The 57671-nt window shown below is 35.7% G+C and carries 41 protein-coding genes and 3 pseudogenes (2 of these 44 cut by a window edge); 31 read left to right on the top strand and 13 right to left on the bottom strand.

The window, feature by feature from the left end; all coding sequences use genetic code 11:
- The 6 genes and pseudogenes from EHS13_RS25295 to EHS13_RS25270 form a co-directional block, all read left to right on the top strand.
- A protein-coding gene (locus tag EHS13_RS25295) for a discoidin domain-containing protein (RefSeq protein ID WP_155703046.1) crosses the window boundary here: on the top strand, positions 1 to 3917 show its 3' portion. The gene continues 94 nt to the left of window position 1, outside the view; 3917 of the gene's 4011 nt are visible here — the last part of the coding sequence; its start codon lies beyond the left edge, outside the window; its stop codon occupies positions 3915 to 3917.
- Between the two features lie 39 nt (positions 3918 to 3956).
- Positions 3957 to 4295 (top strand): hypothetical protein, encoded by a 339-nt coding sequence (locus tag EHS13_RS25290; RefSeq protein WP_162463249.1) that lies wholly within the window; start codon positions 3957 to 3959, stop codon positions 4293 to 4295.
- Between the two features lie 180 nt (positions 4296 to 4475).
- A complete protein-coding gene (locus tag EHS13_RS25285) occupies positions 4476 to 4907 on the top strand; it encodes a hypothetical protein (RefSeq protein ID WP_155703044.1) in 432 nt (143 codons plus the stop codon).
- Between the two features lie 244 nt (positions 4908 to 5151).
- The gene (locus EHS13_RS25280; RefSeq protein ID WP_155703043.1) at positions 5152 to 10584 is read left to right on the top strand and encodes a tandem-95 repeat protein; all 5433 of its coding nucleotides are present in this window, start codon (positions 5152 to 5154) and stop codon (positions 10582 to 10584) included.
- A 182-nt stretch (positions 10585 to 10766) separates the two neighbouring features.
- Positions 10767 to 15611: an immunoglobulin-like domain-containing protein gene (locus EHS13_RS25275; protein WP_162463248.1), complete on the top strand. Its 4845-nt coding sequence runs from the start codon at positions 10767 to 10769 to the stop codon at positions 15609 to 15611.
- 190 nt (positions 15612 to 15801) lie between these two features.
- A pseudogene (locus EHS13_RS25270) lies at positions 15802 to 15954 on the top strand (LuxR C-terminal-related transcriptional regulator); the annotation flags it as partial.
- Positions 15955 to 16146: 192 nt separating this feature from the next.
- Here the strand turns inward: EHS13_RS25270 and EHS13_RS25265 are convergent.
- The gene (locus tag EHS13_RS25265) at positions 16147 to 17538 is read right to left on the bottom strand and encodes an S-layer homology domain-containing protein (protein WP_155703040.1); all 1392 of its coding nucleotides are present in this window, start codon (positions 17536 to 17538) and stop codon (positions 16147 to 16149) included.
- Positions 17539 to 17903: 365 nt separating this feature from the next.
- On the opposite strand from EHS13_RS25265, the gene EHS13_RS25260 reads away from it, so the two are divergent.
- Positions 17904 to 18620, top strand: a complete 717-nt coding sequence (locus EHS13_RS25260) for a metallophosphoesterase (RefSeq protein WP_155703039.1) — start codon at positions 17904 to 17906, stop codon at positions 18618 to 18620.
- A gap of 429 nt (positions 18621 to 19049) precedes the next feature.
- Here the strand turns inward: EHS13_RS25260 and EHS13_RS25255 are convergent, their stop codons facing one another.
- Positions 19050 to 19616 carry a hypothetical protein gene (locus EHS13_RS25255; protein WP_155703038.1) on the bottom strand — a complete coding sequence of 189 codons (567 nt, stop codon included), beginning with the start codon at positions 19614 to 19616 and terminating at the stop codon, positions 19050 to 19052.
- A gap of 201 nt (positions 19617 to 19817) precedes the next feature.
- On the opposite strand from EHS13_RS25255, the gene EHS13_RS25250 reads away from it, so the two are divergent.
- The 10 genes from EHS13_RS25250 (at position 19818) to EHS13_RS25205 (ending at position 29251) form a co-directional block, all read left to right on the top strand.
- Positions 19818 to 20048 carry a helix-turn-helix domain-containing protein gene (locus EHS13_RS25250; RefSeq protein WP_155703037.1) on the top strand — a complete coding sequence of 77 codons (231 nt, stop codon included), beginning with the start codon at positions 19818 to 19820 and terminating at the stop codon, positions 20046 to 20048.
- Positions 20045 to 20209 carry a hypothetical protein gene (locus tag EHS13_RS25245; protein ID WP_155703036.1) on the top strand — a complete coding sequence of 55 codons (165 nt, stop codon included), beginning with the start codon at positions 20045 to 20047 and terminating at the stop codon, positions 20207 to 20209. Before EHS13_RS25250 ends, EHS13_RS25245 begins: the two co-directional genes overlap by 4 nt.
- A 32-nt stretch (positions 20210 to 20241) precedes the next feature.
- Complete coding sequence (locus EHS13_RS25240; RefSeq protein ID WP_155703035.1) at positions 20242 to 21102, top strand: phage replisome organizer N-terminal domain-containing protein; 861 nt, start codon at positions 20242 to 20244, stop codon at positions 21100 to 21102.
- A gap of 28 nt (positions 21103 to 21130) precedes the next feature.
- Complete coding sequence (locus EHS13_RS25235; RefSeq protein WP_155703034.1) at positions 21131 to 23353, top strand: FtsK/SpoIIIE domain-containing protein; 2223 nt, start codon at positions 21131 to 21133, stop codon at positions 23351 to 23353.
- A 15-nt stretch (positions 23354 to 23368) separates the two neighbouring features.
- Entirely contained in the window at positions 23369 to 24109 is a 741-nt protein-coding gene (locus EHS13_RS25230) for a hypothetical protein (RefSeq protein WP_155703033.1), read from the top strand.
- A gap of 255 nt (positions 24110 to 24364) precedes the next feature.
- On the top strand, positions 24365 to 24505 hold the full coding sequence (locus EHS13_RS25225) for a hypothetical protein (RefSeq protein ID WP_155703032.1): 141 nt from the start codon (positions 24365 to 24367) through the stop codon (positions 24503 to 24505).
- Between the two features lie 140 nt (positions 24506 to 24645).
- Positions 24646 to 25203 carry a hypothetical protein gene (locus tag EHS13_RS25220; protein ID WP_155703031.1) on the top strand — a complete coding sequence of 186 codons (558 nt, stop codon included), beginning with the start codon at positions 24646 to 24648 and terminating at the stop codon, positions 25201 to 25203.
- 28 nt (positions 25204 to 25231) lie between these two features.
- Positions 25232 to 25459, top strand: a complete 228-nt coding sequence (locus EHS13_RS25215; protein WP_155703030.1) for a hypothetical protein — start codon at positions 25232 to 25234, stop codon at positions 25457 to 25459.
- Between the two features lie 289 nt (positions 25460 to 25748).
- Positions 25749 to 27353, top strand: coding sequence for a recombinase family protein (locus EHS13_RS25210; protein ID WP_155703029.1), 1605 nt, complete (start codon positions 25749 to 25751; stop codon positions 27351 to 27353).
- A gap of 203 nt (positions 27354 to 27556) precedes the next feature.
- The gene (locus EHS13_RS25205; protein WP_155703028.1) at positions 27557 to 29251 is read left to right on the top strand and encodes a hypothetical protein; all 1695 of its coding nucleotides are present in this window, start codon (positions 27557 to 27559) and stop codon (positions 29249 to 29251) included.
- A gap of 780 nt (positions 29252 to 30031) precedes the next feature.
- Here EHS13_RS25205 and tnpC (EHS13_RS25200) read toward each other — a convergent pair.
- The 3 genes from tnpC (EHS13_RS25200) to tnpA (EHS13_RS25190) all read right to left on the bottom strand — a co-directional run bounded on the left by tnpC (EHS13_RS25200) (position 30032) and on the right by tnpA (EHS13_RS25190) (position 32366).
- Positions 30032 to 31615 carry an IS66 family transposase gene (gene tnpC / locus EHS13_RS25200; protein WP_155698874.1) on the bottom strand — a complete coding sequence of 528 codons (1584 nt, stop codon included), beginning with the start codon at positions 31613 to 31615 and terminating at the stop codon, positions 30032 to 30034.
- Positions 31616 to 31692: 77 nt separating this feature from the next.
- A complete protein-coding gene (tnpB, locus tag EHS13_RS25195; RefSeq protein ID WP_155698875.1) occupies positions 31693 to 32046 on the bottom strand; it encodes an IS66 family insertion sequence element accessory protein TnpB in 354 nt (117 codons plus the stop codon).
- Positions 32040 to 32366: an IS66 family insertion sequence element accessory protein TnpA gene (gene tnpA / locus EHS13_RS25190; protein ID WP_155698876.1), complete on the bottom strand. Its 327-nt coding sequence runs from the start codon at positions 32364 to 32366 to the stop codon at positions 32040 to 32042. The genes tnpB (EHS13_RS25195) and tnpA (EHS13_RS25190) overlap by 7 nt, the downstream gene beginning before the upstream one ends.
- 305 nt (positions 32367 to 32671) lie before the next feature.
- Here tnpA (EHS13_RS25190) and EHS13_RS25185 point away from each other — a divergent pair.
- From EHS13_RS25185 to EHS13_RS25165, 5 genes and pseudogenes are all read left to right on the top strand, one after another.
- Positions 32672 to 33004, top strand: a pseudogene (locus EHS13_RS25185) (recombinase family protein); the annotation flags it as partial.
- Positions 33005 to 33092: 88 nt separating this feature from the next.
- Positions 33093 to 33419 carry an IS66 family insertion sequence element accessory protein TnpA gene (tnpA, locus tag EHS13_RS25180; protein WP_155698876.1) on the top strand — a complete coding sequence of 109 codons (327 nt, stop codon included), beginning with the start codon at positions 33093 to 33095 and terminating at the stop codon, positions 33417 to 33419.
- A complete protein-coding gene (gene tnpB / locus EHS13_RS25175; RefSeq protein WP_155698875.1) occupies positions 33413 to 33766 on the top strand; it encodes an IS66 family insertion sequence element accessory protein TnpB in 354 nt (117 codons plus the stop codon). Before tnpA (EHS13_RS25180) ends, tnpB (EHS13_RS25175) begins: the two co-directional genes overlap by 7 nt.
- Positions 33767 to 33843: 77 nt before the next feature.
- Entirely contained in the window at positions 33844 to 35427 is a 1584-nt protein-coding gene (tnpC, locus tag EHS13_RS25170; protein ID WP_155703026.1) for an IS66 family transposase, read from the top strand.
- A gap of 92 nt (positions 35428 to 35519) precedes the next feature.
- Positions 35520 to 35738: a DNA recombinase gene (locus tag EHS13_RS25165; protein ID WP_227013518.1), complete on the top strand. Its 219-nt coding sequence runs from the start codon at positions 35520 to 35522 to the stop codon at positions 35736 to 35738.
- A 172-nt stretch (positions 35739 to 35910) separates the two neighbouring features.
- Here the strand turns inward: EHS13_RS25165 and EHS13_RS37620 are convergent, their stop codons facing one another.
- Both EHS13_RS37620 and EHS13_RS25155 read right to left on the bottom strand, forming a co-directional pair.
- Complete coding sequence (locus tag EHS13_RS37620; protein WP_155705504.1) at positions 35911 to 36012, bottom strand: DUF2262 domain-containing protein; 102 nt, start codon at positions 36010 to 36012, stop codon at positions 35911 to 35913.
- A gap of 6 nt (positions 36013 to 36018) precedes the next feature.
- Positions 36019 to 36168, bottom strand: a complete 150-nt coding sequence (locus EHS13_RS25155; protein WP_155703024.1) for a hypothetical protein — start codon at positions 36166 to 36168, stop codon at positions 36019 to 36021.
- A gap of 761 nt (positions 36169 to 36929) precedes the next feature.
- On the opposite strand from EHS13_RS25155, the gene EHS13_RS25150 reads away from it, so the two are divergent.
- The gene (locus EHS13_RS25150) at positions 36930 to 38096 is read left to right on the top strand and encodes a C39 family peptidase (RefSeq protein WP_155703023.1); all 1167 of its coding nucleotides are present in this window, start codon (positions 36930 to 36932) and stop codon (positions 38094 to 38096) included.
- A gap of 9 nt (positions 38097 to 38105) precedes the next feature.
- Here the strand turns inward: EHS13_RS25150 and EHS13_RS25145 are convergent, their stop codons facing one another.
- Positions 38106 to 38549 carry a hypothetical protein gene (locus EHS13_RS25145; protein ID WP_155703022.1) on the bottom strand — a complete coding sequence of 148 codons (444 nt, stop codon included), beginning with the start codon at positions 38547 to 38549 and terminating at the stop codon, positions 38106 to 38108.
- A gap of 821 nt (positions 38550 to 39370) precedes the next feature.
- Here EHS13_RS25145 and EHS13_RS25140 point away from each other — a divergent pair.
- The 8 genes and pseudogenes from EHS13_RS25140 to EHS13_RS25105 all read left to right on the top strand — a co-directional run.
- Entirely contained in the window at positions 39371 to 39943 is a 573-nt protein-coding gene (locus EHS13_RS25140; RefSeq protein ID WP_155703021.1) for a hypothetical protein, read from the top strand.
- Positions 39944 to 40034: 91 nt separating this feature from the next.
- Positions 40035 to 41504, top strand: a complete 1470-nt coding sequence (locus EHS13_RS25135; RefSeq protein ID WP_155703020.1) for an HNH endonuclease — start codon at positions 40035 to 40037, stop codon at positions 41502 to 41504.
- Positions 41505 to 41695: 191 nt separating this feature from the next.
- Positions 41696 to 45421, top strand: coding sequence for an nSTAND3 domain-containing NTPase (locus EHS13_RS25130; RefSeq protein ID WP_155703019.1), 3726 nt, complete (start codon positions 41696 to 41698; stop codon positions 45419 to 45421).
- 172 nt (positions 45422 to 45593) lie between these two features.
- On the top strand, positions 45594 to 46424 hold the full coding sequence (locus EHS13_RS25125; RefSeq protein WP_155703018.1) for a hypothetical protein: 831 nt from the start codon (positions 45594 to 45596) through the stop codon (positions 46422 to 46424).
- Between the two features lie 556 nt (positions 46425 to 46980).
- The gene (locus EHS13_RS25120) at positions 46981 to 48219 is read left to right on the top strand and encodes a hypothetical protein (protein WP_155703017.1); all 1239 of its coding nucleotides are present in this window, start codon (positions 46981 to 46983) and stop codon (positions 48217 to 48219) included.
- A gap of 11 nt (positions 48220 to 48230) precedes the next feature.
- Positions 48231 to 49532 carry a DUF262 domain-containing protein gene (locus EHS13_RS25115; protein WP_155703016.1) on the top strand — a complete coding sequence of 434 codons (1302 nt, stop codon included), beginning with the start codon at positions 48231 to 48233 and terminating at the stop codon, positions 49530 to 49532.
- 2 nt (positions 49533 to 49534) lie between these two features.
- Positions 49535 to 51928, top strand: a complete 2394-nt coding sequence (locus tag EHS13_RS25110; RefSeq protein ID WP_155703015.1) for a DUF262 domain-containing protein — start codon at positions 49535 to 49537, stop codon at positions 51926 to 51928.
- A 91-nt stretch (positions 51929 to 52019) separates the two neighbouring features.
- Positions 52020 to 52112: pseudogene (locus EHS13_RS25105) on the top strand (LuxR C-terminal-related transcriptional regulator); the annotation flags it as partial.
- Positions 52113 to 52270: 158 nt separating this feature from the next.
- Here EHS13_RS25105 and tnpC (EHS13_RS25100) read toward each other — a convergent pair.
- The 5 genes from tnpC (EHS13_RS25100) to EHS13_RS25080 all read right to left on the bottom strand — a co-directional run.
- Positions 52271 to 53854, bottom strand: a complete 1584-nt coding sequence (gene tnpC, locus EHS13_RS25100; protein WP_155703014.1) for an IS66 family transposase — start codon at positions 53852 to 53854, stop codon at positions 52271 to 52273.
- A 77-nt stretch (positions 53855 to 53931) separates the two neighbouring features.
- Positions 53932 to 54285: an IS66 family insertion sequence element accessory protein TnpB gene (tnpB, locus tag EHS13_RS25095; RefSeq protein ID WP_155698875.1), complete on the bottom strand. Its 354-nt coding sequence runs from the start codon at positions 54283 to 54285 to the stop codon at positions 53932 to 53934.
- A complete protein-coding gene (gene tnpA, locus EHS13_RS25090; RefSeq protein ID WP_155698876.1) occupies positions 54279 to 54605 on the bottom strand; it encodes an IS66 family insertion sequence element accessory protein TnpA in 327 nt (108 codons plus the stop codon). The genes tnpB (EHS13_RS25095) and tnpA (EHS13_RS25090) overlap by 7 nt, the downstream gene beginning before the upstream one ends.
- Positions 54606 to 54714: 109 nt before the next feature.
- Entirely contained in the window at positions 54715 to 56403 is a 1689-nt protein-coding gene (locus EHS13_RS25085) for a methyl-accepting chemotaxis protein (protein ID WP_155703013.1), read from the bottom strand.
- A gap of 245 nt (positions 56404 to 56648) precedes the next feature.
- On the bottom strand, positions 56649 to 57671 hold the 3' portion of the coding sequence (locus EHS13_RS25080; RefSeq protein WP_155703012.1) for a discoidin domain-containing protein. 1320 nt of this gene lie beyond the right edge of the window; the window shows 1023 of its 2343 coding nt (coding positions 1321-2343); its start codon lies beyond the right edge, outside the window — the gene reads right to left on this strand; the stop codon is at positions 56649 to 56651.

The raw sequence follows: 57671 nt of genomic DNA, 5'->3' as shown, positions 1-57671 counted from the left end.
GTTTACCTAGGTTGGTTAATGCTAATTTGGATCCATTGGTTCGGTCAGAATGGTCAGCTTCATCTTCGAGTACGGATGACGAAGAAATACTTGCGTTGCCATTTGATAATGATATAAATACCCGTTGGGACAATGGTCATGCACAAAGCGGTAATGATGAATGGTTTAGTGTAAATCTGGGTTCGGCGACGACATTTAACTCCATATTACTAGACGCCGGTTCTGCCACGGACGATTACCCTAGAAGATACGATGTGTATGTATCCAATGATGGAACAAATTGGGGCGATATTATTGCATCAGGAACACCTTCAACCGCTCAAGTATCGATCACATTTGCTCCGCAAACAGTGCAATATATTAAGATTAGACAAACTGGTATTAGTCTGTCAGGCAGTTTTTGGTCGATTTATGAATTTAACATATTTTTGGATACTAGTGTTGTTACAACAGAACCAGACACAAACCCAACCACAAACGTTGCATTAGCTTCGAATGGGGGAACTGCGAGTGCATCATCGACACACTCAATCGGTTTTAGCGCATCTGGCATAATTAATGGAGACAGGACAGGAGCAGCTTGGGAAAATGGAGGCGGTTGGAATGATCAAAATGGAGATGCTTACCCGGATTGGGTTCAAGTCGGTTTTAATGGAAGTAAAACTATTAATGAAATAGATGTATTTACAATTCAAGATGGTGATTTTGCTGAGAATCCACCTAGCGAACCAACAACTGAAATGCCCTTTAGCGAAGGCGGTATCACTGACTTCATCGTTCAATATTGGAAGGGTAACAATTGGGTAACTGTGACGAATGGCAGTGTTCATGCTAATAATAAAGTATGGAATAAATTCACTTTTTCACCTGTTGTAACAGATAAAATTAGAGTCACTATTAATAATGCATTAAACACTTACAGTCGGGTAATTGAAGTAGAAGCTTGGACAAATGGAAGTTCAACCAATACACCAGCACCAGCAGCTACACCGCTCATTGAAGCAGGCATTACATTTAGCCAATCTGCTGAGGGGTTTCTAACGAATGTTTCAAGAAGCTTATTACCTGAATCAGCAAGGGGATTCTCCAAAATCAGAGTGTATAACAGTTCTACCGCACTTATTCCAGATCAAGTTACTTTAGATAGTTATTCTAATTATAGTGAAAGTTATAATGATTCTACAGGTTATAACTCAGTTGTTTCCAATCGAGGGTTATGGCATTCTTTAGTAATATTATTTGAGAACATAAATAACATCGATACTCCCGTTGCTTATCAAGTTTATGATATCAACATTGCAACTCTAAACACCTACGAAGCAGAGTTTGCTACAATAACTGGTGCAGTTGTAGTACCAAGCAGCTTCACATCCAATGGGAATTATGTTGCAAATATTAATGATTTGAATAGTTCTGTATTGTTTAATGTATTTGTACCAGTAGCAGGAAAATATCCAATGAAAGTAAGTTATGCGAATTATAGTGATGAAGAGACATCAACCCATAGTTTGTCGATAAATCAGGGTGCTGCTGAAACAGTTTCTTATCCTTACACAGGTAATTGGTTTATCAATAGTGTAGGCTCATCAATAACCGTAGACGTCAACTTGAACGCAGGGAATAATACAATCAAATTTGGTAAAGCGTATAAATTTGCGGAACTGGATTATATACAATTGGGTCCGGTACAGTTCCCTGTTCCGGCTGCAACTATCATTGAAGCAGTTATTCTACCCAACGAGCCGTCGCAAATTAAAATAGTTACCAATACAGATTTGTTTGCGAATGGATTTCAGTATAATGATGTTTCTTCACCATCACCTGAATTTGTGGTAACAGGCAATTCAACTGCTATATCAGTTACCAACGTGTCTATATTGGGTAACTCTATTATCTTGACATTGAATCATCCAATTGATTATAGCAATAGTAATATAGCGGTCGCTTTTAACAAGGTTCATGATTCAATCACTAATGAGAATGTTGAATTGGCAGCCTTCCAAATTGCGGTTGCAAACATCACAGCTGGACCTAAGAAAGCACCGACTAATGCGATTACTTTTAGCCAGAATACGAATTCAAATGATAATCTGCTAATAGCGGGTGATTCAGTCATTCTTGCTTTTAATATGGGAATAAGCAATGATCTTAATCAAGCAATTAATAGTATTAGCAATGCTTTGGTTGGGACTAACTTTGCTAATAAAGTAACGGTTACTTCCGTGGGTACTAATGGAGCATCCTATAAACTTACTGTCAAAGCTAATGAAACGGTAAACTTATTAGGCGGTCAAGATATAACAATCTTAAATGGGGATTTGACTGATATAACGAAATCCTACTCTAATTCAGGCAATATTACATTTAGATTGTATGATGATTCGATTAATCCCACTCTGATTTCAACTGCAACCAATTCTAGTGGAAGTGAAATTAATCTTGTGTATAGTGAAGCTATAGATCCGAATCGAATAGACTTAGGCAGGGTTGAAATATTCATTAATGGAGTAAAATTTGATAACGATTTGAATAATCTAACTGCTCAATTAAATCCAAACGATTCCACAAACAGAACCATAACATTGAACATAAAAAATGGATTTAAGTCGGGACAAGTAATCACGCTAAGACTGGATAATATTTCTTTTTATGATCTGAATATGAATGGGTTTGTGGTTCGTTCTGGAATAACCGTTATTAATAATAGTCCATCTAGCATCCCTGTAGAAACGCCAGGTGCACTTTCAATAGTAGATACGGATTATTCCATTGGGAAACTAGGAGGCAGCATTCAACTATATAGAGCTAGTAATGAAGCTGATATCGTAAAATATTCGATTTATTATGCTAATGTCAGTGGGGAGATAATAGATAATAATCCAATAGCAGTAATAAGAGCTAATGGAAACAATTTGTCTTTCCCAATAAGTAATAGTTCTATTAACGGTGCGGTGAAAATTGTAGCCTATGCTCAGAATGCAAATGGCATTGGCTTGAATAAATCCAGCTTTTCGTTTTCTGATTTAGGTGGGTCTAACTTTAACTTGACGGCAAGCTTTATCGATGCATCGATTGATATGGCAGCAGGCAATAAAACGATCAACTTGTCGAATAATACTTGGGTAATCAATGGAATAAACGGAACGGTAAAAGAAGGCTTGAATGCGGATGACCTGATAGTAACTGGGTTACCAAATGGTTTGACTTTAACAGCAGCAAGAGGAGAAGATAATAAGATTATTATTACTCTGGATGGAACAGCATTAGCAGCTGTGACGGAAACAACCAATGTAAATATAGTTGTCAAGGGCAGTGCAGTAACAGAAAACGGAGCAACGGACTCTACAGGCTTGAGCTTGCAATTGAACATTTCAAATGCAGATGTTTCGACCAACTACACGACTATCAAAGCAACAGCGATTGCGTTGGATTTAAACAATCTGATTGCTACAGCTACCGTCTCGAGAAATGTAGAACATCAGGGAAAAGAATATGTTGTTTTCGAGCTCGTAGATAATACAGCGCAACAAACTGTTGGGAGACTGTCTCAAGAGTTACTTGATATCAGTGGAACAGGTGTGAATCAGGTAACTGTCCATTTTAATGAAACTTTACTTAATAACAGTCACAGCTATTCTATAAAAGTGTATGTTGCAGACAGCTTTAATTCGAACTCCCATTCGATTGGTATAAACCTTGCAATAATCAGAACAATAGCTGTTACGACGTTCAGTCAGCTTAATGTTAGCGGGTATGATACGGTTATCGGTATCGATGATATTATTAAAATCCTATCGGGTACAACATCTCAATTTACGGAGCTGCAGAATTTAAACCACGATGACTTAAGTAAACAAACCGATGATATTAAGATTTTATTAGATCAAATAACAGCAAAAACATCAATGCTGAACTAATTAATTAGTAAGCTAGCATTCTATATAAGGGAGTATATTTTGGAGGAAGTAAATACTTGGTGGGACCAGAGCTGCGATTGTTTTCTCGAGCTAATTGAAAAACAGGATGAAAAAGGTGTAGAGCTGTGGATCAAACAATGGAAACGTAAAATTTTAGTGCTCATGGATCAAGCCTGGCAAAAACATCTGGATCATTTGGAACATATTAAAATGGGGATTCATTATCAAGTATGGGGCCAACGCGACCCGATTCTGGCATATGAGCAGGAAACCTGGAAACGATTCACAAAGATGAGTGTTCAAATTCAAGAGCAAATTGGAAGAATGCTGATTAAAGAAGTTACCGATAGGTTATATCTTGAGTCAGAAATTACATGATTAGAGCCTGCTGACGATAATTAATCGTTTTGCAGGTTTTTTGTTAATTTAATTGTCTACTATTAATAGAATTGTAATTTAGACCACAGAAATGAAAAGGATGTTGCGGTAATATAATACATAAAGCATACCTAAATCTTCATTAATCAAAGAGTTACTTCCAAAGGAGAATGATTACAAATGAATATATTCGCAAAAATCAATCAACAGCTCAAAAAGCATGTTGGTAATGGAACAGATTCACTCGATGTTTTCTTTCAAGAAGAAAGAATGCTATTGCCAGTGCCTGAAAAGCAACAGGTTGATGAAATTACACATAACATCGCTAGGCTTAAATTAACAGAACGGTTGCAAATTATTCAAGTAGTTAAAAACTATATGGATGAATTTACAATACCACATATAAGGCTAGAGCCATCATGGACAAGCGGTCATGCGATGGTTAACGAACTGTTCGTTGCTCGAGGGGATCAAAGCTTGATGCGTTGCAATGTTGAGGCTTTCTTTCAAAATCGCTTTACTGGTCTGCGAGAGTTAGTGTATCTAGTAAGTTTAGTAAAATTTGAAGGCGATCGTTGGAGTGTTTTTCAAGTGAAGGAAGTTAATAAATAACTAAATATCAGGCTTGTTTAACAGCTGATTATTCCGGATGGAATATATCAGTTTTTTGCTACTTTAGGACTAGTATATAAGGCTTTTTACTCATTTTTTAAGCAATTCATGACAAAATAATATTAAATTCTACATTTATCGGCTACACTGATATTATGTAGCTTTATGTATAAATTACCCATTATATTAGTTGGTTATAGTGAGTTTATATTATTATATTAATGAAAGAGGGTTAATCATTTCTATGAAGAAATATGCAGGGCTTTTTCTGTTATTCGCATCGCTGGCATTGATTTTACTGAATATTGGAACTAAAACAAGCTTCGCTGCCAATACAGTACTTTCGGATGATTTCTCTACAAGCACGGGTAGTAAATGGACGCGGATTGGGATTAATAACACGCCTACTTATGCAACAGACGGAACTATGCGACTTACTTCCTCTGGGCAAGGACAAGTTGGAACAATTTGGCTAGATCAGAATCAACTGTCAGCGCCTATTCTGCCACCTTATACAGTAACCTTTCGTTTTCTTATTAACGAAGCGGACTCCACTAATGTAGGGGCAGATGGAATTGTCTTCATGTTTAATAAACAGCAAAATTCTACTCCGGTAAGCGGAGGAGGAATGGGTTTTCAAACAGGCAATGGGTATGGTATTGAATTTGATACGTACAGCAACGCTTTTGATCCAAGCTATAATCATATCTCTTTATTTAAGAGCAATCCTGACCATTCAGCAATTGGAACACCTTATCTGGCTCAAGTACAAGATAATACTTTTGAGAATGCACAATGGCATAATGTGAAAATTAATGTAGGTACAGGTAATGTAAAGGTTTATTTAGACAATAATTTAAAATTGAACTGGAGCGGGACCCTTGATTCTACATACAATGGAATCGGACTAACAGCTAGTACGGGTTATTACTACAATAAACAGTCAATTGATGATGTTGTGATTACTAAACCAGCTACAGTAACAGGCGTCAGCTCAACATTGGCAAATGGAGCTTATCCAGCCGGCACGGTAATTCCCATTCAAATGACCTTCAATGATACGATATCGGTATCAGGCGCACCTTATCTTTCATTAAACACTGGACGTAATGCAACTTATATAAGCGGTTCTGGTACTAATACGCTTACTTTTAATTACGCCGTTCAAGCAGGTAATACGACTTCTGATTTGAACTATTTATCCACAGCAGCACTAAGCTTAAATGGCGGAACATTAACAGACAGCTTAGGGAATATAGCTAATGCTGCATTGCCTGCAATCAATGCGGCTGCTAGTTTAGGCGGAAATAAGAATATTATCATTGATTCTACTATTCCAACCGGATCCGTCAATGTGATTAGCGGCAACCCAAACGCAAATACTGTTTCATTAAACCTAACAGCTGCTGATAGTGGCTCAGGGCTTTCCCAAATGAGATTCTCAAATGATAACGCTACTTGGACTGCATGGGAAGCCTACAATACTAATAAAATTTATACGATTCCTGCAGTAACGATTCAGAAGAAAATTTATGTGCAATGGAAGGATTTAGCTGGCAATATTAATTCTACCTATATAGTGACGATTAATTCTCCAGCTGTAGGAAGCAGTTCAGGAGTGAAATCTACGGATGAAGATAGCATATTGTCTAATCAATATCTGACACTTACAAATTTGGATGGCAGAACAATCACGCCTATAATGAGCAGCAATCCAAGTAAAGGGAAAGTTGTAATAAGTATAGTATCTGTCGGTGGTGTTCCTACAATAGCGTATTCCTATACCCCTAATAGCAATGTAAATGGAACTGATTCGTTCAGCTTTAAGGTTAGTGATGGGATTTCGTATTCGAATACCGTGACTGTCTCATTGCTAATCAATGCAGTGAATGATCCGCCAGTGGTGACTGCTAGTAATTTGACCCTCTTAGAAGATGCTGTTATTTCAGGCAGATTAACTGCTGTGGATGTAGACAGTACATTATTGACTTACAGTATCGTGGCAAGTGCGTTACATGGGACTGTTAATTTATCAGCAACGGGCGCTTTCACTTATACCCCCAACTTTAACTATAGTGGGACTGATACTTTTAAATTTAAAGTTGTAGATGAAGGAGCTCTAAGTTCCAATACAGCAACTGTATCTATTGCTATTCAAGCCGTGAATGATGCTCCAGTTGCAGAAGTTAAAACTTATACGATTTTAGAAGATTCAGGTTTATTGAACGGCACTGTGACAGGCACGGATGCGGACCCGAATTCAACATTGTCCTATATCCAAGCCACTAATGGCAATAAAGGTACAGTCCAGTTAGATTCAGGAGGAACTTTTACATATACGCCAAGATTGAATGAGAACGGTGTCGATACCTTCACCTTCCGTGCCAGTGATGGTATTCTTCAATCAGTTCCAGCTACTGTTACTGTGAATATTACAGCTGTAAATAATGCGCCTACGTTCATGAAAGGCTTAAATCAGAAAGTTACCTCAGGCTCTGGAGTACAATTGATTCCAGGCTGGGCAAGTGACATTTCGGCCGGACCATACAATGAAGCCAACCAAACTGTGCAGTTTACTGTTACAAACAATACTTATGATGCGCTTTTCCAGACGCTTCCTGCTATAAATTCTGCAGGTGATCTTACTTTTACTCCAAAAGCTGATGTTGCTGGTACTGCTATTATAACTATCAAACTAATGGACAGTGGAGGCACATCTAATGGAGGTCACAACCAATCACAAGTGCAAAGCTTTGAAATAAAGGTTGAAGATGTATCTTTGAACATTGCGAGTATTGTTGTCAGTCCAGCCAATTGGACACAAGGTGAGGTTACGGTCACAGCAAATGTGTACACTAATTTCCCTATTATTGAGAAGAGCTGGGCTGTTGGTGTTAAACCAATGGATTATTTTATAAATATATCCAATGGCACAAGTACAAACAATGGAAACCAAATGACGGACTTAAGCTTCGAAGTTACTGTGAATGGGACTTATACCATATTCATCAATAATGGTCAGGATCAAGCCATACAACAAGTAATAATTAATCACATAGATAACGATAAGCCGATTATTCTGCTGCGGGGAGATAATGAACTCTTTATTGAAGCGGGTTCTATCTATACTGATCCCGGCGCTGATGTAACAGATAATTCATTACCTGTAGCCATTACCGTGACTGCCTCTACTTATACGAATACAAATGTTTTAGACGATTATCCCATGCAATATAATTTTACGGATATGGCGGGCAATCATGCTGTTACTGTAACTCGGACGGTTCATGTGATTGATACAACAGCTCCAATTATTACGTTGCTGGGCTCTAATCCATTAACTGTTAATGAGCATACCAACTTTAATACTTTGCAATTAGCAGCTTCGGTGGCTGACAATTCAGGAGAAACTATATTAGCTAATCGTACAGGTGATATGCCAGTTTCGGCTAACCCTGGAACCTACACCCTAACCTATACAGCGACAGATAGTAGTAATAGATCAGCTACAGTTACAAGAGTGATTTATGTTCTGGACAACACTGCACCTACAATTACCATAAGTCCCTATTCTAATGCTTGGACTAAGGATGCAGTCACCCTATCGGTAACAATCACCGATGCAGGTTCGACTATTGCAGGTAAATGGGCGGCTGGAGAGCAAACACAAGCCTTTTTCACAGCTGAAAATTCTAATGATTGGCACCTAATTGAAAATGGCAGCTTTACTGTAGCTGAACCCAATTATTACACTCTATTCGCGAAGGATAGCAGTGGTAATCCGACTCTCCTGGTACTAGATATTAATTATATCGATAACGAAAGTCCTATTGGGAGTATAGCAATTAACAATGGTAAGTCGGTGACCGAATTACAGCAGGTGACCCTCCAGCTCGTAGCCAGTGATGTAGGTTCAGGTGTGGAAAAGGTGATGATATCCAATAATCTAAACTTTTTAAATGCTAATTGGCAAAATTTTAGTAATAATTCGGAGCTGACTTGGAATTTAGAGTCTGGTGATGGGACGAAAAAAGTGTACTATAAGTTCAAGGATAGAGTGGGTAATGAGAGTGTACCCAGTATGGCAACTATATTATTAGATACTTTAGGACGTTCTAATCTTAGTGCATTGATTTCGAGCTATATTTTAAATCCTCTTTTCAATCCATTGGTTACGAATTATACAATAAATGTCGGTTATACTGTTGTTTCTGTCGATATGCAGCCCACTCTTGTTGATAATCAAAGCACAATTTCCGTAACAGGAGCCACGTATGAAGCGGGAATGGTTAATATTACCAATCTAGTAAATGGATCAAATCGAGTTACTATTCGAGTAACAAGTGAAGAAGCGGCAATATATAAGGAGTATGTCATAAATATATATAAACAATCTAACATGAATGAGATTACAGGCTTTACTGTAAATGGACAAATTACTCCAACTGTAATAGATGCGGTTAACCATACGGTTACAACTAATGTATATACTCAAACGAATTTGAATGGGTTGATTCCACAGATCACTATATCACCTGGTGCAACGATCAGCTTGAGTCTTAACAATACCAATGATTTTAGAAATGCTGTTCATTATGATGTTACTGCTGAAGATAATACGCTTGTACAATGGACTGTTCATATCCATACTATTCATAATACTTCTACCGATTTGAGCAATCTGTCTATCAATGGCTTTCCGTTCGTTTTTGATCCACAAAATAATAGTTATTCCGTTGATGTAGGTCCTTTAGTAGCTTATATTCCAGTGACGGCGGTTCCGGCAGATTTAACGGCATCTATATCTATGGATAATGGTACAACCTATGAACAAAAAACCGTTACTCAAATGGTTTATTTAGCTAAAGGATCTAATTCCATTCCTATTATGGTCAAGGATACTAATGATTTGACCCAAACCTACCAGCTTAATGTAAATAGATTATCAACATATATCTCTAGTTTATCCATTACAGGCGGTGTTCTATCGCCTAGCTTTAACAGCAGTCAAATTAACTATATTATCCATTCTAGTAAAACGACTTCATTTGTTGATATGGCTATTCCTAACCTCAGTTCCAATGTGAAAATAAGCATTGTTGGAGCGGACTTTACGAATAACGGTTCAGTGTATCATATTGATATAACGAACAAAGCTGACTTTACCATACAGGTAACGAACTTAGAGGGTACCGTGATTCAAGAGCAATATCATTTCAGCATTAACCCGTGGTTAGGGTTTGCAGTCAGCCATGCACAAGGCACAGAAGTGATTCTAAGCTTTAAGGAAGCATTGGATCTTACTACGTTAGCCTCCAATCATTTTACTTTAGCTAATGAACATAATAGTGAAGTGACAATTGCTGCTATTACTTATGAAGCTTTGGATACGGATCATCCGATTATTCATTTGAAGCTAAATGGGGTGCTTACGAATCAAGGAACTTGGCTGCTTATTGTGAATGGGGTAAAAAATTCAGCAGGTGCCTCTATAAATGTAATCTCTTTACCAGTGACTTCTCCAGTTCAAATACTCGAAATACAACAGCGTTTGGATACAGCAAACGACGGAGTTCACATAGATGACATAATTAAACATATGAATACTTTGGAGGATATAACAGGAGATAATGTATTTGATTCCTACGATATTCAATTCATACTGCAGCAGATCTAGGATTATAGATTGTCATATTAAGACTTAGCTGATTTTCTGGCTAGGTCTTTTTAATTATTTTGTTAAAAAAAGTCTAAAAATGTTAACTTTATTACAGAACTTTGTCGATATATAGAGTATCATGGACTATAATTAGAAAAATTTGTAATTGAGATGAGCAGCTTGAAGGGAGATTTATGAGAATGAGGTCATTTAAAAAAAGTATAATCGGAGCTATTGTTATAAGTAGTTTATCTTTAGTATTTAATGGAATTATCGGTGTAGATCATAAAGCATATGCGGACGTTCCAGCTTATTATTCAACTGAGCTTGCAGGAGGGGAAGGTTATTCTCTCTCACTAGCATCCAACGGTACGGTATGGGGCTGGGGCAACAATAGTGGCGGATCATTAGGAGATGGGACGAACACAGATCGGCTTGAACCGGTTAAAGTTGATGGTTTATTGGCGGGGAAAGCAGTAAGTGAAATTTCAGCACGTTATATGCATTCTCTTGCGATTGCAGATGGGTTGGTCTATGGTTGGGGAATCAACAACTCAGGACAATTGGGAGATGCGACGATTAAGGATCGTAATGTCCCTGTTAAAGTAAATTTACCAAGCGGTAAAATATTTTCGCAAATTGCTACCGGTATGACGCATTCGCTCGCATTGACTAGTACAGGAATTTTATATGCTTGGGGAAATAACGATGATGGGCAATTGGGAGATGGGACAACAAACACTCGTGCAACTCCGGTATTGGTCAATGGTCTACCTGGAAAGACGATTATCGCTATTGCAGCTGGTAATCTTCACTCTGTAGCGGTAGCTCAAGATGGCACAGTATGGGCTTGGGGGAATAATTCATCAGGTCAGCTGGGTGATGGCACGAATACTAACCGGAAATTGCCTGTGAAAGTGATTGGGCTTTCAGGTAAAACAGCGATTAAGGTTGCTGCAGGTAATAATCATACCTTGGCATTGGTAGCGGGTGGAACAGTGTGGGGTTCAGGCAATAATTCATCAGGTCAGCTTGGTGATGGAACCACAATCAATCGAACCACATCTGTAAAAGTAAATGGATTATTAAACGGCAAAACAATAATCGATATAACAGCTGAGAATGATCATTCATTGGCACTTCTTAATGACCGAACCATGATGAGCTGGGGAGAAAATGACCAAGGTCAATTAGGTGATGGATCAACATCCTCCAGTAATCTCCCTGTTACTGTGAGTGCATTAGATGGCAAGCTGATTTATAAAATTTCCTCTGGTGCACATCATTCCTTGGCGACAGATGACAAAGGTGTGGTTTGGACATGGGGCGGCAATAACTCAGGAGAGCTTGGTGATGGTAGTACAGTTTCTACATTGACTGCTATTCGATCATTGGCTGATACTACTGTAGCTATTGCAGCAGATAAAACAGCGTTAACGCTTGGTTTTCGTGGAAGTGACAACGCAACAAAAGTAACGCAGGATATAGACCTAACAACAGAAGGTGCCAACGGTTCAACGGTGACTTGGGCTAGTTACAATCCATTAACTGTTGCAATTAGTACATATAGTGCTACCGTAACTCGTCCAACGGATGCTGATGTGACTTTCAATCTAACTGCGACCTTGAAAAAAGGTGACGCAACCACTACTCAGGTGTTTCCTATTAAAGTTTTACAAACGGATGAAGGAGCTGTTGAGACAGCAAGATTAGCGTTAGTTTCTACTTTTTCTGCAATAACAGATGTTACTCAGAATCTGGATTTACCTATAACTGGACTTAATGGCACAACGATAAATTGGTCTTCAGATAATGCGGCAATTGCTGTAGTTGGAACGAAGGGAGTTGTATCCCGGGCGGTTACAGCTGAAGGTGGCATAGATGGTGCATTGGATGTGAATGTGACGCTTGAAGCAACAATCTCTAAAATTGGAACTCCTGACAAAACTCAGGATTTTGTCGTTAAAGTTCTTGATCAAAAGAATAGTGAGGCATTAGCTGAAGCTAGTTCTGCCCTGCTTATAGGTTACACTGGTTCTGAGAGTGCAGCCAGTGTATCACGCAATGTTACACTACCTATTGCTGGATTGAATGGCACTACAGTATCATGGAGCGCCAATCCAACGGGGATAATTGCCGATTCTACAGACCCAACCCACTTAGGGATAGTGACAATGCCAGCAGCAATTACGGTCGTAAAACTCACTGCAACCATCTCGAAGAATGGGACAACAGCAACTAAGGTATTTGATCTAAGCATGTCACAGACTGATGCAGGTGCTGTGGCTCAAACTAAAGATTCCGTTACGCTAATCACTTATAGTGTTGGCTCTTCTGATACGAGAGCAAGCGTTACACAAAGGGTATATTTAAAAACTAGCGATACGAATGGAACTACAATTACTTGGGTTTCTAGTAATCCAGCCGTCATCAGCACTACGGGTTTGGTTACTCGACCTGCAAGCGCTAATGCGGTTGTAACCTTAACGGCAACCATTAAGAAAAATAGTGCTACAGCCACAATTGCTATTCCGCTTACGGTTATAATGACTGATGTTGGAACAATACCAGCAGCCAAAGCAGCGCTTGCTATTACCTATGCTACAGGAGACAGCTTAGCAAAAGTAACTCGAAATTTAAGCCTGCCAGACATCGGTTTGAATGGAACAGTCGTTACATGGGCTTCTAATAAACCGTTAGTAGTGAGTGCGAGCGGTGAAGTTTTCAGACCAACAGACGCTGATGCGACAGTCATTCTAACAGCCAACCTAACTAAAAACTTAGAACACACGACAAAAGATTTTACTTTAAAAATCTTCCAAACAGACCAATCTGCCGTAGCAGCAGCGAAAGCTGCATTAGCTATTAGTTATGGTGTCGGAGATAATGTCGGTGTTTTATTGGGGAAAGCAATTAAGAATATGAAACTAGCTACAGTAGGGACGAATGGGACAACCATCCAGTGGATATCATCTTCCCCTACAGTTATCAGTGCTACAGGTATTGTCACTCGTAATGCGTTTGAAGATGTAACTGTTACTTTAACAGCTAAGATTTCGAAAACTTCTATACCTAATTCTCCTGAAATTGTAGAGAAAAAATTCGATATTATCGTTCCTCAATCAGAGCTTGGTGCTATTATTGAAGATAAAGCAGAAATTGTAATTGGTTTCGGTAGTGGAGATTCAGCAGCAAAGGTTACACAAAGTTTATCTTTGCCTAAAACGGGTCTGCTGAACACGACAGCTATAACTTGGACATCGAGTGCACCGGCTGTTGTTAATCCTTCCTCCGGTGTAGTTAAACGTCCGACTACAGCAGATGCAATTGTCAATTTAACAGCTACAGTTCGTAAAGGTACGGTAGTAAGTACTAAAATATATAAAATAACGGTTCCACAAACAGATGCGTCAGCCTTAGATGCAGCTCAAAGAGCATTAGTCCTAAAATTCTTCAAGGGTGATAATGCGCTGAGTGTGACTAATACAGTGTATCTCACTCCAACTGGATTGAAAGGTACAACAATTGTTTGGAGCTCAGATACTCCTGGAGCGATAGATAATGACGGAGTTGTAAAAAGATTGCCTGATAATAATGCAGTAGTTACATTAAAAGCTACTTTATCTAAAGATGGATCTAGCGTCAGTAAAGAGTTTGTTGTAAAGGTTCCACAAATTGATTCAGGAGCTGTTGCCAATACTAAAGCAGCATTGATTTCATCGGGATTGACTTTTGCACCAGGCGAGACAAAAGCTACAGTTAAAGGTAAAATTACATTGCCAACAAAAGGTAGCAATGGCGCTACCATTACCTGGAAGTCTGATCAGACGAAGGTAGTAAATGCTGCTGGTGCTGTTGCAAGACAGGCAGAGGGTGATACGACTGTTAAGTTGACTGCAACCATTAAGAAGAACGCAGTAATTGATGGAACACAGGAATTCACAGTCAATGTATTACAGTCTGATTTAGGGGTAGCTAATTTAGCCAAAGCCAATGTGGCGATTGGCTACAATAGTGGAGATACCCAAGGCAATGTAACACATAATTTAACGTTACCTTTATCTGGAGACCATGGCACAGTTGTAAGCTGGACTTCAAGCAATGAAGCACTAATTAGTAGTGTAGGTGGCGTTAATCAGGTGTTGGCTAAGGAAACGAATGTAACATTAACTGCTACAATCAAAAAGAATACAAGCAGTGTCAAAGCGACATTTATTCTTACAGTACCTAATGTTGATGTTGATGCAACTGCTGCAGCTAAGACTATACTTGCAATTGGTTACTCAAGCGGAGATAAAGTAAATAATGTTACCAAAGATTTAAAATTACCACTTATAGCTGCGAATAAAGCTGTTGTAACATGGTCATCCAATAATACAGACGTTGTTAGTAATGCTGGAATTGTTACAAGAGATGCTATTGCAGATACTAAAGTGGTCCTAACTGCAACCATGACTATAGCTGGAGCATCATTTAGCAGAGATTATCCAATTATTGTAATTCAATCAGATGCAGGTGCAATAGCTGCTGCCAAGTCTGACCTTGTAGTCAGTTACACTGGACTTGAAACAGATGCAAGAATAACTCAGAATATCGTCTTACTTAAGGTAGGAATTAAAAACACAACGATTACTTGGACCTCCAATAGCCCAGCCATCAATACAGCAGGCGTAATTACGCGACAATTGACAGGGAATAAAACAGTTACACTAATTGCGTCGATTAAGAAAAATGGTTTATCGGATACTAAGGAGTTCGTATTAGTAGTTCCTCAATCGGATCAAGGAGCAGTTAATCAAGATAAAGCTGCTTTAGTCATTGGTTTCTCGAGTGGAGACACTGCACTGGCAGTGAAGGATGATCTTACTCTTGCAAGCAGCGGTACTAGCGGTTCAACCATTACTTGGCTTTCCAGTGATACATCGGTAATAAGCAATAGTGGTATCGTATCACCAGTCGTTGGTAAAAAAATAGCCATTAAATTAACAGCAACCATAACGAAAAACGCTATAACCACTACTAAAGTATTTGCACTAAGTGTTTAATATTGTGTGAAATGTTCATTACCGCTTTGTTCCTCAATTAGAGGGATGAAGCGGTTTTAGTTTTATTTAAACTGCATTCGCCCATTTTTCATGGTAAATGCACCAAAGATTGGGGCACTTCATACTATAAATTTGACTGTATCCCTTTACCTGTAACCCATATTAATCCCGAGCAAGGAGGGGTGACACATTGAAGGGTAGCGACCATAAAAGCAAGTTTTTATTAACACATCGTGAACGCGAGGTCTTCGAACTACTGGTACAAGACAAGACGACAAAGGATATTGCGCAGTTATTATTTATTAGCGAGAAAACCGTGCGGAATCACATTTCCAATGTAATGTAGTTTGAAATACACAGAAAAATTAAATTGTCTTGGAATACAAACTAATCATATTTTATGAAAAAAGAAGCTTTTCTAACGTTCAATGAACGCTTGAGAAGCTTCTTTTAGAATATAATGCAACATTCTTAATGGGGATTGGGATCATTTATTAGTTTTCAGCGAACCTGTCATTTCAATAATTTTTTTGAACTAAGGGTTAAAAACCCCACCTGCAACAAATATACTTCCATCATCTACTTTTGCATAGAATTGTATAGATCCTTCCTGACCTTGATTTCCTCCATCTGCGAACCACCCCCAATATTGTCTTGCGACTCCCTTTTTGTATTCGTCAGCATAATATCCAGGTTGGAGATAACCAAAACGATTGATAAATTTTGGTTTATACTTCGGATAGTTTGTTGGAAGTCCATTAGCGATTGCTACTTTGTTTGTAATTTCACCTAAAGGACTCTGAAACCAATTATGTGTACTGTTAGAAACGACCATGTCATTAAAATTATCGGTTGTAGCTGTAATTGTGGATAATGTGAAAAAGTAATGTACACCTTTTTGTGGAAAGAGATAAAAATCATTTGATATAAACATTTTGCCATAAATTCCTGTATAGTCCGTTTTAGATCTAATATCTACTGCGATTAAATAATTGAGTACTACTGTTCCTTGTCCAGACACTGTTAATTTTTTATCTCTGATATTTTTGAATTCTCCAACGTATCCATCAGTATATTGACCGTAACGCATTGGGGTAATTGTAGTTAAGTTAGTTCCAGTTGTCCCAACTTCTCTTAGCTCACGTAAGCCTAAAAAATCATCTGCTTTTTTGCTTTCTACGTCTATATACCTTAACAGAATTGTCGCAACCTCTGCTCTAGTGATATTTTTGTCGAGACCAAATGAAAAATCTGGATAACCGCTTAATAAGCCAGTGCCTAACATAAGACCAACTAATGGAATATCGTTGGGTTTTAGAACACTTTTAAACATTTCACTGACTGGAACGTATGTATTTTTCATGTCCAATAATGATTGCTTATAGTCTTCACTATTACTAGATAAACCGTTAGCTAACCATCTCGATATCTCTCTTCTAGTGATCGGCGTATCTGGTGAAAAACCATTAGGATAGTCTGATGCCATAATAAACCTTAAGGATACATCTTTCTGCACATCATTAAAGCTCCAATGTCCCATTACATCCTCAAAAGGTATATCTATTGGTTCTAAGACAGTTTGCTTTGTAGCACGGCTTAAGAAGGTGGCAAATTCGCCTCTAGTGACAGGATTGTTTGGTTTAAAAGTTCCTTCAGGATAACCTTTTAAGAGTCCTTTGCTAAAAGCACTTTCTATAGCAGGTTTAGCCCAATGCTTACTGATATCGTTAAATGATCCGTTTGGATTAAACGGAGTTGGTTCAGGTGTAGATTTAGGAGTAACTGCTGGAGTAAGTGTAAGTGTAGGTGTAGTCTCTACTGTTGGTTGAGGAGTTAATGAATCTTCTGCAAAAGAAGTTCCAAGTAGTGTGAAGGAAAATAGTAGAACTAAAATAAGTGCTTTTGATAATACTTTTAAGTTTGTCATTGTTTACTCCTCTGATATTCATTTTAGAATGATTCTCTAAGTTTTTATTAAGCTAGATTAAAGCCTGGAACTTTTAATAATACGCAATTACTTTAACATTATATCCCAGCTATAAATAAGGGTAAAGAAGGAATCTATGTAAGAACTTTTGTGTTTTCTGAGAAGTCATGTTAAATTTGGAAATGTAGTGAATATAGTTAAACTGATATTAAATATGGGAATTAGAATCTGATAAACTTCTTCATATTATGTTTCTCGTTAGTGGAAGGTAAATGTTAAAGTGGAGACTTAGTTTAATAAAAAATAGACGAACATTACTATCGTCCTGTTTTATTGATTAAAGTCGATATGTCAAAGGAGTGTAGATGATGGGTCGTAAATTTTTTATTTCTGATTTACACGGGGAGTATATCGGACTTATTAAATTGCTTGATCATGTTTGCTATGACCCAAAAACTGATCAATTAGTGTTTGGTGGAGATCTAATTAATCGTGGAAGGCATAGCGGTCAGTTACTGCAAGAGGTAAAAAGGTTACAACAGACTTATCCAAAAAATGTTTTTGTCTTACTAGGTAATCATGAAGAAATGATGATCAATTATATGTGTGGAACATCTAAATTATGGCTTGCTCATGGAGGGTACGAGACTATTCTAAGCTTAAATGAAGTATTTAGGGATGAAGCAGGGATGCAGGATTGTCTAACATGGGTGAGAGGATTGCCTATTGTGTTTGAGGACGATAAATTTGTGTACACTCATGCTGGTCTTGATCCGGCATTTGGGATATTTGAGCAAAAACGTGATATTATTTGGATAATGAATTTTTTTGATTACAATTTGCATCCAAGAGAGCAACTAATGAGAGTGACCAATGGTAAACCAATTATTCATGGTCATAATCCGATTACTTTGGAAGATTTAATATGGGACGGAGTAACGATGAATTGTGATCTAGGATCACACACCGCAGATTTACTTGTAGATCGTAACTTAGGGTTATTTGACTTAATGAATAATAATGTATATGTATATCGAACTTCTTCTCGGCTGATTGAGTTGCATGAGCTAATAAAAATCTGATTCATCGGAAAATACATTGATAAGGTGCTACAAAGTTGAAGGGGTCTCACCAACATTTTACATGTTGGCGCGACCCCTTTTTAAAATTGTTTTTCCTCACTTCGAAGAGTTGGGAAATAACGTGCAGTTTTTAGTTACATGAACACATTAATATGCGTACTTCGGCGATCAGTTTTGTTTCACTATCGAACACCTGAACGTACAGGGAGGAACCTAGAAATTAAAAGTGGAGTTTACAAAGCTAATTACATTAAAGGAGGGACAATAAAATGAATCATGAAGATGATGTAATAGGCTTGGAAATTGACATATTGAGCAGAGCAACTTTTTTTCCATGATAGCTTTGTAGATATTGGTATGACACAAAAAACAACCAACCAGTTAAGCATAGGTTGGTTGTTTTCGTTGTATTAACTTGTAGATATTGAATTAGTTAATGATATTTCCAAGTAGTTTTTTGATCTTTTCTAAAGCATTTTTCTTTATTTTCTTGGATTCTTCAGATCCGATATTGGAGATAGAAATTAATGCTTGTAGAGCAGTTACTGCCTCTAAATCACTCATGGTAGAAATGGTAATGTCTTCATCATTAAGTTCCTCTGTAGGTATAGTGTCCATTGTTTCAAAGTAGGATAATTTTGTTTCGGTAACTTCATTAAAAATCGAAGCAACAAGTAGTTTGTTTTTTTCTCTTGTGAATCTCCTCCATTCATGATCGTCCTGCAATCGTTTAGAAAAAAAAGAGATATCTCTTGCTGAGAATGTTTTATTCCCTATTTGTAACTCATGAATTTCGATTTTTAAATAGAGCTTAATTTCCTTGCTGCAAATTGACTCTATTTTGATTTTTTTATAGTTAAATTCATAATTAAATTTCATTACGGAATCTATGATATTTTCTTTCAATATTGGATCTTTAAAATCCAACATCTTACCTTCTGTATTTGGGGTTCCCAGTTTTAAGACCAGATAGAAAATGTGGAAATTAGGAGTCATTTAATCTATTCCTTTCTGTTTAAGGGTTATTACAAGTATAACATAAGTGTAATAAAGATGAAATATTGTATTGTATTGATATATTGTTGTATTAAGTTTTTAACATAATTTTAAAGATATTATAATTGTATTAATTGACACTTTGATTTAAAGGTGGTAGTATACACTCAAACGATAACAAAGTTGTAAGGGAGTGAATATATGACGAATACAGTTGATAAAGAGAAAAAAGAATCATTTCACGATCCTATTGTATTAGGTATTACTTTAGATGTTACAGATCTTCAGCGAATCCTTAGAGTTTCAAGAGCTCAGATTTACGCATTACTTCAGAGAAAGGAATTTCACTCTGTGAGAGTTGGGAAAAACTACAAAATTTCAAAAGACGTTTTTTTTAAATGGTTTCAGGGAAAAGGGGAGGGGATCTTATGAAAAAACTCACTATTGTTATCATTGGAATTTTTGTAATGATTATATTTCTAATCAGCCATGATAATTTTGATCACATTATAAACCAAGCCGCAGATGCAAGTATTCATGCTGGTATTTCAATGGCAGATCGAATTCTCGAAAATATACTTGGACTTACCTGAAACAATTTATTTGTTAAAGAGGAGCAGTCGCTATGAGTGAAGTCAAGTGGATAAAAATCACAACAGATATGTTTGAACACGATAAACTAGATTTTATTTTAAGTCTTCCAGAAGCTGATGCAATAATAATTGTCTGGATTCGTCTTCTTACATTGGCTGGTAAAACAAATATTTCAGGATGGATATTTTTAACTGAAAATATCCCCTATACGCAGGAAATGTTATCGCACAAGTTAAGGAAACAGCCGAACATAGTTAAACTAGCATTAGAAACACTCAAGAGATTGAAAATGATAGATTTTGAAGGCGAATCTATCAAGATATCCAATTGGGAAGAATACCAAAATATAGAGGGGTTGGATCGTATTCGTGAACAAAATAGGTTGCGAAAGCTTAAGCAACGAAGTAAAAAAACCTTAAAATCAAGTGAAAATGTGTCACGTGACAGTCACGCAATAAATAGTGTGACAAATCACGCAGCTTCACAACGGAATCACACATTAGATTTAGAACTAGATTTAGAACTAGATTTAGAACAAGATTTAGAACAAGATTTAGAAAGAAAAGAAGATGAAGATGAAGAAGAGAAAAAGGATGTTTATTGCAAAAATATAAGAAAAGTTCTTTTTTTTGAGAAAACGACCCTTTCAAGATCAGAATACTGGCTCATTGAGGAGATCTATCAAAATAAACTACCATTAGACATTGCAAAAGAGATAGTTAAGGCTATTGAACTAGAAGAAGTGGATGCAAATGTCTTTTTCAAGGTGATGGACATAGGTAGTAAGCAGCTCAAGCAAAACAAAATTCATAACTTTTCGAAATGGTTAATTGGAGCATTAAGAAACGAGCAAGTGATGCTTGAAATGACTGGAGAGGTATATCGTAACTAGGTTAATTGAAGATACGAGGAGGTTCAATATGGTGAGAAAGTTGAATTTAGGAAGAGTTCTAGTTTATTTACAAAAATCAGTAAAAGTAATTTCAATGATTTTATGTTTTATGTTCCATGAAGAAGAGCAATCCAAGCGAAACCGCATAGTACGTGTTTACACAAATAAGTGCAAAAACTATTTAGAAGAAGCTGGAAAACGTCTACAAAGTTTAGCTGGACAAAAGGTAAGGGGAGAAATATCGTTCGTGAAGCAAACGAATAACGAATCGTTAGAAAAGCAGATTGTCAGAGATGTTGAAACTATTATGGAGGTGACTGATTCAAGATCTCCGTACTTCATGCCAAGTAAATTTCAAACAATAGGCATGGGCTATGGGGGATATACATTTAAGAACAATATCATCACAATTATTACAGCTATTTTAATTTCATATCCTTTGACACAACTAATATTGCTTTCTTCTCCACCAGAATCTAATTCAGCGATCTCTACTATGGTATCAATTACACCAATCATTAGCATTATTCTAAGTTTCTTCAAAGGTACTTTTTTCGCTAACAAAGCACTAGATATCTTTGCTAAAGATAGTCTGTTCACTCAAGAAGCATTCGAAGCTAAAATATTACCTTCACTTAAAAATGCATATCACTGGTTAGAAGTCTGTTATAAAAAGGAAAATCCATATGTGATCAATGGCTTGAGAGACAGGCAATTTACAAAAATAAATGCTAATAGTAAATATGAAGTAAAACCACTCAGTGACAACCCAATTGGTGACATTTGGCGTGACTTTTTAAAGGAAATATTAAAGCTATCAGATAATAAAATCCTTGTGCCTGAATATATAAAGGAAAATAATTCGGAAGAAATTCACCTGTTTAACATCCGTGGTGTGGATGAGAATGATCTTAAAAAAGCATCATCCAAAATCGAATCTTATACAAGGTTATACATCCAAGACATTATTGCAAATTACAGGTCAATCGGAGATGTGGCGATTGTACTGAGTCGTTACAAACGATCAGAGGATGAGCATTCAGTAGCTGAAAACATTCTAGCTTCGAATCAATCAAGTTCTTTACAACAGGCTGCTTTTGTAAATCCATTGAATTCAGAATGGAAGAAATTAATAACCTTCAACTTTTCTAGAAATGCAGATAGATATGAAACACCACAGGTTCTTGATACTGGTGAAGGAACTGAGCTTCATATTATGAAGATCAAAGGTATCACTTCTGAGATGTATCAAAAAATCGAATCGAGTATTGAATCTGAGCTATGTAAGCGAGTATATTTTATCCATTTTGACTATCAAGGGATTGGAAATACAGGGATAGAGCTTGTTAACAGAGAGCTTCCTTCTATGATCAATTATAGAGATTGTCCAAATCCTAAAGATGGACAAATCTTACTGGGTAGAGATATTAAAGGCTTTATTTACTGGGATTATATAAATCAGCCTCATGCTTCTATTGTTGGTATTACTCGGAGTGGAAAGAGCCGTAATGTACAAAATATAATCCGTCAGATCCAAGAAAAAGGATACATGATGTGTTTTGCGGACTTTAAAGACGGGGTTGAATTTAATCATTATAGAACAAAAGGTTATAGCATGATTGATGATCCTATAGAATTTCCAGCTTTCAGTACCGCTTTGACAAAAGAAATGACAGCAAGATCAATTCTTTTTAAAAACCATCATGTAACGACATTGCACGAGTATGAACGGAAAGTTACAGATCATCCAAACATGCATAAATTACCCAGGGTATTTGTATTTGTAGATGAAGTCGCCACTGTTATGAAACATTCCGATAAAGAAGTTTCGAAAGTGTCTAGTGATAATATAGGTGAATTATTAAGAAAAGGTGGAGCATTTGGAATCCATGTAATCCTTATAACACAAAGTCCAGATGCCGAATCTGTAGGTGGAGCAACAAACCGCAGAAATTTAGGATTAATAATGTCTAGTCGCCAAGACAGTAGAGGTTCTGAAATGATTTTTAAAGATGATCGGGCCTTTAGGAAAATCCCTTCGACTAACTACATGGGTATGTTTATTGCTCTTGGGGCTACAAGTGAATATGTATTTAAAACTCCATATATGGATTCTAATGAGTTTAAACAAATTGTACTAAACCATTGGACAAACCCTTATATAGGATATCAATTAGGAAAAGTATATGAGGTAAAAGAAGAGTTAAAAATGTCAATTAATGAAGAAGTCATCTGGACACCAAAATTTTAGGGGGAGTGAATACTTTTGGAAAATAAAATGGAGAAAACACTCAAATTCACGCAACTTAATCAGTTAGATAATTCAATTATGGGGATTCTAGAGCAGTTTGGGCATGCGAAATCTGGGGATATCAAAAAACTCCTTCCGTCCTCTACTACTAGAAGTTTAAATAACATTCGAGGCAGGCTACGCATCCTTTATAAAAATTTTGGATATCTTGATGTCCTGCATGAGCAGCAAGGCAAGATATATTCCTTAACATCTAGAGGCTATTCGGCATATACGAGAAAGTCCCCACAATCTAAAGATTCAAATTTAAGAGGTATCTCGCATCTCTGGATAGATTTGGCACGTGTTAGATGGGTGCTGGATTTAAAGCAAGACCCTACAACAGGAGATACATACACATCTGGTTTTGAAAGTAATCAAACGATTCATGAAAATGGTATTGATCTTTCTATGTTAGATGCGTTTATGAAAGGACAGGTGAACAGATTTTTAGTAGTGGATACAGAAAATCTATCAATTCATACAAGTGCAACAATGGAACGCATAAAGAAATTTTTCGATTCTTTAAATCACTCTAAAAGAAAATCGAAGGAAATAGAAAGTCTTAATGAACAAGATAATAGAATACCTAGTTCAATTCAATTAGATGTAATTTCATTCTATCAAAGTAGAGCGGTTGATATCGAAGATTTTATTGTTGATAACAAATGGACAGCCAATGCAAGGGTACTAGTACACCCTTTAAACTCTAGTTAATCGGTAGATACTTTACTGTTAATCACTGTTTGAATTAATACTATAAAATTAATGGACAGTTATTAAATTAGTTAATTTTCTATTAATGAAATTGATAATTACCTGTTAATTTAGCTGAAAGAGCAGGTTTTCACAGTTTAAAACGCTTTGAATCTTATATCTGTGGCTATGTATTATGAGTAAGGGGTATGTAAAAATATTAGTTTCAAAAGCTCAATAGAATAATTGCCATTAATGATTATAGGAGGAGAATAAATGATTATAGAAAAAGTAGATTGTAATGTTTGCGATGGTAGAGGTCATATCCACAGCTCGTTTAATGAAGGTGACCTTGAATGTTGGAATTGCGATGGTAAAGGTGAAGTTCGGAGTGAAGAATACGAGAAAGAGAACTAGTTGGAGTTACTAATTTAATAAATTAATTTTGTCCTTGAATAAAAACGCAATCTTAAGGTAATTTACTACCGTTTAATGGATCTATTGGTTTATATGAGCAATTCAAAACACCAAAAATAATAATAGGGAAGTGATACTGAATGAAAAAAGTATTAGCACTGATAATAATATTTCTTTTGATAAACGGCAACCAACAAGTATTTGCTGAGGGAAATGCTGAAGGTTTAAATGAAGTATTCTCATTTTCATGGAGCGAGCAGATAGCAACAATTAATGGTGATGAAGATAACCCAAGTTCTTCATTTATTTGCGCCTATGTTAACGATGAAATACTTTATATTCCAGTTTTATTATTAAAAAATAAGCTTTACGTATCTACTTCCATCCTGCTCCAAATACTCCCAGAGGACATTAATATAATCAACAAACAGGATGCATCAAATAGAACACTTCAATTTTCAAGAAAAGGTAATATAGTTCTAGCAGAAAGATATGGCAATCTCGTTAATAATGGTGTGATTAATTCTAATGTGCCTTACGGAATGATTGTAGTAGTGGTAAGTGGTACTTCAGACGATTTTGTACCAATCCGTGAAATCTTAGAACCATTAAATTTTGATGTCCAATACTCTGAATCATATGGGTCAAAAATGGTTAGTGTTAATATGAAAGTAGATAAAACAAAGGATGAGAAGTAGGTAATAAAAAGGAGGGTTTAGAATACACATGGAGACCCTAATAAACTGCGTAGAACGATACGTCCAACCGGAAAACGATTTGATTTGTTGGAAGATGCCAGATATAAGTAATAAAATGGCAAATGAAATTAATAGCTGGTATGTAATCCATATGGTCAATACTATACAAATTTATCGTGATACTGAAATTCCTAAACATGAAGATTGGGAATATGGCGACTTACCAGAACCAGTAGTGACAATATGGAGATGGTAAATTAACTTTGAAGTAATCCAACATACTATCCGTCGCAGTACGAATATGTATAACTAAGCAGATATTTAGGGAGGTCTAATTTTTATGCGAATAAAATCCTTTCGAATCAACATTAACTACGGAGAGAGTAGTTTAGATGCAATAGTAAATGATCTTGCTAAACAAACCATTATACAAAATATAACAGGTTTCATTGATCCGCATATAAGAGCAAAAAAAATACCGTCATTCGTACGAGCAATAATGTAATCATTCTTTTTTGTAAACTTGGCTTACGAGGAGGGGAGTTATGGACGAATCCATTACAGCCCTATATGTAAGGGTATCAACAACAAAAGACTCTCAAAAGGACAGTCCAGAGCATCAGAAAGGGCTGTGTGAAGAGAAGGCTCGAATCCTCGGTCTTCAAATCCTCTATACTTATGAAGATCGCGATACAGGTACTTCTATTGTAGCTAGGACGGAAATTCAAAGACTTATTACTGAAGCCAAACAAGGTAAATTTAGAACTATTATTTTTGCCAGTTTAAGTAGGTTTTCGCGTGACACATTGGATTCTTTAAACTTAAAGAGAATCCTTGTAGATGCTCTACACATAAGAGTAATTAGTATTGAAGAAGGTTATGATTCCCGCATTGATAATGACGAGTTAAAATTTCAAATTATCAGTGCTGTGAACCAAAAATTAAGTGAACAAATTAGTTTAAGTTCAAAACGTGGTATCCGACAATCAGCAATGAAAGGTAATTTCACAGGTTCATTCGCCGCATATGGATATAAAAAAACAATAATTGGTGAGCGCAAGACGATTGTTCCAGACGAAAAAACAAAAGGTATAGTGGATTTAATTTACGACTTATATATCAACCATAATATGGGCGATAAATCTATAGTGAATTATTTGAATGAAAAAAAGATTGCTGCATATAAAGGTGGAGTTTGGGGATTATCGAGTATTCAAAGGATATTGACCAATCAAGTTTACACTGGAAGAAATATATTTTGTAAATATGAAACGACAAAAGTTTATAACGACATTAATAATTTATCAGATCGCAGCAAGAAACAGGTGCAGCGCAATAAAAGCCAGTGGGAGAGTAGCAATGAAAAAACACACGAACCAATCATAGCAGATGAATTATTTCAGAAAGTCCAGGCTATGCGTTTATTTCGTGGCGGTGGTAAACGAGGTGGTATTAGAGCATCAAAAAACGTTTTTGCTGGCATCATCTTTTGTACTCATTGTGGATGTGCCATGGTAAGTATGAAATCAACCTCTGGTAGAACTAAAAGCGCAGCAACAGAATACCGCTACTTGGTGTGTTCTAAGCGAAGACGACAAGGCGCTACTGGCTGCGATAATTCTTTTTGGCTACCATACAAGCCATTTCGTGATGAACTTATTAATAACATATCAGAAATCTTAGGTCGTCAAACCTCATTATTAAATTTGTTCGAACAAAATAAAGGATTGATTCTAATTGATGCTGATCAGTCTATGAAGTATATTACTGACACTGAAAAGAAGATTGATAAATATCGTGAACTTCTTTTTGAAACAAGGAAATTACTGATGCTTGGAGAGATGGACGAAGCCCAGTATTCTTTTGAAAAACAACGATATGAGAAAGAAATAAAAGGCTTAGAGCAACACTTAGGGGAGTTAAATGTTAAGAAGCAAAAAAAGAACGATATTGAGGATTTATACGAAGAAGTCAGAGATGCTCTTGATGACCTTATCTCTCTTAATTATGAAGAAGAGGATGAATTTATGGAGTTGAAAAGCATCTTAGTAAAGTTAATAGCAAGAATAAGTGTTGATTGGGAAGGAAATATTGAAGTAAAGACAACATTTGGGATTAATTTAAGCGAAATCCCATCTTTAAAAATTTAGGACTAAATTAATATGCAAAACACAAGCATTTTTGGGTTAAACCAATATGCTTGTTTTAAGCCACTTCGACATTCAATATATGGACGAAGGAAATGTAGTAATTAATAGAGTAGAGGGAATCTTTGAAATAGTTTGTAATAAATCGAACGAAAAGTAGACAAACACTTTCAGCAATTATAATCAATTTTAGGAGGGTGATTGCCGTGAAATATTATCAAGACCTAGACAAGAATGCAGATGTTAGAGTCATGTATCTTCCTCGAAGAAATTTTTACAATCTTAAAGATATCAAAACGAAAAAGATATTAGTGGTTCACAGGAACTTGAAAATTTTTGAGGAAATGATGAACTTGTATTTTGAAAATAGAAAGAAAGATCAATTAATATTTGAAAATTATAAAGTCGCATATGGAATGGGCACTTACTATGAAATATATTTACATGGAAAGCTTGTCTGGGAGGGGAAGCCAAGGCTAAATGCTGTTTTGAATGCTCATAAAATCAGTAGGGAAAATAATGTTGCATATGACGGATCAATTGATTTCAATCATGTCGATGAAGGTTATATGAATAATGTTGATGATGGTATTGAAAATGCTAACCTTGTAATTGCTTTAAAGGGTAACAATCTTTATTTAACACCCCATATAGGAATTAACGGAATTTCGATTGCAAAAAGTACTCAACATTCACATTTGGGGCATTTAATGATCGATGTCAAAAAATTTCACTCATCGATGGAGAATATGTATATAGGAACGTCACTACCCCTTGATATGCTATTACGATCAATTAATGCGGAAGAATATTCCGAAGCCTTGAGAATTCTTCTGAATGACATTACCGATCTTTCTGAGAAAGATGGTTGGGGTTTAACAATTATGGTGCATATCGTTAGATTGTTGCCGGATTCGTTACCCCTATTGATAGCAGCTTTAATAAAAGGTGCTGACCCGATTCAACCATATCAAGACATTTTTGAAGAAAGTACAGCGTTTCTTTCTTTAAGTATGGAGAAAAAATTAGCTCAGAAATACCTTCCATTTTTTATTCCATATGTGATTGGTAGAGAGTATTTCACTCAAAATGGCGGGGAAGGCTTGTTCCTCTGTATTGCACATCTTAACAAATCTATTGTTAATTTATTTGTCGAAGCAGGTTTCAATTTTAAAGAACGTAATTTCTGGGGGAATGATGCCAGAGCGTATGCAACAAGTGAGGATACTCTGAATTACTTTACAAAGTTAGGGTTAAAATCTTCAAATTTTCGGGATCAGGTTTATCAATGGGAAAGTGATCCAAGTCAAATAACTGAGTTTGAACAAGTATTTAATTCTCTTCAGCAATCCATTGAAGAAGAGGATGAAGCTACAACGCTTCGAATAATTAAGTTGTTCAAATTCCTTGGAGAAATTGATAGATTAAAAAACTATAAAGAAAAATTATTTGGTATTAATATTTTCGAATTCGCATTGCAGAATACTCCATTCATATTTTTAATAATGTTAGATGAGGTTGGCATGACAGTGATCGAAGCAGAGGATACAAAATTGATTGCATCTAATTATTTCGAAACTGTTATACAAATGACATACGATGGTTCATTAGAGCAATGTAAACAATTATTTGAAAATGGATATGAATATCGAAATACTGAAAACTCTAGATGCTTCTTCACTATTCAATATGAACGAGATAAATTTTCAAAAGAAAAATTATTATTTCTAAAAGAGATAGGTTGTAAACCTCTTGTTACACATATGATTGGGGAAGAAAAACAAGTAGAAGATTTTGACCAATTTTATAAACGCATGATTGATATTAAACTATCATTTCATAATAAACTTAAGAAATATTATGAAGATTATCGGGAAATTTTTTTTAACGATTTAACTTAGCAATTTCTGAGTTAATTCTTCTATCTATTACTAATTAGTAGTTGAGATTCTACGATTACTTGAAGAAATGGATAAGAAATGCTAAACGTATCGAACACATGAACCAAATGATCTAGATTTACTATTCAAATGAATACTTTCGTTTAGAAATTCCGTATTATGCAGTTGATGTCAAACGGATACATGAAATATTAAATTCCATTTTCTAAAGGAACAAAAGGAGAGAAACAGTATGTAAAAACAGGGTTGACCAAAATTTCTTTAATCGATTTAATCAACAAAAGGAAATATTAATAAAAATAGAAGGGATGATCAAATATGAGTTTTACTATAATTGGATTACTAGATCCAAAGGTTGCAAAGACGCATGGGAGTCAATTACCTCCAGAGGGTGAGCGTACACTTCGAAATGTAATGTTGAAAATTGATTCAGAGGCCAAACTTGATTATGGAGTCGAGAGTTTTATGATTTTCTGTACGAGAGAATGGACTATACCCGAACACCAGGGGTTGGGAAAAGAGTGTAAATCACGTTCAAAATATTGGGAAGCGATTTGCATCAAGTCTTCACTGTTTAAATTAAAAGTAAGGTCTGATAGGATGCTAAACATTAATGGATAAATGAAATGATTCGTTAAACAAGGAGTCGATCATTCGACTCTTTATTTAGTGTATCATAATTCTATGAGATAATTTTTTATCCGATTGGATTTCTTTTTTGTATTCTATCTATGTAAGCGTAAAACAGCCCCCACCTTGCACAAGTACAAAGGACGGGGACTAAGTGGTTTTCTTATTGAATACACGACAGGTCAGAGGCAAAGTCTGTGACCAGGGCAATAGCATATCTAAAGCTTTCGTGTCTTTTGGGTCTTCTAAATTGGGGAGTTTCTCAAATAGATAAGTCAGGTAGATCATTGGATTTAATCCATTCTCTTTAGCCGTTTCGATCATACTATAGATCATGGCACTTGCCTTTGCACCGCGAGGCGTATTGCTGAACATCCAGTTTTTTCGACCGATGACAAAGGGCTTAATCGAGCGTTCGCTTCGGTTGTTATCGATCTCTAAGCGACCGTCATTCATGAAAGTCTCGAGCTTCTCCCATTGGTTTTGGCAATAAATAATTGCCTCCCCGAGTTTACTCTTGGGTAAAACGCGAGATCGCTGTGTACGAAGCCATGCTGAAAAAGCATCCAGAATCGGGCGACTACGCGCCATTCGAATGGTTGTACGCTCTTCAGGTGTAGAATCCTTAATCTCTCGCTCAATAGCGAAGAGACGGTTGCAGAAATCTAAACCTTCACTGGCAGTTACAGGAGTGGATCGTTTAGGATCCGGTAATGCCTGCAGGGCCTCATCAAATTTGCGACGGGCGTGAGCCCAGCAACCGACTAAGGTCACATTCATTATCTTGTGGTATCCCGAGTAACCGTCAACATGCAGGTAACCTTTGAAACCCGTTAAAAACTTGCGCGGGTGTTCCCCTGCTCGTGTTGGCTGGTACTCATAGATAATGATAGGCGGACCTTCGCGCCCGGTACGATAAAGCCAAAGATAAGACTGGCTCTCTGCAGATCGACCTGGTTCTCGCAGCACCTGCAAGGTCGTCTCATCTGCATGTAGAATGTCCTTTTGAAGCAGATGCTCGTGCATGCGTTCAACCAGCAATCGCAACCAAGTATCTGCACCATGGATCATCCAATTGGCTAACGTCTGACGGGACAAGGCTACGCCAAGTCGTGCAAACTGCTGCTCCTGACGGTAAAGGGGCATGCTTTCTACATATTTTTGGCTCATGATGTAAGCCATCATCGAGGAAGAGACTAGGCTTCCCGGATAAACCGGACGTGGCATCGGTGCTGTAACCACAGGTGTCGTGGTCGCCTCGACCTCACAGCGACGGCAAGCATAAACGAAACGCACATGCTTCACGAGCTTAATTTCAGCAGGAATAAGCTTCAGTTCTTGGCGCGTTTCAGTGCTCATTTCATGCAAGTTTCCACCGCAGTATGAACAAGTTTGTTCTTCTTCGGACAAGCGGTACTCGATCGTCTCTACAGGTAAATTCTCAACCATGGCCTCTCGTTGTCCGCTTTGTTTCTTGCGGCTGTAGGTAACGGATTCCAACGTTGGTTCTTCTGCAGCGGGATTGGCATCCGACTCGGCTTCGTTAAAGAGATCCAATTGATCCGGATGCGTTCGTTCACTTGATGCACCGAATTGTTTCTTCTGGCTGAGACGGAATTGCTCCTCGAACCAAGCCAGCTTCGCAGACAGTTCGGCGTTTTGTTTGGCCAGTTTTATATTTTGTTGTTGTAACTCTTCTATTGTAGGGTGGGACGTATCCGTTGTGGTTTCCATATCTAACTTTTTCGACCTAGCTCACCGTTTTCCTTTCAACAATTTTGTCAAAATCTCGAACTTCCTGTTCCTTGAAGTTAGATCACGGTGCGTTCGGTAACGGAAGGATGCGCTTGCTGTTGCTCAAGTGAAAGTCCATCCAAAAGCCAGCGCAATTCACGGTAACCGACGACTAAAGGAGTTGTATTCGAAGAAGGCCAACGAAATGTACCGCGTTCCAGCCGACGATAATAGAGCCAAAAGCCATTGTGATCCCAATGCAAAATTTTGAGTTTGTCTCGATTGCGATTACAGAATACGAAGAGGCTGGATGAGAAGGGATCCAACTCAAAGCCTTCTTTAACCAGCACGGTGAGTCCATCAATCGATTTGCGCAGATCTGTATTGCCGCAAGCGAGGTAAACACGTTCGATGCTCGAAGCATTTAGCATGAAGTTAATGTGCGTACAAGGTCACGAAGTAGATTGGCGTTAAAGTCTGCTGGAACCTCAATACTTGCAGAGCCAACTCGAACAACGAGGTTGCCCGTTATATCTACTTTTTGTTTGTTGCTAGCGAGAGTAACCGGCAGCCATTGCGTGGAAGAAGATGAGGAGCTTGGACGTACGGAAATATTCATTTTCTTGAGCCAGTACTTCAATTGATGCATACTTTGCGTATGCGTTTTGCACCATGCTGACATTGTAAGTCCACTGGATTTAAAGTCTGCTATTCTTGTTATCCAATCCTGAGTTCGTTGATTGCTATCCATAAGAGAACCTCCTTCATTAAATCTGAGGAAGATTATCTCATAGAAAAATTCATATTTTTAGGTGGGGAGTATTTTACGCTTACCTATCTATAATTGATCACAATTATTCTTTTATATTAATTATTATTCCTTTGAGTATTGCAATAAGTATACCTTTTGACTTATTGAAATGATGCTAGTTTAAAGGGGAATTAATGTGTCAAAATGCATACTAAATATATTAGAAACATTTCAATAATGTTGTATATATTTTGACACATAAAAATGATCTATTGTAGGTATCAATTTGGAGAGGAGTTTTAATAGTGGGAGAAGTAAAAGAGTTCGGGTATATAAGAGTATCATCAAAAGATCAGAGTGAAGATAGGCAAATTGAAGCACTAAAGCATTTGAATATTAATGAACGGAATCTAATCATAGAGAAGCAAAGCGGTAAAGACTTCATAAGACCAAAGTATCAAGCTTTGAAGCATATGCTTAGAAATGGTGATACATTGTTTGTGAAGGAATTAGATAGATTAGGTCGTAACGCAGATGAGATTAAACATGAGTGGCAGGACATTACACAGAATATTGCTGCACACATTGTAATACTTGATATGCCTATCCTAGATACTAGACAATATAAGAATGGATTAGATAAGTAAGCGTAAAATACTCCCCACCTAAAAATATGAATTTTTCTATGAGATAATCTTCCTCAGATTTAATGAAGGAGGTTCTCTTATGGATAGCAATCAACGAACTCAGGATTGGATAACAAGAATAGCAGACTTTAAATCCAGTGGACTTACAATGTCAGCATGGTGCAAAACGCATACGCAAAGTATGCATCAATTGAAGTACTGGCTCAAGAAAATGAATATTTCCGTACGTCCAAGCTCCTCATCTTCTTCCACGCAATGGCTGCCGGTTACTCTCGCTAGCAACAAACAAAAAGTAGATATAACGGGCAACCTCGTTGTTCGAGTTGGCTCTGCAAGTATTGAGGTTCCAGCAGACTTTAACGCCAATCTACTTCGTGACCTTGTACGCACATTAACTTCATGCTAAATGCTTCGAGCATCGAACGTGTTTACCTCGCTTGCGGCAATACAGATCTGCGCAAATCGATTGATGGACTCACCGTGCTGGTTAAAGAAGGCTTTGAGTTGGATCCCTTCTCATCCAGCCTCTTCGTATTCTGTAATCGCAATCGAGACAAACTCAAAATTTTGCATTGGGATCACAATGGCTTTTGGCTCTATTATCGTCGGCTGGAACGCGGTACATTTCGTTGGCCTTCTTCGAATACAACTCCTTTAGTCGTCGGTTACCGTGAATTGCGCTGGCTTTTGGATGGACTTTCACTTGAGCAACAGCAAGCGCATCCTTCCGTTACCGAACGCACCGTGATCTAACTTCAAGGAACAGGAAGTTCGAGATTTTGACAAAATTGTTGAAAGGAAAACGGTGAGCTAGGTCGAAAAAGTTAGATATGGAAACCACAACGGATACGTCCCACCCTACAATAGAAGAGTTACAACAACAAAATATAAAACTGGCCAAACAAAACGCCGAACTGTCTGCGAAGCTGGCTTGGTTCGAGGAGCAATTCCGTCTCAGCCAGAAGAAACAATTCGGTGCATCAAGTGAACGAACGCATCCGGATCAATTGGATCTCTTTAACGAAGCCGAGTCGGATGCCAATCCCGCTGCAGAAGAACCAACGTTGGAATCCGTTACCTACAGCCGCAAGAAACAAAGCGGACAACGAGAGGCCATGGTTGAGAATTTACCTGTAGAGACGATCGAGTACCGCTTGTCCGAAGAAGAACAAACTTGTTCATGCTGCGGTGGAAACTTGCATGAAATGAGCACTGAAACGCGCCAAGAACTGAAGCTTATTCCTGCTGAAATTAAGCTCGTGAAGCATGTGCGTTTCGTTTATGCTTGCCGTCGCTGTGAGGTCGAGGCGACCACGACACCTGTGGTTACAGCACCGATGCCACGTCCGGTTTATCCGGGAAGCCTAGTCTCTTCCTCGATGATGGCTTACATCATGAGCCAAAAATATGTAGAAAGCATGCCCCTTTACCGTCAGGAGCAGCAGTTTGCACGACTTGGCGTAGCCTTGTCCCGTCAGACGTTAGCCAATTGGATGATCCATGGTGCAGATACTTGGTTGCGATTGCTGGTTGAACGCATGCACGAGCATCTGCTTCAAAAGGACATTCTACATGCAGATGAGACGACCTTGCAGGTGCTGCGAGAACCAGGTCGATCTGCAGAGAGCCAGTCTTATCTTTGGCTTTATCGTACCGGGCGCGAAGGTCCGCCTATCATTATCTATGAGTACCAGCCAACACGAGCAGGGGAACACCCGCGCAAGTTTTTAACGGGTTTCAAAGGTTACCTGCATGTTGACGGTTACTCGGGATACCACAAGATAATGAATGTGACCTTAGTCGGTTGCTGGGCTCACGCCCGTCGCAAATTTGATGAGGCCCTGCAGGCATTACCGGATCCTAAACGATCCACTCCTGTAACTGCCAGTGAAGGTTTAGATTTCTGCAACCGTCTCTTCGCTATTGAGCGAGAGATTAAGGATTCTACACCTGAAGAGCGTACAACCATTCGAATGGCGCGTAGTCGCCCGATTCTGGATGCTTTTTCAGCATGGCTTCGTACACAGCGATCTCGCGTTTTACCCAAGAGTAAACTCGGGGAGGCAATTATTTATTGCCAAAACCAATGGGAGAAGCTCGAGACTTTCATGAATGACGGTCGCTTAGAGATCGATAACAACCGAAGCGAACGCTCGATTAAGCCCTTTGTCATCGGTCGAAAAAACTGGATGTTCAGCAATACGCCTCGCGGTGCAAAGGCAAGTGCCATGATCTATAGTATGATCGAAACGGCTAAAGAGAATGGATTAAATCCAATGATCTACCTGACTTATCTATTTGAGAAACTCCCCAATTTAGAAGACCCAAAAGACACGAAAGCTTTAGATATGCTATTGCCCTGGTCACAGACTTTGCCTCTGACCTGTCGTGTATTCAATAAGAAAACCACTTAGTCCCCGTCCTTTGTACTTGTGCAAGGTGGGGGCTGTTTTACGCTTACTTAGATAAGGTAATCAGCAATATTGTCTTAGAATTGCTTTCATACATGGCTCAGAGGGAACGTGAGAAGATAAATAGTAGGCAAGCTGAAGGAATAGCAATAGCTTTAAATAAAGGAATTAAATTTGGTAGACCTAAAAAAGAAATAGGGTCGGATTTTATTTCTATATATCAAGATTGGCGAGATGAGAAAATATCTGCTGTAGCGGCTATGCAAAAACTTACTATGAAGCCAAATACGTTGTTATGTTCCATAATTGATTAGAAAAACGGAGCTGCGAACCCGCATAACTCCGTTTTTGTTATTCCGTAATTCATTAGAATTTTGTAATTGTTCATGAAATAAAGCAGGTTTGTTCCATAATTCGTTAGAAAAAAGTTTTATGGGGTTTTGTATGGAAGTGTTTTTAATTATGCAGAACTAAAAATTTGCTCAATCACCCATTAATACTCGCTTCAATTGGCTGACCTTCTTTATCGTATCTCACCAAAATACTGTGTCCCCAAAATAGATCACCATCCGTATACCAGAAGCTAATCTCACCTTACTCATAAAAAGATATCGACTCAATGGACATGCGAGAAATAAACTCAACTATGGACAACTCAACTTCATCCTCATCCAGCCAAGTCTCATTTCTCAAATCCACAAATTGACTTGCCAAATACAATCTCGCATCTTGATCTTTCTTCATTTTGTTTCTACCTTCCCATTTCGTTTTTTTCACTCCAGCCTTCTTATGGCTGTTAGTCGTAAAAAGGAGACCGCTATGCTGTCCGTTATCGGAGTGAAAGGCTGCTGTAAACTATAAATAAATCCCTGTTTCTTCCACAAGTTAATTCCCTCACTTTCCCCCACTAATCTGACCGTTGGTTTAATACTAATTCCCGACTATTACTTTATTTTCTTCGAACATGATCAATTTGGCAACTATTCTCAGGTATCATTCCTAAATCTTAAATCCCACTGATGTTTGTAATAATTTCCAGTGGGATTTTAAATATTTCATTTACCAACTATATTGTAAATTTACTTACTATTTAACTGACTTATCTGATGAATTGACAGTTATTTCATATCTGGTGTATATTCGACAGCATCGTTCGACAAATATCACGTCTTTGGAATCATTTTACAAAATTGCATATATGCTATATTAAAAATAGATAGAAACACATTATGGAAAAGTGGGATTTGAAGTAATTTCATCTAATAAATTCAAAGAGAATAAGAGCACTATTATTTGCTGGGCAGAATGAGGGGGGATGCTGATAAAATCATAGAGCCAGATCAAGGTTTTTTCAAAAAGGTGACGAACTGTTCTTCAAGTGAAAGATGGCAAAGTATCTATATTAGAAAATAACCTAAACCGGAATATCAACTACTTTTTTGTTTTGAAAAGAACGAAACAATATGGCTGTTTCAAAATTATTTTAATATAAAGGAGATCGAATAATGAAAAGAACTGTAGTACTAATCCTAAGTGCATTTTTACTCCTTTCTGGTTCGTCTGTATTCGCTTCCCCGGCAGAACCAGCTGCCGAAAGAATTGATGAAAATACCGCGTTGGAAGTGTCTAAACAGTATTTGGAGGAAGTTGTGGTTAAACATTTCGAACCGACATGGAAAGGTGCTCAAGTCGGTAAACCCACTCTATTTTATAGCAATGATGGCCAACCGGCAGTATATGAAATACAAGTAATTAACGCGGATGAGCAGTTAGGATATTTTATTGTAGGAGCAACCACCGATATCAGCCCCATTGTAAAAGTTGGAGTGGGACTGTCGCCGACAGGGAAACTCGGGGTTATCAGTCAAGAACTCGATACTACGCAGAACAAAAAGGTAAAGAAGGCCAAATATCTGTACGGCGGTCCTTTTGCATTGGGTGTTGATATTGAAACCACTGATGGTAATCGTCAAAAGTATGACCTTGGTTCAATGAACAAAATTGACGATATCCCAAGCCTTAGTATTGACAAAACAAATAAGCAGAAGGCTCACGATCAATGGGCTAAGGAAAAGTTAAAGTTAACAAGCAGAGCAGTAGGAAAAGCGATCATCAGTCCGATGGTTGTTAATACTGACACCATAGTTGGTGTCAGATCTTATGACCAATCATTATCTCAGAGTAATACTACAGGTTGCGGTCCGGCGGCTGGCGCAAATGTCTTGAATTACTACGATGAGCATGGATTTGACAATTTACAGACCAATACGGACCGAACAACTGGGGTAGTCTTAATGAATCACATGTTTAGTGATATGAGCACCGGATCCACAGGCACTTCCGCTGAAAGTTGGGCAAGTGGAATTAAGAAGCATACAAATACTGAAAAAGGCTATCATTTCTCTACAACTGTAAATTACTACGATTTGGGAATGGATTCCTACTTCTGGGGCCAGATAAAGAGTCAGATCAACAGCGACCACCCATTCGGTTTTTTCTATCCACTTGGTGGCACTCCCTACTCATGGCATATAGTTACGGTAGTAGGTTTTTATGAGGATATAAACTCAAGTTATAAAACGGTTACCGTTCGTACTTGGGGATCCACAGAATATGTCAATTGGTCGGGAGGGCAACCTTCACAAATCATGTGGGTCATCCCTAGCGTGTAATTAAAAAGACTAAGAACCTAGGTTCTTAGTCTTTTCTTCATTTATTAAAACCAATTCACCATTTACTTGACCGTATACCCAATAAGTCTCCGAATTTGGCTTTTGAAATCGAATCGTAAAACCCTCATTAAACATTCTTTGCTCATTTTCAGATCCAATTTGTTCAACAATAAGATTTCGTATTGTTAGACTGAGAAAAAAGTCGCGCGTTTTTTCAAAAATAACTTGCCTTTCTTTTGAAGGGAAATCATCGGTAGTCAGTGAATACTCAACAGTCAAATACACTTTGTCAAACTTCTGTAGTTGTCCTTTTGAAATTAAATCTGTACTATTTACCACCTCATCAAAAAATGTCTTAACCTCAGGAATCTTTAGATTCTGATGAGGGGTACATGCAGCCAATAAAAGAAAAGAAAAAGCCAGCAGACACCAGGAAACCATCCTGACTTTCATCAAAAGACCTCCAATCCCGACCATATTAGGTCTTTATTATATATGAACTACGATAAAAGTAATGAATTTTTATACTTTCTATAAGATCCATTATAACCCATCTGGATATTTATCTATAGTGTTAAATCTTATTTCAAAAAAAAGTCGAACGTTTTTCCTCTGGATTTCAAAAAAAGTACGGAGTACCGGATATATGTAATAAATGGGTGCTGACGATATAAGACCGATCTCAACCACTTAATATCCTGTAAGAATTAAGTTCTTTAATTAATAGCCATCGTAAACGTCTAGCTTTTTTTAAACAACCTTAATTGTAATGTAACAGCATTACTGCCCATTCGAATGACGAATCGTCAGTCTAATACTTTATTTTCTCTGAACAAATAGATTATCTAAATTCATTTATCACACCGAAATTATAAATTTTCATACCTAATCGTCATATTCCAACGAATTATGGAACAAAAATTCTAATCAATTATGGAATAATTCTAATCAATTATGGAATAATTCTAATCAATTATGGAATAATTCTAATCAATTATGGAATATCACAACGTTTTATCGAAGAGTAAAAGAGTTTGAGCAAATAAATATTGATCATATCTCAAATAAATCTACTTCTAAAAAAATGAGCTAGCTGAAGAATATAGCTCCTGCCTTAAATTTTCTCTTGTAGTTACAGGAAGAGAGGCGAATAATGTCGAATAGATAATAAACTCTATGAATTTGTACTTAAATGCATAACTAATTAATTAACAAAAGTCATAGGGCTGTTAAATAAATATCATGTATAGTCATTATTGGAGGTATTTTAATAGATGGAAGTCCTTAAAGATATTGTAACAGGAGTTGTAGTACCCATCGTAGCGATAATCATTGGCGCTTGGGTTACACGGAAAGTATCGAGAGATGAAAGTGCGAGAAATGATGTATTACAACGTATTAAGATCCTACATTTAGCTAAGCAAGAACTAGAATTAAATTTAGAGTATATTGGCAAAGATGGTGTATACAGATCGAGGAAATTAGCTGTTGGAGATCTATTGATTAACAGTCATGTTTTTACTGTAAGTAAACATAAAAACCTATTAGAATATACTTTAGAAGTTATACGACAACATGAAATGTTAGAGATTTCTTTGCAGACTCATTTACAAATGTATTCTAATCTTGCAGCAGAACAATTCAACCCAACTTTTTTAAAAACACTTGGATATGGGCTTGAGAAAATGTTAAAACTTGAGCCGACTCTTGAAAGGAATACAAAGATTATCAACGAATCAATGCAAAAAACACTTCGGGAATCATCTATAGGACTAAAACCTGCATATGAACAAATGCTACAAGAAGTGAATATTTTGCTTTTGGATAAAAGTAATATTGAGACATAGTTAATTGATTTTTCATTTATAATAAAGGGAATCAATTTATCACTAATTTTTATATCCAGTTTTATATTAGTCAATATTGATAGGAGAATATATGAATTTAAGTGAAGCTTTTAAAATATACTTATGGGAAAATAATAGAATTTCAACATCAACTTTAAAATCTTATAGTGGAAAAATAAGGAAGTTTGTTAATGTTTATGGTAACGAAGAGTTATTCGATTCATTAAATGAAAGAAACCTAAGAAATTTCATTTTTAACCAAGACCAAGAACCACAAGGTAAATATAATGCACTGTTTAATTTTTTTGAGTTTTCCAATTCGTATTTTTTAAAGAAGCATATAAGTGAAATAGTCTTTCCAATAAAAACATATGAGTTGGAAATGCCTAATGAAACCAAGAAAGTATACAATATTGGCAAAAGTAAAATTGTTTTCTTAAATGCTCCTCTTAGTGAGCTTTTTAATGATAATTATTATATCCATATGGTAGACAGAATCGCAATAAAAAGTATAAAAGCTGTGCTTGCACTCAGTATTTCTGCTTGTTATGATACAATCGATTTATTTGATAATAATAACATTCGAAAAATGACAATTACTGATATAGATATAATTGATAATGAAACAGTTGTCGTGAAAAACTTTTCCAGACATTCTACAGTACCTTACATAACAATTATTGGTGAGTCTGCTAAATATATTAATGAATACTATCAAATTAGAATAAACAATAATACTGAGGATACACCATATTTTTTTATCAAAATGTGGAGCGGATATGATTTAAAAATTGATAAAAATGTTGAGAAAAGGAAATCGGATAATTTTCAAACTCTTACATTATACTTTTTAAAATATATATCTAATCATTTAAATTTAAAGGAACCAATTCAAATTACACATCTAAAAACAAATAGTGTTTTTCAAATGCTTTGTAATAGTAAAGGTTCTTCACTTCAACAAATTATTGAAATTATGGGATGGCAGGAATGGATAAAAATTGCATTTGAACAATATTGTATTGAAACTAATTATAATACTTATTATGGTTTAAACCATTTTTTTCAGGAAGCTTCACCAGATGAGAATGAAAACGATATTGATGAACAAATACAAAATTCTGGTGAAGCGTTTATACTGACGATTGTTTTAAAACGAAATCGTGATTCGAAAAAAGTAAGAGTATTAAAGAATATATACAACAATACTTGCCAAGTTTGCAGATTACCCTTTAAATTAACTAATAACATCAACTATTCAGAAGTACACCATATCCAACCACATGGAAAAGAACATATGGGATTAGATGATCATCCGAATATGTTAGTTTTATGTCCTAATCATCATGTAATGTTTGATGTGGGTATTCTGGCACTCGATCCAGAAAGAATAGATCAGTTGATTCATATTGATAAAGATAATTATTTAAATGGTATTAAGATCATAAATTTACATGATCTTTCATCTCAGTGTATTAGATATCATTTCGAACAATTTTTCATGCCAATATATTTTCAGTATAATTCACAATTACATCAAATTAAGTATAATTTTAAATGATTTATTACATTAGTGATTTTGAGTGTATTTTAAGCCACATTACGAATGTAGGGAAATATAATATTAAAAAGGATAGGTAATTAAAGAATCTTCTATGTCGATCTTATTATTGTAAAGGGACATGAGCAAATTAAAGTGCATCTATATTTCTTATCTCATCTATTCGTAAATTTCTAAGGAGTTGAATGTTTGTGAGCAGATTACAATCAATAGAAAATGCCCTTGTAGAAATAAATGAGACAGTTTTCCAAGAATTATGTGATAGCTTTCTAACTATTCGAAACAGCAATTATTCTGCTTTTTCTAGAACTGGGAGTCAAAGTGGAAAACAAAAAACTACAGTAGGAACACCAGATTCTTTTTTCCTTTTACCTAGCGGGAAATACATATATGTAGAACATACCACTATAAGTAACGGAAGGGTAAATAAACTGATAAATGATATTTCTAAATGCTTGGATACTTCTAAAACAGGTGTACCTGTAGATGACATTGAAGAAATTATTTTATGTTTGAATTTCAATTTGAAAACAGATCAAATCGAAAAAATAAAAAATTTACTTAAAGGGACATATATAAAACTAACACTTAATACTCTAGATTCTTTGTCAATAGAGCTTCTATTTCATCATAGAGATTTAGTTCATCAATTTTTAGGCTTACCACTTGATTCTGGTCAGATTGTCTCCATCAAACAATTTGTTAATGAGTATAACAAAGCTTCAAAAGGTGTTGCAACTCAGATAGACAACCAATTTTTGCATAGAGAAGACGAAATGAATAATTTAATTGCTTCTCTGCATCAATCGGACTTTATAATTTTAACTGGAGCGCCTGGTGTTGGAAAAACTAAATTAGCTATTGAAACAATTCAACAGTATTTAATTGGTAATAGTAATTTTAATGCTTTCTGTATTTCGTACAAAAATTATTCATTACTTGATGATCTATATCAATATATGAACAAAGAAAAAGATTATATCTTGTTTGTTGATGATGCGAACAGAATTGATGCATTTAATCAGATTGTGGGTTTTTATAAGTCTACAAGAAGAGGTACTTTAAAAGTTCTGATCACAGTACGAGATTATGCATATCAAGAAGTAGGGAAATTGTGTTATGAATATTCTCCAATTCGAATTGATTTAATGAAATTAAATGATGATCAAATTATTGATATTATAAAAAGTGACTCTTTCAAAATATCTAATTCGGATTATCATAAAGAAATTGTGAGAATAGCCGATGGAAACCCTCGTTTGGCAATAATGACTGCTAAACTAGCTATTGAAAAACAAAACATTTATGCATTGTCAGATGTATCAGACCTTTTCGAAAAATATTTTTCAACATTTATTAAAGATGATGGTGAGTTCTCTAAAGAAATAAATTTAAAGTGTCTTGGGCTTATAGCCTTCTTTTTTACCCTTCCTTACAAGGACAAAGATATTATTAAAAAAATACTTGCAAAATTTGGGATGACATATCTGGAATTTGTTGATTCGATCGATAAACTCGAAAACCTAGAGCTAGTTGAAATTCAGTTCGAGCATGTTAAAATTCCAGAACAAAACTTATCTACATATTTTTTCTATAAATCATTTATTAAAGATAATTTACTTTCGTTTGATGAATTGCTTATGAATTACTTTGAAAATAATTCTGATCGATTTAAAGACTGTATTATACCTGCTAACAATACATTTGGGCATGAAAATGTGATGGGAAAAATTAAGCCAAAGTTGCAAGATTTTTGGATAGCGAGTAAGTTGAATGAAGAAAAATCGTTTAAATTCTTATCTACTTTTTGGTTTTACCTACAAGAAGAAACTTTAGAATTTGTATTTAATATAATTAGTAAAATTAAAGCTTCTGATAATATTGAATATAACACTAAATATAAGACAAATGCCTTTTCCTATGATAAAAATAACATCATTGAATTATTGGGAAACTTTTTTAGGTTCTCACATAATCTTCAAGATGTAATTGAACTATTATTTGAGTTTACAAGAAAAACCCCTCAACATTTACCTGAACTTATTCACAAGATAAAAGAAGAACTAACTTTTGATGATGTTGATGAAAGGAATGGTTTTAAAAGACAAGAAATATTAATTGATATCCTGTTGGAGAAATTTGAACAATACGATGGACTTTATGCTAAATCCTTTTATGAATTATCAAAAACGTTTTTAAAATATAAATTCCATCATACGAAAGGTGGAAGAAATAATACAATCTATTGGTATGATTATGCTATTCCTAATAATGAATTTCTACAAAAAATTCGAATAAAAATTTGGCAAACTTTAGATACCAATTTTATTAATTATCCAAATGAATCATTGGAGGTAATCACAGGATATTCTGAAAGAAATCCAGATGTAATAATGGATATTATGTATTTCGATTTATCATTTATATTAAGTATAATAAACAATCATTTAACTTCTAATTCATTTGAACATTGCTATTATGTACAGAAACAAATTAGATGGTTAATGAAATGCTCGATTACCCATGAGTCGTTTGAAATGCTTCTAAGGAAGTTCACTAACTCAACTTATGAAATTTTTTTAAAAATTGATTGGGATAGGTATCGGGATAAAGAATCTTATGAATTTTCTGATTTTAAAGAATATGATGCACTAAAAGAAACGGAGATAAGAAACTCCTTTATTTTTAATTCAGTTCGAGAGTTTGAGATATTTTATATTGATTTCACTCGTATTAAGAAATGGAAGCCTGATAATTGGAATTATAATAATTGTATTGAATTTATCATAGATCAGATTTGTATCAATAATTTTTCATTAGGTATTGGAATATTAAAATTTTTAATTGAAAAGGAAAATGAAATTGATTATATTCCCATTCTAGTGTTACGCAACCAACTTAATACTCAATTCAAAATTGAAAAAATTTGGAGCTTAATTCAAAGTAAATTCTTTAAAGGGAGAACGGAATGGGAAATATCATTTTATGAAAACATTGATGATAAATTTATCAATCTTGAACTTATTAGAAATATTATTGAAACTATAAATCAAATCCAGTATCCAATAACGCTAAATATAGGGAAATTTAAGCGTTATACTTCTTTGAAACCAAATTTATTTCAAGAAATACTTTATGTAGTTATAGATAAAATCAATGACACAGGTACTCGAATCATATTAAGGGGAAGTTTTTTTAGTGATTATTTTGACTTGCTTGGTACTGATATAACATTAATAAAAAAAGGTTACTTACAACAATATGTTTTGGATGAACATATCGATTATAATGGGGAAGGACTTATAAATATATTAAAATTAGACTCGACATTTTTACTTGAATATATAGAAAACATAATTTCCGATACTGGATTTGAACGAAAATCACATCATAAGAATTTATCTATAATTTGGTCAATAGAAAAAATAGAAAATGTTCTTATCCAAGCATTAGATTTAGTTTTTAATAAAGATAATCATTACTATATTAGTGATTATATATGTGAGAGTTTCTTTTTGGATTTAAAAGATGAAATGTCAGAAAAAGCGGATATTTTTATATTGAATTATATAAGAAATAATAATAACAATTTAGATAAAATGAATTTCATGATTAATATTATTAGAAATAAAAGAAATCATTTATTTGATTCAGCATTATTATTATTTATTTCATTAAATCAAGATATTGATTACTTTTCAAAAATAAGTTGGAGAGGTAATGGTGGTTCTTATTCTGGTGATGTAATAATTGGGGATATTCAAGCTGCAGAGTGGAGAAATATTCTTTCAATTGTTGAAACGTCAAATGTGGGGATAAGATTAATCCCAATTAAAAAATACATCAGTGATAAAGTTCGATCAAAGTTGGAATACGGAAATTGGGAGAGGCAAAGAAAATTTTTGGGTAAGCATTAATTCTTCACAAGTAACAACAAACACCTATCCCCTGTCTTAAGGGAGTGGTGTGTATTATTTTATAAATGCTGTCAGCAATTGTGTATTTCAAACCAAATTAAGAATATCGGATGGTTAATTCACAAACGTTAGGCGAAATCAACTAAAAACTAAATAAAAAGAGGTAAGTACTTTGTTAAATCCAAGAGAACAAGCTTTAGTTATTTGGCTCATCATTTTTATTATTTTTGCCTTATCCATAAAAGGCGTAAGAGAGTCAATTCCTAGCATAATTAAATCACTTTTGGGGTTACTTATACATCCGATTTTCATTATTACGAATTCATATATTATACTTGTTTTTTTCACTATGTACCTCTTTAAAATACTTGAAGTTCAAGTGATTAAGGATTATATTTTATGGATATTTATGGCCTTGTATCCATTAATATCTCGAGTCTCTTCAAGATATATTGAGGAGAATATTAACAAGCTTATTGTCGAATCATTTAAATTAAGTATCATTCCCTTATTTATTATTAATGAATATACCTTATCTATTTGGGCTGAATTAGTTATTATTCCAATACTGGTTCTAATTGGCGGGCTTATAGCTGCCGCGGATAGAGATGAGAGGTACCTACAAGTTAAGAAGTTATTGAATTACATGCTAATGATTATCGGGTTTATATTTATTTTTGTGGCTTTTAAAGGATTTAGTTCTAGTCTTCAAGACGCAACAAAAATTGATTTTTATGAAAAAATGTTTATTGATATAATTGGAATATTATTGCATGCTCCACTTTTATTTTTGCTTCAGTATATGTGTTTATATGAGCATATTATTGTGAGAACTAATATAAATAAACGATCAAAAAAGATTCTAGCGATAGTCATAATCTTTCTTGAATGTAGATTTAATAAAAAAATTCTACAGAGTAATTTAAAGAACTACAAGCTAAGAAATGTTGAAACAATGAAAGATTTAAAAATTATATTGCAAGTTAAATCAGAGAAGAGTTGACTTTGCCCATTACCGCATTCCTAAAGCGGACCTGACAGCCCTTGGTCGCTAGAGGTATTTCTGGAAGCTTATCCAGGGATTCGTCATTACCTAAGTGCTGTGAAAATAATTTTAGGGATGGTGACTATATCAAAGATATGGAGTCCTGGCGATTTAGAATTGAGCAACTTTAAAGAAATATAAAAAAAGATAATGCTTATGTGTCTTTGTTCAATGAATATTTATACGTATAAGGACTAGCTGTACGAAGGTATCATTAGATATATAATGTGTTTATTTACTATAAAATTTTATGAGATATAAGAACTTAATCGCGGGAATGAGGATATGTTTCAAAAAAAACCATGCTATTTTGATGTGGTGATGTTTAATTTAAGCATTTAAGCTAGAGAAATCGTTATAAACATCAATTGATATTTGACCTAGTCTATTGCTGCTTGGGGTATGGGCTGATGCCTTGTATTTGTATGAACCGAATTTTTTGGAAATCAAATTATCACACAGTAATATCACGAATGAAAGAGAGTGCCGCAGATATATTTTTTGGAGGTAATATATGAAGATAATCCACTTAGATTTTGAAGGGAAAGTAAGTGCAGATACGTTTGGTATATTGGGGAAAATGTTTAGACATGGTGAAGACACAAACTACTCTATTGATGCAGCAACAATAAAAAAAGTATTTATGAATGATAAATATTTTGATATACAGAATTCTGACAAAAACCTCAAAGTTAAAATATTATATCAACGATATTGCATATTGATTAAAGAGCTGTTAAATGAATATTCTGAACTAGCTGATGAAGATAGAAAAAAAATCATAGATTATTATTTGTTTGACAATCGATTGAAGGAATTAAAGTATTTAGGACTAGGACATTACTACAATGCAAAATTTAAGAAGAGCCAAGCCACATTGTTTAGAAGTAACGGTGGGAAAAGAGATGAACCAGATAATTATGGAAAGTCTAGCAATTTAGAGACTGTTAAAACAATATTTGAACATTGCCGTGAACATATTAACAAAGGAACAGATAAGGTTCGGCTTTACTCCTATTCCAAATGCTTCGGAATAGTACTATTTAAATATTTATCTATTAATCAAAAAAAAGATACTGTAGAATTGCAAATACTGCCTAATCAAGACATTAATGTAATATTTGGTGGTGATAATAATATGTCCTTACATCAATTTGTAGGGGATCAATGTAAAAACACTAGAACTGATTACTGTATAGATATGAGTAGCGTTAGGAATGGGAAGAGAGACAATCTTACAATTTGGATGAAAGATTTTTTAGGTGAAAAGTCTACTGAAATACAAAAAATGCACTCCCCTGTTTCGGATCAAGAAGTAATTACATCATGTATTCTTAATCAGGAAGTCTCTGAAAGTTTTAACGAAGAAGAATTAATTTATTTGTTGTACAGGTACTATGAAAAGTACTATGAAGTACGTAACAAAGGTAAGGGGGATAAATTCAAGTATGAATTCGAAAAAGCAATCACGTATATAAATGAAGAATTTGAGAAAGAATTGTCTAACCAACCTGGAGAAGAAAACGCTCAACAATTTATAAATATAAAAAATCATATTGATCGATTCAAATTATGCATAAATGGAAATGAAGCGCATGATAAAAAAGTCAATAAGGTATTTACTTATATTGATTGGAGTGCAGAGAATTTGAGTTTAGAAAAAGATACGGAATCTATATATAAGCTTAGATCAACGAATAGTTATATCACTAATTTCAAAGGCTTTCTGCATAATTATTTAATGAAAGTATAGGAGGAACTGCAGTGAAAATAGAAAATAACAAAATGATTAGTTTGCATGACCTAATTTATAACTGTTTCAATAAAGAAAATAACATCTACATCCCCCTAATTCAAAGAAATTATAAGTGGTGTACAAAAAAAGCCGGAGATTTAGTAAGTAATTTATTTATGAGCTATATGGATGGGAAAAGTAAATATACATTGGGAATGGTTACTTTATATAAGGAAAACGATAATACATTCCAATTAATTGATGGTCAGCAAAGAATTATTACCTTAACATTGATATTAAAGTACTTGGATCCAAAAAGACTATATTTCAACTTTTCTTTTGAACGAGATGAGGGTCTTGATGAAAGTGTAGTTACAAGATCATGGTATTTAAGGAACATCATTGGAACTAGCGATAGAGATGAGAGTAAGATGTACACGGATATACAAAGATTTGAAGAAAACTTTGAAGCGATTAAATGTGAATTGACTAAGGAAAATAAAATCGGTGAGGCTTTGGAAAAGTATTGTTATACCCCTGAACACAGAGAAGAATTTATCAATTACATATTAAACCAAACTTATATCCTCATTCACTTCAGTGAAGCAGAACCAATAGAAGAATTTCTAAACATCAACAAAAATAAAACTAGATTTGGTATTAATGATCATATAAAAGCAAACCTGATGATTGATGCTCATGAACAGGCAGTTAATTATTCAAGACAGGATATATTGTATCTATTCAAGAATTTGTCGAATAGTTTGTTTGCACAAGACGATATCTGGAAATTAGTTAAACAAGGATATGACATTAAAGAAGATACCGAGGTAGATGGATTTGAAAATAGATTAAAGGTTTTATTTAGTGATCGTTATGAAGATGAAGAAAAAAGTAAATTGGGCTACGAAACGATTCTTGAGTATAAAAGGCTACAATATTACAATGAAATAATAAATAATATTTACTGCGACTTAGAAGCTGGTAATTGGAATTCATATAATGGATTTAATTATATACATTCTATTAACGGGCAAAGATTTTTTGATTTATTTGATATAGATTATAAAGAAGAAATACTGGAAAAAAGCCTAGAACAAGTTCTATTGGATTTCATTACAAAAAAATCACTATACGCTAAAAACTGTTTTATTCAATCACAGATGCAGTTTGGAAAAATGGAAGTGAATGAATTACAAAAGTTAATATTGTCTGGTGAATGGAAAAATGATCAAGAGAAGTGGATATATCCAGCAATAAATGAATTTGACGAATTCAAGAAATTTTATAAAGAGTACATTAATGAGAAATATAGTGAACAGGAGAAATAAAGATGGTTAAAAATAGCACTGAGCATAGTTTAGCAACATTTCTTTCAAAATACGATAAAATAGTTATTCCAGATATTCAAAGAGATTATGTGATGGGGAGCGGTGGAGAAAAGTTAACGAAGTTATTACAGTCAATATGCAATGCAAAATATCAAGATACAATTCATCCCCAAAAGGAATTTAAATTTAGTGCGATTATGGGGTATGTCGATATTGCAACGAATACTTTTTATGTCTACGATGGTCAACAGAGACTGGCAAGCCTCGTATATTTATGTGCTTCATATAAAGAGGCTCAAAGTGAAGAAAAATTTTTAAGTAAGTTTGAGTTTATGAATCGTGAGGAAGCTAATTTATATTTAAAAGGTTTAATTCAAAATAAAGAAAATCGCCTCAATGTTGTTGATTTTACTACCTTTTCTCTCGAAAAATTACTTCGTCAATTTAGCAAGGATAGTTGGATAGAGAAGTATGGATATTCGAGTTTTGAAAAAAAAATAGGTTTCAAATACTTGTATGAACATGTTGTATTTGATGTTGTGCCTGTTAAAAAAGTTGAAGATGCGGAGCAATTTTTTATTGATTTAAATGATGGTTTGGATTTGAAAGAATATGAAATATTTAAATCAGAACTTTTTCATAAAGTAAGAGAATGTAATAAAGAAGGATTTAAAAATTTTGCACTAATGATAGATAATAACTGGCTTAGATTTTTTTCTAAATACAAAACATTAATTCCAAAGGATATAGAAAAGCCCTGGGAATTGCGGATGCCCGGTGAGGAAGAAATAGAAATAGCCTTTATTCAATTTTGTCTTAGAATGATGTGGGTTGAAAAAAGTGGAACAGACGAGGGATATATAAACAGTAATGTAGACTGGATAGAAAGAAAGCATACTGAAAGACTTGAAAAAATTCTGAGTCATATGGTGGAACTAGATTTAAGTGATTCAAAACTGGATTGTGTTAATTTTGTTAATTATTCATTCGGAGATCGAACAGAACGATTTAAGAATGAGGACATCGTAAATCATGTGGAAGGTGTATTCTGGAATTTAGCGGACAATAATTATAAGGTGATGTTAAAAACATTTTTGCTAAAATTTTATGATCCTACTTATAAAGAATTTGTGAAAAAAGATGTTATTATCTGGGCATACATTTCAAATTGTGAAAAGTCTCCTGAGGTATTGTTTCCCTATATGAGATTTATTAAGAAATTATTAAATAACAATTTGATAGAAAATCATATGGCTCATTTGGATAGCGATAAAAACATGTGGTATACAAAGTATAGTGCCTTTTGTATTCCGAAATATTATTCGCGTATAGACAGTTTTATCAACAATTCTAACAATAGCAAATTAGCATATCTCTATTCAACAATAAAACTGAATAAAGATTTGGATGGACAATATAATATTGGGGAACATAGATCGAGTAATGCTGAATTAAATAAAGTATTAGAAGATGAACACAAAAGGAATTATTTGAATGACAAAGAAGAACTTGAAGCTTTTGAAAACCTCCCTTATGTTAATGGTTTAATAAATAATTTAATCGATTCTCAAAACAAACTTCTGATAAGTTATGATGAATTTCTGTCAGATATTCTTCGAGTTAATACAAGCAAGATAGAAATTTTAGGGGGATTATTTGATAAATTGGGTGATTTAGGATATGACTTGAAACCTTTATATTTTGAAGAATTAACGATACGTTGGAAGGCGTATACAAAAAACTTTTGTTACCAAAAAGGAAATATATTGCTGAATACTTTAAATGATTTATTTATAGATAATAAGTTCGGACAGGTAATTTGCGACTGGATCATAGGCAGCGAAAAAATGAAATTAGATTTTAATGATGATAGATTACTATTGAAGGCGATTAATTATATGCCAACAAGAGGATGGAGTACAGATAGCTATCAAATATATTATCCGAATGATTACTATACTTATAGAGATTCTTATATTTCTGTAAAAGATAAAAAGTCAGGCTTATGTTCAAATAAGGGCAATAATTTTAGCGTTACAAAAAAAAATATAAGAGATTTCTTCGGTGAATTAAAGTTGAATGAAGAAGGTAAGGTTATTGTTGATGATGAAACTGGCATTCATAGAGGATTTATCTGGAGTTTAGAACCTCTGAACGACTTTTTAATGAAAAGGTTACAATCGGGGGAAAAAAATCAAAAGGTTATATTTTTTTGTAAGGAAAATTGGGTCTACAACATGCTTTTAGATGAATATATTCAAAATACTGAAAATGGATTAAATGAGATAAAAGAATGGAATGAAAAAGGATATGTTATTAAATGTTTTGGAGAATACTTTTTCATTAATCAAGATGCTTTAAACAAGTACATGGAGAAAAAGCATTATTGTTTTTAGGGAATTGCCATATTTAGATTAATTTATCACTAAGACATTATTGAAACACTACAGTTATTATTCACTAAATTAGAAATCCCAGTGTACTTCAAACCACATTACGAATGTCATGCAGAAACTAAACGTAAAAGGTCGTTCGCAAGCGGTTGTCGAGCTTATTAAGCTTGGGGAACTCAAAATTTGAATGTACGGCAAAAAAACCTTCTTTCGAAAGTGCCATTATTGGCAGTCGGAAGGAGGTTTTTTTGACTTCATTTAATGGAACAATAACTGTTACTTGCAGTTGAGTTTCCAGGTAAGCGTAAAACAGCCCCCACCTTGCACAAGTACAAAGGACGGGGACTAAGTGGTTTTCTTATTGAATACACGACAGGTCAGAGGCAAAGTCTGTGACCAGGGCAATAGCATATCTAAAGATTTCGTGTCTTTTGGGTCTTCTAAATTGGGGAGTTTCTCAAATAGATAAGTCAGGTAGATCATTGGATTTAATCCATTCTCTTTAGCCGTTTCGATCATACTATAGATCATGGCACTTGCCTTTGCACCGCGAGGCGTATTGCTGAACATCCAGTTTTTTCGACCGATGACAAAGGGCTTAATCGAGCGTTCGCTTCGGTTGTTATCGATCTCTAAGCGACCGTCTTTCATGAAAGCCTCGAGCTTCTCCCATTGGTTTTGGCAATAAATAATTGCCTCCCCGAGTTTACTCTTGGGTAAAACGCGAGATCGCTGTGTACGAAGCCATGCTGAAAAAGCATCCAGAATCTGGCGACTACGCGCCATTCGAATGGTTGTACGCTCTTCAGGTTTAAAATCCTTAATCTCTCGCTCAATAGCGAAGAGACGGTTGCAGAAATCTAAACCTTCACTGGCAGTTACAGGAGTGGATCGTTTAGGATCCGGTAATGCCTGCAGGGCCTCATCAAATTTGCGACGGGCGTGAGCCCAGCAACCGACTAAGGTCACATTCATTATCTTGTGGTATCCCGAGTAACCGTCAACATGCAGGTAACCTTTGAAACCCGTTAAAAACTTGCGCGGGTGTTCCCCTGCTCGTGTTGGCTGGTACTCATAGATAATGATAGGCGGACCTTCGCGCCCGGTACGATAAAGCCAAAGATAAGACTGGCTCTCTGCAGATCGACCTGGTTCTCGCAGCACCTGCAAGGTCGTCTCATCTGCATGTAGAATGTCCTTTTGAAGCAGATGCTCGTGCATGCGTTCAACCAGCAATCGCAACCAAGTATCTGCACCATGGATCATCCAATTGGCTAACGTCTGACGGGACAAGGCTACGCCAAGTCGTGCAAACTGCTGCTCCTGACGGTAAAGGGGCATGCTTTCTACATATTTTTGGCTCATGATGTAAGCCATCATCGAGGAAGAGACTAGGCTTCCCGGATAAACCGGACGTGGCATCGGTGCTGTAACCACAGGTGTCGTGGTCACCTCGACCTCACAGCGACGGCAAGCATAAACGAAACGCACATGCTTCACGAGCTTAATTTCAGCAGGAATAAGCTTCAGTTCTTGGCGCGTTTCAGTGCTCATTTCATGCAAGTTTCCACCGCAGCATGAACAAGTTTGTTCTTCTTCGGACAAGCGGTACTCGATCGTCTCTACAGGTAAATTCTCAACCATGGCCTCTCGTTGTCCGCTTTGTTTCTTGCGGCTGTAGGTAACGGATTCCAACGTTGGTTCTTCTGCAGCGGGATTGGCATCCGACTCGGCTTCGTTAAAGAGATCCAATTGATCCGGATGCGTTCGTTCACTTGATGCACCGAATTGTTTCTTCTGGCTGAGACGGAATTGCTCCTCGAACCAAGCCAGCTTCGCAGACAGTTCGGCGTTTTGTTTGGCCAGTTTTATATTTTGTTGTTGTAACTCTTCTATTGTAGGGTGGGACGTATCCGTTGTGGTTTCCATATCTAACTTTTTCGACCTAGCTCACCGTTTTCCTTTCAACAATTTTGTCAAAATCTCGAACTTCCTGTTCCTTGAAGTTAGATCACGGTGCGTTCGGTAACGGAAGGATGCGCTTGCTGTTGCTCAAGTGAAAGTCCATCCAAAAGCCAGCGCAATTCACGGTAACCGACGACTAAAGGAGTTGTATTCGAAGAAGGCCAACGAAATGTACCGCGTTCCAGCCGACGGTAATAGAGCCAAAAGCCATTGTGATCCCAATGCAAAATTTTGAGTTTGTCTCGATTGCGATTACAGAATACGAAGAGGCTGGATGAGAAGGGATCCAACTCAAAGCCTTCTTTAACCAGCACGGTGAGTCCATCAATTGATTTGCGCAGATCTGTATTGCCGCAAGCGAGGTAAACACGTTCGATGCTCGAAGCATTTAGCATGAAGTTAATGTGCGTACAAGGTCACGAAGTAGATTGGCGTTAAAGTCTGCTGGAACCTCAATACTTGCAGAGCCAACTCGAACAACGAGGTTGCCCGTTATATCTACTTTTTGTTTGTTGCTAGCGAGAGTAACCGGCAGCCATTGCGTGGAAGAAGATGAGGAGCTTGGACGTACGGAAATATTCATTTTCTTGAGCCAGTACTTCAATTGATGCATACTTTGCGTATGCGTTTTGCACCATGCTGACATTGTAAGTCCACTGGATTTAAAGTCTGCTATTCTTGTTATCCAATCCTGAGTTCGTTGATTGCTATCCATAAGAGAACCTCCTTCATTAAATCTGAGGAAGATTATCTCATAGAAAAATTCATATTTTTAGGTGGGGAGTATTTTACGCTTACGTTTCCAGCCATTTTTTCTATTTGAGCTATGCCTTGAATTTTTGAATTAGATCACTCAGTTGTTTGGAAACTTTATTGAGGTCGTTCGTAGAACTGTATATTTCTTCAATAGATTCTAACTGTTTTTCAACTGCATCAGAGCTTTGCTGCATACTGTTCGTCGTCGTTTTGGTGATATATGCTGTTTCATTGCTTGAAGCAGTAACTTCCTCGGAGCTTGCAGCCATTTCTTCTGATATTGCAGAAAGCTCTTGGACTTCACCAGCAACTTGTTGGAGATCATCCATAATTTTCTGAAACAAGTTCCCTGCTTCCTCCACAACGATTAACCCATCTTTCACTTCCACCGTGCCTTCTTCCATGGATTGTACAGCTTGGTTCGTTTCTCGATGAATTTCGTTAATTAATACTGCAATTTTCGTTGCCGACTCCTCACTTTGAGTAGCAAGCTTTCTCACTTCGTTTGCAACTACTGCAAAGCCACGCCCATGCTCTCCGGCTCTTGCCGCTTCAATGGCTGCATTTAATGACAATAAGTTAGTTTGCGTTGATATATGAGTAATGGTTTGTACGATGAGTTCTATTTCTTCAGAGCGGTTTCCAAGCTTTTTTACAGCTGAAGCAGCTTTAATAACAGAATTATAGATGGACTCCATCTGATGGATAGCTTTTTGAATGGTTTCATTTCCATTTTTCGCTTCTATTGCGGAGCTGCTGGATTTTTCAGCAACTACCATAGATCCTTCGGCGATCCTTTGTATTCCGATCACCATCTCTTCCATCGCACGATGACTCTCCTCAGCCCCGTTTAGCTGTGTTTTCGCACCTATAACGACTTCTTTAATTTTATCTGAAATTTCGGTGGACACATTTGCCGCACTTTCAGCTGAAACAGAAAGTTTTTGAGAGGTTGACGACACTAGCTCAACACTTCCCTTGACTTGCTTAATCAAATTTTGAATCGTATCCATCATCTTATTAAATGAGGAAGCCAATTGACCAATCTCATCCTTGCTTTTAACGGATAACCGCTCTCTTAAATCCCCTTCGTTTTGAGAAAGTTCTTTCAGCTTAGTATTGATTACTAGAATAGGACGGGAGATAATTCTTGCAATTCCAAAAGCAACAACAGCTCCTATCATCAAAGCAATGGCGATTATGATTAAACTTAAGGTTGAGCGAGAATGCACATAGGTAAGATTATCTTTTACTTTTGTATCAATCTGATTTAGCTGAATCTTCTGAAACTCATTCAGATTTGCAGCAAATATTATACGCAGTTTAGCATATTCACCATTAAATATTTCAAGTGTCTTAATTTTATCGGTGGCCGATAGATTCATCATTTCTGTTTCCATATCCACAAGCTGTTGATTGTTTTTATCCAATTCCTCGAAAATTTCTTTCACTCGATTCGAGATCGGCAGCGTTTTTACTTCTTTAATATGACTGTCAATTTGCCCTGCGAAAGCGTCATAATTTTGCTTTTCAATTGTATTACTAGCATCAATAATAATACCTCTTACTGAATCAGTGAGTGTAATATCTTCAAACCTGATTTGTTGTGCAAGGTTTAACAAACGAACATCTGTATCAGAGAATTTGACAAATGTACTGGATACTTTTTGCAAAGAAGAATAAACGATGAATAGCGAAATAAGAAAAAAGAATGCCATTACGCTGAATCCAATGATGATTTTGATGCGAATTGTCATAGTAATCCTCCTAGGTGTCTATCAAAAGCAAAAGTTTATCAGCAAGCGCTTCCCTGATCTAAAAATATCCTCCTTTATTCATGCTGAATAAGTATTAAAATATATATATCGACTGTTGTCATATAAAAGATAATACCTCCAAAAAATTAAAATATAGTTAATGAATGATGAGTTTTTAAATGAATAAAGGCAGTTCGCAAGCTGCTGGCGAGCTTATTAAGCTTTGGCGTTAGAGATATTTTTCGTTATTGCATGGATATTTGACCCAAAAGAATTAATATATCCTCTGGATTAAAAGTTTGATCCAGGTTTACGTCGATTTGAGTTAAAGGGTTACGGATCATTAGAACTATATCTTCCACACCAATATGATTGTCATGCGATAGGTCAAGATTTAGAAATGTGATGACAGGTTTAGGAGATGTAGTATTGTTTAATTCATTGTTGCTGGTTTTAAGAGCTCCGCTTAGAACTGATAATGTTACGCTAGTCGAGCTAAGTAATGCAGGAAAAGCTAATGTGAGCTTAATTGTTCTATGGCTGGAATCAGCAGGATCATAATCTGCACTAGCGATAGGAACGGAAACTTCATTTGCAATAACTACAAATTTGGTCGCAGGAATGTTGTACGTTATATCCAAAACAGATGACAGTTTTAACGTTATAGTATCTCCCATTGCGTTGCTAAAAGCAGAAAGCACATTAATATTTTTCATTACTGGATTTTGTGCCGCTTCCAGTGCAGCTATTGCTTCCTCAGCATCATTTAATAGTGTTAGGTTCGTTACAAAGTCCCTTTGAGTATCAGTAAGGTTATCATATGCAGAACGTGCCGCTGCTACCGCAGATTTATCGCTCAGTTCTAGCGACTCTACTGGGAACAATGCCTGTATCGCCGATCTGACAACGGCTGCTGTATTAATATCCAAAACCATCTGATGAATTAATGTCGCAGTGTTAAGTGCGGAGTCGGCCGAGCTGGAAATCGCTGATTGGTAGGCAACAAGATTATCCGCAATTAAATCAGCTGTAGCTCCTAGATCATCAAGTACAGAAAGTAAATCACTTTCGCTAATGCTGCTTGCAGATGCATTTTGCGCAATATCATTTATTTTGTCTACTATAGGATTTATTGGAGTGATTACATCGTAAGTGTCTTGAATTGAAATATATTCCTCAACATTCGCTGGATTATAATGCGCCGTGAAGAACTTAAATGGATAAGTTGTCCCGTATTTAGCACCCGTATAGACAAAACTGTAAGTTCC

It is taken from the genome of Paenibacillus psychroresistens (assembly GCF_009728935.1).
GTDB lineage: Bacteria > Bacillota > Bacilli > Paenibacillales > NBRC-103111 > Paenibacillus_AC > Paenibacillus_AC psychroresistens.
Note: the sequence above shows the minus strand (reverse complement) of the source record. Positions and strands in the feature narration are given on the sequence as shown.

What these genes read in the sequence shown, in the direction of transcription:
- EHS13_RS25285 (WP_155703044.1), top strand. Translation starts at nt 4,476, where the DNA reads ATGAATATATTCGCAAAAATCAATCAACAGCTCAAAAAGCATGTTGGT.
- EHS13_RS25280 (WP_155703043.1), top strand. Translation starts at nt 5,152, where the DNA reads ATGAAGAAATATGCAGGGCTTTTTCTGTTATTCGCATCGCTGGCATTG.
- EHS13_RS25275 (WP_162463248.1), top strand. Translation starts at nt 10,767, where the DNA reads ATGAGGTCATTTAAAAAAAGTATAATCGGAGCTATTGTTATAAGTAGT.
- EHS13_RS25265 (WP_155703040.1), bottom strand. Translation starts at nt 17,538, where the DNA reads ATGACAAACTTAAAAGTATTATCAAAAGCACTTATTTTAGTTCTACTA.
- EHS13_RS25260 (WP_155703039.1), top strand. Translation starts at nt 17,904, where the DNA reads ATGATGGGTCGTAAATTTTTTATTTCTGATTTACACGGGGAGTATATC.
- EHS13_RS25255 (WP_155703038.1), bottom strand. Translation starts at nt 19,616, where the DNA reads ATGACTCCTAATTTCCACATTTTCTATCTGGTCTTAAAACTGGGAACC.
- EHS13_RS25250 (WP_155703037.1), top strand. Translation starts at nt 19,818, where the DNA reads ATGACGAATACAGTTGATAAAGAGAAAAAAGAATCATTTCACGATCCT.
- EHS13_RS25245 (WP_155703036.1), top strand. Translation starts at nt 20,045, where the DNA reads ATGAAAAAACTCACTATTGTTATCATTGGAATTTTTGTAATGATTATA.
- EHS13_RS25240 (WP_155703035.1), top strand. Translation starts at nt 20,242, where the DNA reads ATGAGTGAAGTCAAGTGGATAAAAATCACAACAGATATGTTTGAACAC.
- EHS13_RS25235 (WP_155703034.1), top strand. Translation starts at nt 21,131, where the DNA reads ATGGTGAGAAAGTTGAATTTAGGAAGAGTTCTAGTTTATTTACAAAAA.
- EHS13_RS25225 (WP_155703032.1), top strand. Translation starts at nt 24,365, where the DNA reads ATGATTATAGAAAAAGTAGATTGTAATGTTTGCGATGGTAGAGGTCAT.
- EHS13_RS25220 (WP_155703031.1), top strand. Translation starts at nt 24,646, where the DNA reads ATGAAAAAAGTATTAGCACTGATAATAATATTTCTTTTGATAAACGGC.
- EHS13_RS25215 (WP_155703030.1), top strand. Translation starts at nt 25,232, where the DNA reads ATGGAGACCCTAATAAACTGCGTAGAACGATACGTCCAACCGGAAAAC.
- EHS13_RS25210 (WP_155703029.1), top strand. Translation starts at nt 25,749, where the DNA reads ATGGACGAATCCATTACAGCCCTATATGTAAGGGTATCAACAACAAAA.
- tnpC (WP_155698874.1), bottom strand. Translation starts at nt 31,615, where the DNA reads ATGGAAACCACAACGGATACGTCCCACCCTACAATAGAAGAGTTACAA.
- tnpB (WP_155698875.1), bottom strand. Translation starts at nt 32,046, where the DNA reads ATGCTAAATGCTTCGAGCATCGAACGTGTTTACCTCGCTTGCGGCAAT.
- tnpA (WP_155698876.1), bottom strand. Translation starts at nt 32,366, where the DNA reads ATGGATAGCAATCAACGAACTCAGGATTGGATAACAAGAATAGCAGAC.
- tnpA (WP_155698876.1), top strand. Translation starts at nt 33,093, where the DNA reads ATGGATAGCAATCAACGAACTCAGGATTGGATAACAAGAATAGCAGAC.
- tnpB (WP_155698875.1), top strand. Translation starts at nt 33,413, where the DNA reads ATGCTAAATGCTTCGAGCATCGAACGTGTTTACCTCGCTTGCGGCAAT.
- tnpC (WP_155703026.1), top strand. Translation starts at nt 33,844, where the DNA reads ATGGAAACCACAACGGATACGTCCCACCCTACAATAGAAGAGTTACAA.
- EHS13_RS25165 (WP_227013518.1), top strand. Translation starts at nt 35,520, where the DNA reads ATGGCTCAGAGGGAACGTGAGAAGATAAATAGTAGGCAAGCTGAAGGA.
- EHS13_RS25155 (WP_155703024.1), bottom strand. Translation starts at nt 36,168, where the DNA reads ATGAAGAAAGATCAAGATGCGAGATTGTATTTGGCAAGTCAATTTGTG.
- EHS13_RS25150 (WP_155703023.1), top strand. Translation starts at nt 36,930, where the DNA reads ATGAAAAGAACTGTAGTACTAATCCTAAGTGCATTTTTACTCCTTTCT.
- EHS13_RS25145 (WP_155703022.1), bottom strand. Translation starts at nt 38,549, where the DNA reads ATGAAAGTCAGGATGGTTTCCTGGTGTCTGCTGGCTTTTTCTTTTCTT.
- EHS13_RS25140 (WP_155703021.1), top strand. Translation starts at nt 39,371, where the DNA reads ATGGAAGTCCTTAAAGATATTGTAACAGGAGTTGTAGTACCCATCGTA.
- EHS13_RS25135 (WP_155703020.1), top strand. Translation starts at nt 40,035, where the DNA reads ATGAATTTAAGTGAAGCTTTTAAAATATACTTATGGGAAAATAATAGA.
- EHS13_RS25120 (WP_155703017.1), top strand. Translation starts at nt 46,981, where the DNA reads ATGAAGATAATCCACTTAGATTTTGAAGGGAAAGTAAGTGCAGATACG.
- EHS13_RS25110 (WP_155703015.1), top strand. Translation starts at nt 49,535, where the DNA reads ATGGTTAAAAATAGCACTGAGCATAGTTTAGCAACATTTCTTTCAAAA.
- tnpC (WP_155703014.1), bottom strand. Translation starts at nt 53,854, where the DNA reads ATGGAAACCACAACGGATACGTCCCACCCTACAATAGAAGAGTTACAA.
- tnpB (WP_155698875.1), bottom strand. Translation starts at nt 54,285, where the DNA reads ATGCTAAATGCTTCGAGCATCGAACGTGTTTACCTCGCTTGCGGCAAT.
- tnpA (WP_155698876.1), bottom strand. Translation starts at nt 54,605, where the DNA reads ATGGATAGCAATCAACGAACTCAGGATTGGATAACAAGAATAGCAGAC.
- EHS13_RS25085 (WP_155703013.1), bottom strand. Translation starts at nt 56,403, where the DNA reads ATGACAATTCGCATCAAAATCATCATTGGATTCAGCGTAATGGCATTC.